Here is a 56,830-nt window from a genome sequence, read left to right on the forward strand (position 1 = left end):
TTTGCCTACGTCAAGCAATGGCGGGGGTTAGCGACGAGATACGACAAGCTCGCCATCACCTATCGAGCGGCCGTCGTGATCAGCGCGATCCTGACATGGCTCCGCCAATAAAGGAGACATGCCCTAGATTGCGAAGCGAGTTCACGTCGTAGTCGAAGCATGTCTGCTTGGAATCTGTTAATCGTGAGGTCGGGGGATCGAGTCCCCCTCCCGCTACCGATCAACTCCCTCATCAGGATGATGAATCCGATGGGGGAGTTTCTGTGTCCGGGGACTCCTTGAGACCGTGTTGCGCGATTCCTTCCTGCCATGCCGGTCTTGCTCTGTGAGGTACGCCACAGACTGCAGAAGCGCAGTGACAACATCGGCGCGAGCCTCTCTTCCCAACACACCCGGTAGCGACCGCCGACTCATCTTGCGGGGTGCCCCCGCTAATGGAAGAAGCAATCGGGATGATCAGGGACGGACGCTCGGACGACGGCACCTGGACTCACGACCATCGTCTTGACGGCGACCTCTGGTTCCACGTCGACGCCCCGGTCGGCGAGCCCTCGAGGTGGGTGACTCTGCAGGCCCAACGGGTCCTCGACTGGTGGGCTGGAACACAGCCGGTCTGGACTTCCACAGTCGCCGCTCAGTAACGCCACAGTCCCGCGCCAGAGCCGATATCCACGATGGTGTCATCACACCATCGAAGGAAGGACAGCTCATGGCTCGCGTACCCGAACCGGACCAGACCCCCAACGGACCCGCCTACGAAGGACGGCTCCTCGATCGACCCGAGGAGGAGGTCGTCGACCAGGGCGCCTCGTTCGACATCCGCACCCTCTTCAGCCGACGTGGAGTCCTCGGGCTCGTCGGCGCCGGCGTCGGCACCATGGCCCTGGCCGCCTGCACCTCCGAGGCCTCCGGCTCGACGAGCTTGGCCTCGAGCAGCAGCGGATCGGTCACCGAGATCCCCGACGAGACGGCAGGCCCGTACCCGGCGGACGGAACGAACGGTCCGGACATCCTCGAAGATTCCGGAATCGTGCGCTCGGACATCCGCTCGAACATCGACGGGACCGACACCGTTGACGGGGTGCCTCTGACCTTCTCCCTCACGGTCACCGATATGGCCGGTGACAATGCTCCGTTCGAGGGCGCCGCCGTCTACGCGTGGCACTGTGATGCTCAGGGCCGCTACTCGATGTATTCCGAGGGAGTCGAGGACGCCACCTGGCTGCGCGGCGTCCAGGTCGCCGATGAGAACGGCGAGGTCACCTTCACCTCGATCTTCCCTGTCTGCTATTCCGGCCGATGGCCGCACATCCACTTCGAGGTCTACCCGGACGTCGACTCCATCACCGACGCCGAGAATGCCATCGCCACCTCGCAGATGGCCATGCCCGAAGACGCCTGCAACGCCGTCTACGAACTCGACGCCTATGACGGATCGGTGAAGAACCTTGCGAACGTCAGCCTCGACGACGATAACGTTTTCGGCGACGACGGAGGCGAGCACCAGATCGCCACGATCAGCGGCGACACCGACTCCGGATACACCGCCACACTCGACGTCCCCGTCGACACCGACACCGAACCGACCGGCGGCGATGCCCCGGCAGGCGGAGGCCAGGGAGGAACCCCTCCCGAAGGCGCCCCCGAAAAGCCCTGACAACTCCGGGAAAGGCTCGCCATCATGCTGCACAACCTCACGGGCTGACACGCCCTCGTCATCCTCGCCATCATCATCCTCGTCTTCGGCGCGGCCAAGCTGCCCGCACTCGCCAAGAGCCTCGGACAGTCCGTGCGCATCCTCAAGGACGAATCGGCCGACACCCGGTCGGGTGAGGCGGCACCTGCGCCGCGATACGAAGCGGTGACCGACCCGATCGTCACCGATCCCACCCCTGCGCCCGCCTCGGCGAGGGACGATTCCACCGCCGAGGCCGGCCCAGCCGATCAGACACGGCCGCGATCATGAGCACCGCCGCCGCGGAGAAGATGCCGCTGTCCACGCACCTGCGGGAGGCGCGGACACGGGCGGTGCGCGCGGCGGTGGCACTGCTCATCGGCACGGTCGTCGGCTATTTCACGTCAGACCTCGTCATGGACGTCCTCCGCGCTCCGATCACCGACCTCGCCGCATCCCGCAGCGCTTCGCTCAACTACGACAGCGTCACCGGGGCCTTCGACCTGCAGCTGCGCAACGCCGTGTACTCCGGAATCATCCTCTCCAGCCCGGTGTGGCTGGGGGAGATCTTCGGATTCCTCACCCCGGGTCTGACCGCGAAGGAGAAGAAGTACACGTTCGGCTTCCTCGGTGCCGCACTTCCTCTCTTCGTCGTCGGCTGCCTCACCGGCCTGTACGTCTTCCCGCGGATGGTCGAGGTGCTCACCTCATTCGCCTCGAGCGAGGACAGCACCATCCTCCAGGCGTCCTACTACTTCGACTTCGTCTTCAAGATCGTCATCGCCACCGGCATCGCCTTCGTCCTCCCGGTCTTCCTCGTCGTCCTCAACTTCATCGGACTGCTCTCTGCCCGATCGATCGCGAAGGCCTGGCGGGTCAGCATCGTCGGAATCGTCGTCTTCGCCGCCCTGGTCACCCCCGCCGCCGATGTGCTGTCGATGTTCTTCGTCGCCGCCCCGATGGTCCTGCTCTTCCTCGCCGCGCTCGCCATCGCGTGGCTCCACGCCCGGGCCCGCAGGTACCGCTCGAACCTCGGGGCGCCGACTGCCGATGAACTGAAGACCGGACGAGCGCAGACCACGCCCACGGAAAGGAGCCGGACATGTTCGGCCTGAGCTTCGAGAAGATCGTCCTCGTCGGCATCATCGCCGCGATCATCCTCGGCCCGAGGCGGCTGCCCCACTACGCTGAGAAACTCGGCGAAATGGTTCGCGTGCTTCGTGCCCAGGTCGAGGCCGCGCGGACACGCGCCGCCGAAACCGTGGGCGCTGAGGACTGGCAGACGCTCGATCCCCGCCAGTATGATCCGCGGCGGATCATCCGCGACGCACTGGAGGCACCGAATCCGGAGCCCGCCGAGGCGGCCGGCAGCTATGTCATCACCGGATCGTCGGGACACCCGCGGAGACGCTTCGTCGCCCACGCGGACGACAGCCACGCGGGCGACAGCCGTGCGGGCGACGAAGTCAGCGCTGACGAGAACCCGGCGACCGGGCGGAGAGGGGAGGGCCGCCTCGGCGATCTGCAGGAGGCCCCGGAGATCGGGGATCGCGTCGGCCGGGAGAAGGCCGCCTCGGTGATCAGTCCTTGAAGTCGAAGTCGTCCTTGTCGATTCCGGGGAACTTGAGTTCGTACTTGATCATCTCGCCCTTGTGGTCGACGATCTTCACGGTGCCGTAATAGGTCTTCTCGCCCTCGTAGGCCGACTTGTCCTTGACTGTGACATCGCAGGTCTCGAATCCGTACCATTCGCGCAGGTCCATATCGTCACCGCAATCGGCCTTCTTCACCTTCATGTCGAGTTTGTTCTCGAACAGGTCGATGAGGTCGGCCTCGATGGATCTGGCAGGCACGGTGCCGTTTCCCTCTTCGTCGACTTTCATCGCATCGTCGCTGGCCCAGTTCGTCGTCGTCGCGGCATCAGCGAACGGGTCGGTCGACTTCGTGTCGGTCGGTTCCGCCTCGGCGGGTTCCGACGCCGGTGTCTCCGCCGCCTTCGACTCGACGGCACCTCCGCCGAAGCCGCCGTCCGATGAGTCCTCGCTCTCGGTCGACTGTGCCGCTTCGGACTGCTCACCTCCGGCGGGGTTGTCGCCGGAGCCTCCGCATGCGGCCAAGGTCAAGGCAAGAGCCGTTCCTGCAGCGGCGGTCAGCAGGCGGGGCGCCCAAGTGGTCCGGCGTATCGGGGTCATGGTCTGGCTCCTTCGCACTCTCGCGATCACAGAAGTTGTCGGTACGTCAACGATTCTGCCATGGCCGATTGCTGTCAGACGTCGAATCATGTGAGCATCCGGCGACAGCTGTGGCGATTCGGGCACATCCGTGCCGGGGGCTGACCACGTTTCAGGTCGGGACGTGAGTATCACTCACCGCTCCTGGCACAACCACCCGTTGCAACAGGAAGTAATGCGAGGAACGGCCCGTGATGATCGAGCACCTGTAGGAGATGACGCCGCCGGTGCGAGGTGAAGGCAACGGCGCAGGTTGCGGGTGACGGTGCGTGATGACGGCCTGCTGGTGCCCGGCTACTCCGCGGTGGGGGAGTTCACGGCCTTCGCGAGAGCCTCGAAGGCGCGGATCGTCGGGAACATCTTCGTCGCATCCTGCGGCAGCCCCCAGCTCGAGAGCTTGACGCCGAGGACATTGGCGCCTGGGTTCATGTAGATCATCTGCCCGTGGATGCCCAGAGCCAGGAAGGCGTGGGAGTCGGGGAACGGGAACCAGAACTGGTTGTGATACGCCCCGCCCGGCATCCGATTGTCTCCGGGCCCATCGGCGAACGCCTGCCGCACATCCTCGGTGGTGGTCAGCGTATCGCCGATCCACGTCGTCGGAGCCACCTGCTGTCCGGTCAGCGACTGGCCGCGGTTGATGTAGACGTAGCCGAATCGGGCGAGATCGCGCAGACTCGTGTTGATGCCGCCGTCGAACATCCCGACCCCGTACTGGTCGGTGGCGATGATCGCGTCCTGTTCGGCACCGATCCGCGACCACAGCACCCGTGACATGAGCGACTGCATGCGTTCGCCGGCGATCTTCTCGCACACCCAGCCGAGCACATCGGTCTCGCACGACCGGTATTCGAAGACTCCGCCGTGGTCGGACTTCGCTTCGAGCGTGGCAAGGAACTCGTACATGCCGATGCCCGGGTTCTCCCGCTTGGCCTCGGCCCAGCCGATCTGCTCCTCGATCTGTCTGACCTCGGACTTCGGGTCGAGGTAGTTCTCGGAGAAGCGGATGCCCGAACGCATATCGAGGGTGTGTCGCACGGTCGCCCCGGCGTAGCCGGAATCGGCGAGCTCGGGAACATAGTCGGTGATGAGACGGTTCGGATCGAGGTCGCCGGAACCGGCGAGGACACCTGCGACGGTGCCGACAAGAGATTTCGACACGGACATGAGCAGATGTTCGGTCGCCGGGGTCATCTCCCCGAAGTACTCCTCGGTGAGCACGGTCCCGTTGTGCATGAACATCCACGCATCCGTGTCCGTGGATCCGATGACGCTGCGGACGCTGCGGGCTTCCGAATACTCCGTGGCCGGCACCTCGACCTCGCCGAGGTCCTGAAGGTCGACGGACAGCTCGGCCACGGGTCCGGTGCCACGCGAGATCGGCGTCGTCGGCAGAACTCGTGCGACGTTCTGGAATGACCAGCGCACATTGTCCGGGTCCTGCCAGTTGTCCCGGTCGATCCCGGCAGCCGGATCGACGGGTGCCGATGGGGTCGGGATCTGGTCGGCTGGGGGAGTGGCCGCGGTGTGCTCCGGTGACGGTTCGATCACTCTTCACCTCTGATTCTCGCATCGGATCGGGCGCGGAACGTGTCCGCGGGCGGCAGCTGGCAGCCGCCTCGGTTCGTGTTGAGGTTATCACCGAGGCGGCTCCGCCCACCGTGGATGTGTGGGCTCAGTCGCCCTTGGCTCCCGGCCCGCCGAGAGCCGGCGACGGATCGTCGGCGACGACCGGGACTCCGGCATACATCGCGCGGATCGAGTCGATGAAGTGCTTGGCCCGGATGCTCAGCGCATCGGGTCCGCCGACATTCGTCTGCAGCGGATTCTTCGTCACCAGCACTCCGAGGTCCGCCCCTTTCCAGCGATAGTCCCCGGCACCGAAGATGCGCAGGAAGAACACCTCGCTGCCGTTCTGCAGCGGGTGCCAGTCGAGCGCGGCACGTTTGTACGTCAGCGTCCCGTACTGGTCGAGATAGTACTGACCCGTCAGCGGGGAATGCGTGATGTACTCGGTGATCGGAGCCGTCTCCTTGATGATCATCTGGCTCCACTCATCGGCTCCGGAGAGCTCTTCCCAGCGCTCGTTGATCTCGTTGATGTCGAGGTCGAACTCGACATCGAGGTACTCGAGCAGATGGAACAGGAACAGCGGCACATCGGCATAGGCGCCTGCGGTGACGTTCGTGATCGCCGAGGCCCCGGAGATGCGCGGGTTGAGCTCACCGAGGTAGCAGTCGTCGTTGTCGAGATCGACGAGGACATCGACTTCGAAGAACCCGCGGTAGCCGCGTTTGCGCAGACCTTCGCCCATCTTGCGCACGAGCTCACGGGTCTGCGCTCGCTGTTCTGCATTGAGGACATCGGGTTTCATCTCATTGCCGCACCAGCCGCCCTTGTACGGGGTGAGTTCGGCGAAGCCCGCCAGCTCCGTGAGATACGGACCGACGACGACTCCGCTGGAGGTGATGACCGCCTCGACGGCGACCGGAGTGTTGTTGATCCGCTTCATCACCTTCAGCTGCTCGCCGATGATGTCGTCCTTGTGCGTCTCCCAACCGGAGGCATCGGAGATGAAGAACGTCGTCTTCCCGGAATCCCCGTAGGGGGTCTGCACGACGAGATCCGTGCCCAGCCCCGCCTCGGCGGCCCGCTCATTGAGCTCGTCATAGGTGTCAGCGGTGGTCAGCACGTTCGGGACGGAGAACGCACCGGCCTCATTGCCGAGCTTCGTCGTCTCGATCTTCGAATCGAGCTGATTGCGCAGAGCCGCCGACGGCAGGATGAGATCGTAGCCGAGTTCCCGGCAGATCCGCTCCGTCTCCTCGTCGAAGAAGACCATCGCGACCTTCACCCGCTCACCATGGGGGACATTGCGCGTCATATGAGCACGCACCTCGGCGTTGAGCAGCAGCCAGTTGTTGATCGCCTCACCCGATTCGAACTCGACATAGGGCTTGTAACGCGGGGAGAACACGCGCGGATGCCCGCCGTCCCAGCCGTCGTAGTAGGTGATGTACGAGAAATTGCGCACCCACCGGTCGAGACCGAGCAGGTTGAATGGGGTGGCGCCGACGAAGAAGATCGGGGTCTGATTCGTGCGGAAGTAGTGCCGGACCTCGGACACGTTGCGCAGCGGTCGATGCAGCTGGACCCTGTCGGCTTCCTTGCCGGCATAGGCGGCGTCGGTGGCCACGGCCACCTCGACCTGCGGTGGGGCGTCATCGGCTGCGGCCGGTCCGGAAGCGGCTGTCGCGGTTGCCGGCGCAGCGGCCGCCGGCGCACCGGCGGCGGGAGCGCCGGGACCGGGAGCCTGCGGTGAGGGGACCGCGACTGCGTCTTTGACTCGCGCGCCGGGTTTCGCCGTCTGTGCCTCGGGGCTCGTCGGGTCTGCGCTGGGGGATTCGTTCGTCATCGCACTACTCCTTACCAAATGTGATGTGGACAACATATATTAGTTTCGAAGCTATGAGGCCGATGGTGCAGGAATTGTATGAACCGGATACGAACGCGCGATCAATTCTTCGCCGGTGAGCCTCATCCAGAGGCCGTGCCTTAGGCTGGTGTCGATACCGACCCCAGCAGAAGAGAGAGCGCATATGCCGGTGAATACGGAGAAGCAGGGGGCCACGTTCTTCCTGCCGCAGCCCTATGAGGTCTCCAGGGAGGCGATCGCGGAATTCGCGCTCGCCACCGGAGCGAAGGCCGATTACCATTTCGACACCGAGGCGGCGACCGCGCTGGGCTACCGCGACGTCGTCGCCCCTGCCACCTTCGCCGTGATCATCGCGCAGAAATCGGAAGCCGCCTACATCTCCGACCCCGATTCGGGCATCGACTTCTCGAAGGTCGTCCACGGCTCCGAGCAGTTCTCGTTCACCCGTCCCATCGTCGCCGGCGACGTCCTGGCCGCCGTGACCCATGTCGACGGAGTCCGGGCCGCAGGCAGCAACGCCATGATCACCACCCGCACCGAGATCACCGATGTCGCGCAGCAGCCCGTCGTCACCGTGACCTCGACCATCGTCGTGAGAGGAGACGGAGAATGAGCGCCATCGACTTCTCCACACTGACCATCGGAGACACCGTCGTGGAATCCGAAATCCCGCTCTCGCGCGCCTCCCTGGTCGACTATGCCGCGGCCTCGGGCGATCACAACCCGATCCACTGGAACGAACGCTTTGCCCGCGAGGTCGGTCTCGACGATGTCATCGCCCACGGAATGCTGTCGATGGCGGCGGTCATCGCCCCGGTGGCCGAATGGCTCGGCGACCCCGGTGCGATCGTCGACTACCGGACCCGCTTCTCCGCGCCCGTCGTCGTCCCCGATGCCGAAACCGGATCACCGGCGACTCCGACGACTTCGCTGAAGCTCACCGCCACGGTCGGTGGCGTCGACCCTGCCGTCGGTACGGCCCGCATCGACATCACCGTGAAGTCCGGTGCGGCCGATGTCCTCAGCCGCACCCAGGTTCGGATCTCGGCGTGAGTCAAGCCCACTCGCAGGACCTGTCCGCGTTCACCACCTTCCGCCTCGGCGGGCCGGCCCCGCAGGTCATCGTCGCGAACACCCGCGACGAACTGCTCGACTTCTGCGCCGCCCACCCGCTCGAACTCAACGGTGAGGACACGGCGCAAGTCCTGTTCATCGGCGGCGGATCGAATCTGCTCATCGCCGATGCCGGCTTCGACGGCCCGGTCTGCGTGGTCCGGACCACCGGGGTGGAGACGACCGAGACCACGACGGCCGACACCCGGGTCACCGCTGAGGCGGGGGAGGACTGGGATTCCTTCGTCGCCCACACTCTCGGCCTGGGGCTGTCCGGGCTCGAAGCGCTGTCCGGGATCCCCGGGTCGGTCGGCGCGACTCCGATCCAGAACGTCGGTGCCTACGGCACGGAGGTCGGCGAGCTCATCTCCTCCGTCGAGGTCTTCGACCGAGTCGCCGGTCAGATCCGCCACCTCACCGCCGTCGAACTCGAATTCGGCTACCGCACCTCGGCGCTCAAGCGCGCGCAGGTCGCGGCCGGGACCCCGCAGTTCGTCGTGCTGTCGGTGACCTTCGACCTCCAGCGCAGCGAACTCTCCCTGCCCGTGCGCTACGCCCAACTTGCGTCCGCACTGGGCGTCGAGATCGGCACCCGCGTTTCGGCGGCCCTCGTGCGCGACAGCGTCATCGCGCTGCGTCGGTCGAAGGGCATGGTCCTCGACGGGGACGATCACGATTCCTGGTCGGCCGGCTCCTTCTTCACCAACCCGATCGTCGACGACCCCGAGATCCTGCCGGCAGAAGCCCCGCGCTACCCGGTGACCGATCCGCTCAGTGGGGCGAAGATCGAAGGGAAGACGAAGACCTCGGCGGCCTGGCTGATCGAACACGCCGGGTTCTCCAAGGGCCACAGCCTCGGCGAGGGGCGGGCGACGCTGTCGACCAAGCACACCTTGGCTCTGACGAACCGGGGACACGCGAGCACAGCCGATGTGATCGATCTCGCGGCAACGGTCGTCGCCGGGGTCGAGGACGCATTCGGCATCACCCTCGAACCCGAACCGACCTTCATCGGCTGCTCCATCGACGACGGGCGGCGTCCTTAGACTGTGGTCGTGTCATCACGTCGGAGAATCACCGCACTCGTCATCACCCTCGCGGCAGTCGCACTCGTGACCCTGCCCTGGGCACTGTTCACCTCGCGAGCCGATCTCACCTTCGGTCCGCATGAGGCGCAGTACCGGGTCACCGCGGACTCCCGGCTCACCGTCGACTTCGGCCCCCTGGGCAGGCTGCTCGTGCCCGCCGAGGATGTCATCCCCCTCGGTCTGGGACTGCACGTCGACATCGGGGAGATCCCCGTGTCCGGCGACTCGGACGACGAAGAGCGGCCCGCGGCCGACCTGGAGGCGGTAGCCGACCCCGGTGGGGGAGCCGTCGACGCCCTCGGCGGTGACATCGCGTCCTACGCTTCGCTGTTCACGGCCCCGCAGGCACAGATCGACCAGGTCATCGCCGGTCTCAGCCAGGAGATCCTCACCCGCTGGGCGCTGGCCGTCTGCCTCATCACCGGCGGACTCGTCGGCCTCGCCTTCTTCCTCGGACCCACCCGAGCCGAGATCGTCATCCGGGCCTTCGCCGGCAAGGAACTCCTCGGCATCGGGCTGGTGCTCGTGCTCGTCCTCACCGGACTGGGGACCGTCGTGCTCAACCGTCCGAAGCCGATCGTCGCCGATCCGGCATTCGCGGACACGCCGTTGGCCGGATCCCAGGTCACCGGCCGCCTCGGCGGGATCATCGACACGGCGTTCGGCGCGGTGCAGGACTTCGCCGCGGACAATGACGCCTTCTACGACGACGTCCTCGGGGCGCTGCGGGCGCAATGGGACTCCCGTCCGATCACCGGCAATTGGTCCGATCGGGGGCTCGTTCCGCCCGCCGGAGTCGGCGCACCTGCTGCCGACAGCGGCGATGGCGGAGGCGGGAGGGGCGTGTCGACGTTCGTCTACGGGTCCGATATCCACTGCAACATCGGGATGGCGCGCGTCGTCGGGGCGGTCGCGGGGATGAGTCGGGCCGATGCCTATATCGACGGCGGGGACATCTCCATGACGGGCACATCGGCAGAGAACTACTGTCTCGATGTCCTCGACGACGAACTGCCGGAGAAGCTGCCGCGCATGATCGTCAAGGGCAACCATGATTCGAGGGAAACGACCCAGCACGCGAAGACCCGCGGTTGGACGGTCCTCGAGGACTCCGCGGCGGAGCTGTCCGGGGTGACCTTCTTCGGCGCCGCCGACCCGCGTCGCACCGTGTTCGGGTCCGGTCCGCAGCTGGAGACGGACCTCACCGCCGACCAGTATGCGCAGCGGCTGCGTGACGAAGCCTGCGCGGCCGATTTCGACATTATGCTCATCCACGACCCCGCAGTCGGCGCACCGAGTCTGCGCTCGGGCTGTGCCGACTACGCTCTGAGCGGACACTGGCACCGACGGGTCGGACCGGAGAACTTCGGTTCGGGTACCCGCTACGTCAGCTCGACGACCGGGGGTGCCCTGGCGAATGCACTGACACCGGGACCGCTGAAGATGAACGCGGAACTGAGCATCATCCGCGTCGACAACGAGACGAAGCGCCCCATCGACGTGCAGGTCATCACCGTCACACCGGACAAGCAGGTGCAGATCGGACAGTGGGTGCGCTTCCCCGAACCCAGACCCCTCGTGGGTCAGCCGCCGGTCGACGAACCCGGTCGGTGAGTGAGCGTCGACACGTTCGAGACCTTGCGTCGCTCCTCGGTTCGACGAACGGCGGTCGGGCACGGTATGCTCGTTTCTCGTGGTCGGACACCACAGGGATCGAATCGATCACTGCAGTCCGATCAGAGGGGTGTGGCGCAATTGGTAGCGCAACGGTCTCCAAAACCGTAGGTTGCAGGTTCGAGTCCTGTCACCCCTGCGCAGTTGACTCTGCCGAAGTCTCATCGGCCAGGCGCCGTCCTCGACCGGCACGAACAATTGTGAAGCCAAACGAAACCGACCGAGTGGGGATGTGTGAGCGACACACCGGCAAAGAAGACTGGCAGCGCACCCAGCAGTGCCTCCGGTCCCAAGAAGCTCGGATTCTTCGGACGAATCCTGCAGTTCTTCCGCGAAGTTGTGGCAGAGCTCAAGAAGGTCGTCACTCCGACCCGGAAGCAGCTGCTCAACTACACGCTCGTCGTGCTGGGCTTCATCCTGTTCATGATGCTTCTCGTCACGGGCCTCGACCTGGTCTTCGGCAAACTCGTCGGCTGGGTGTTCGGCGGAACTCCGCTGTGGCCCCTGTGGTGACACGGCCTCAGCCGTGACCCACCCCTAAGCTCAATCTTCACCCCAACCGGGAATCACAAAACGCGAAGCGAGGAATTGATCGGTGTCGGATACCAACTCACCTGAGCAGGAGACCCCTGAGACCCAGGACGTCACTCCCGAGGAGCCGGGTGCCGCTGTGGTGCCCGAAGCCGAAGAGACGGCCCATGCCGCCGAGGCGCCCGCCGCCGAGACCGCAGACGCTCCCGAACCGGCCGACGCTGAGTCCGCTGAGGCAGCCGACTCGGACGACGCCGCCGACGGCGAGCAGGATGCTGCCGCCGCCGACGATGTCGATCCGGCCGAGGAATTCAAGGCCGAACTGCGCATGCAGGAGGGTGACTGGTACGTCATCCACTCCTACGCAGGCTACGAGAACCGCGTGAAGCAGAACCTCGAGAACCGCGCAGTCAGCCTCAACCTCGAAGAGTTCATCTTCGAGTCGCAGGTGCCGATGGAAGACGTCGTCGAGATCAAGAACGGACAGCGCAAGCAGGTTCGCCGCGTGCGGATCCCCGGCTACGTGCTCGTCCGCATGGAACTGACCGACGAGTCGTGGGGCGCCGTGCGCCACACTCCGGGCGTCACCGGATTCGTCGGCAACGCCTACGACCCCACCCCGCTGTCGATCGACGAGGTCTTCTCGATGCTCGCCCCGATCTTTGAAGAGCGCCAGGCCGAAGCCGCCGCTGCCGAGGGCCCGGCCGCCGAGGCCGCCGCCAAGTCCGCACCAATCACCGAGGTGGAGTTCGAGGTCGGCGAGTCGGTGCTCGTCAAGGAAGGCTCCTTCGAGGGCCACCCTGCCACGATCCAGGAGATCCGTCCGGAGTCGCAGAAGCTCACCGTGCTGCTGTCGATCTTCGAGCGCGATGTTCCCGTCGAACTCGGCTTCGACCAGGTCTCGAAGCTCTGACGACCGCACACGTGTGCTGATCGCCTCGGCGCGATCTCGACCGAAGGGGTCCGGATGTATCCGGGCCCCTTCGGCGTTCCCCGGTGGGGCCGCCTCGGCGAGAATTCGATGGCGAGAATTCGATTCGGTGATGCCCCTCACGAGCATTTGCCCACAGGCGTGCGCGCATGGAATACTGGTGTGGTTTGATTGCGGCCCTTATCGGAAGGCCGCCATCGAACGGTGTGCTGTATATGTCTGGCACATCGAAACCTCAAGATTAAGGACCGTACATGCCTCCCAAGAAAAAGGTAGCCGGCCTCGTCAAGCTCCAGATTCAGGCAGGTGCCGCTAACCCGGCTCCTCCGATCGGTCCGGCGCTTGCCCAGCACGGCGTCAACATCATGGAATTCTGCAAGGCCTACAACGCCGCCACAGAATCCCAGCGCGGAAACATCGTTCCCGTCGAGATCACCGTGTACGAAGATCGTTCGTTCGACTTCGTGCTCAAGACCCCGCCGGCAGCCGAACTGATCAAGAAGGCCGCCGGAGTGAAGTCGGGTTCGGCCACCCCGCACACCGTCAAGGTCGCTCACCTGAGCGCCGACCAGGTGCGCGAGATCGCCACCACGAAGTTGCCCGACCTGAACGCCAACACCCTGGATCAGGCCGACCGCATCGTCGCCGGAACCGCGCGTTCCATGGGCATCACCACCGACATCGAGGTCTGAGACCTCACCCCACACAGTGGCAGGGCCCACGCAGCCCACACCACGACTGCAAGGAGTAAAGCAGATGGCAAAGCGTTCGAAGGCCTACCAGGCCGCGGCTGAGAAGATCGCCGCAGATGTGAACTACGAACCGGCTCAGGCGATCGCCCTGGCCAAAGAGACCAACGTGGCGAAGTACGACGCCACGGTCGAGGTCGCTCTCCGCCTGGGTGTCGACCCCCGCAAGGCGGACCAGATGGTGCGCGGCACCGTCAACCTTCCGCATGGTACCGGTAAGACCGCTCGGGTCCTGGTGTTCGCTGCCGGCGACCGTGCAGAAGCTGCCCGTGAAGCAGGTGCTGACTACGTCGGTTCCGATGACCTGCTGGAGAAGGTGGCCGGAGGGTTCACCGACTTCGATGCCGCTGTTGCGACCCCCGACATGATGGGCAAGGTCGGTCGTCTCGGTAAGGTGCTGGGTCCCCGCGGCCTGATGCCGAACCCGAAGACCGGCACCGTGACCATGGATGTCGCCAAGGCCGTCAACGACATCAAGGGCGGAAAGATCGAATTCCGCGTCGACAAGCACTCGAACCTGCACTTCATCATCGGAAAGGTCTCCTTCTCCGAGGAAGCTCTGCAGGAGAACTTCGATGCTGCGATCGAAGAGATCCTGCGTCTGAAGCCGTCCTCGTCGAAGGGCCGCTACATCAGCAAGGCCACGATCACGACCTCGAACGGCCCGGCCGTTCCGGTCGACCACTCGGGTCTGCGCATCTGATCGATGCACTGCGAGAGGGCGGGAAGCGATTCGTTCGCGTCCCGCCCTCTCCTTTTCCCAATTGCTACCTGACGGCGGCCCAGCAACCTCGCGCGAGGTTGCTGGGCCGCCGTCAGGTAGTGCTGGGAGCGGACGGGGCCTTGTTCACAGGCAGGTTCGCGATTAGATTATGAGCAGTTGAAACACTCTTCCGACACCCGCCGATGGAGGTGGACCGTCCGCCATGGATTCGACGCTGTTGCTCGAAGACACCTATCAGAGCGCCGTTCGACGCGCACATGAGCGTCTGGCAGGACCGTCGGAGACGAGCCTCCACCTGCCGTCGTCAGGGCCCGGGGTGCGGACCTCGGTCCTGGAATCATGGGACCGGTCTCTGGCCCGGCTGCGCGACCCCGACAGCGTGCAGGTCCAGGTCGCATTCGAAACCGATCGTCTCGCCGAGGTGCGCCGGCGACATCCCTTCCACGCGATCATGCCGTTGCTGCGGTCCCATCTCATCGAACCCGCCAAAGACGCCGGACTGCTGGCCGCCCTCGGCGACGAACAGGGGCGACTGCTGTGGGTTGAGGGGGAGCGGGGCGTGCGCGACCGTGCCGAAGCCATGGGTTTCGTCTCCGGGTCGGACTGGTCAGAAGAGGTGATGGGCACCTCCGCCCCGGCCCTGGCCCTGCGATCGGGCCGGCCCGTGCAGGTCAGCCGCGCCGAGCATTTCGCCCCCGACGTCCATTCCTGGAGCTGCAGCGCCGTCCCCGTCACCCACCCGCTGACCGGGCAGGTCATCGGCATCATCGATGTCACCGGGGGAGACGACGCCGTGTCCTCCATCGTGCTGCCGCTGCTGTCGTCGACGGCGAAGGCCGCCGGGGCTCAGCTGTCCCAGCTCTTCACGCCGCAGCAGATGCACACCGGCACCGAGGTGGCCGGGACCAGACTGACAGTGCTCGGTCCCAGCCCCGCTTTGGAGAACCCCGATGGAACGCGGATTCCCCTGAGCCGTCGGCACGCCGAGATCCTGTTGCTGCTGCACAGGCGTCCCGACGGCATCAGCGGTGCCGGACTGGTGGAGCGGCTGTGGTCGGTCGGCGGCAGCGAAGTCACGGTCCGGGCGGAGATCAATCGTCTGCGCAGAACGATCGGCAGCCTCGGCGATCTGCGCATCGACGCCCGCCCCTATCGGTTGCGCGGGGACGTCGATTCGGATCTGGAGCTCACCGTGCAGGCTCTGGCTAGCGGTGACACGGATTCGGCCCTCGAGCAGTTCAGGGGGACCGTCCTGCCGGATTCCGAAGCGCCGGGAGTCCGCGAGATCGCGGCGGAGGTCGATGCGCTTATGCGCGAGACCCTGCTCCAGGACGGAACCTGGCAGCAGCTGTGGCGGTTCGCGAACCTGCCGGACTTCCGCGACGACGTCGAAGTCCTCATGACAGTGCTGCGTCTGGCACCGCCCGAGGCCGCCGAACGCAACGCTGCGGTCGTGCGCCTGGAGGCGCTGGGCCTCTGAACTCGGCGAACCGATTGCGGTTCGGTGTGCGGGACGGGGCGGCCGCCTCGGCGATGTGATGCAACCCACATGCAACGTTGCGCTCGGTAGCGTCGTGGTCACACGGAGACAATCCGGTGGAATCAGACGCATCAAAGGAGTTGCAATGACTGTCTACGCACAGCCTGGTCAGGACGGGTCGCTCGTCACCTTCAAGTCCCGGTATGAGAACTTCATCGGCGGTCAGTGGGTGCCGCCGGTCAAGGGCAACTATTTCGAGAACCCCAGCCCCGTCACCGGCAAGACCTTCACCGAGGTCCCGGCCAGCACCGCTGAGGACATCGAACTCGCTCTCGACGCCGCGCACAAGGCGGCTCCGGCCTGGGGCAAGACCTCGGTCGCCGAACGGGCCAACATCCTCAATCGGATCGCCGACCGCATCGAGGAGAACCTCGAGATGATCGCCGTCGCCGAGACTTGGGACAACGGCAAGGCGATCCGCGAGCCCCTCAACGCCGACCTGCCGCTGGCGGTCGATCATTTCCGCTACTTCGCCGGAGCGATCCGGGCACAGGAAGGCGGACTCTCGCAGATCGACGATGACACCGTGGCGTATCACTTCCACGAGCCGCTCGGTGTGGTCGGCCAGATCATTCCCTGGAACTTCCCGATCCTCATGGGCGTGTGGAAGATCGCACCGGCGCTGGCCGCGGGCAACGCGATCGTGCTCAAGCCCGCCGAGCAGACTCCTGCCTCGATCCTCGTCCTCGTCGAGCTCATCGCCGACCTGCTGCCCGAGGGCGTGCTCAACGTCGTCAACGGCTTCGGTCTGGAGGCCGGCAAGCCGCTGGCGTCGAACAAGCGGATCTCGAAGATCGCGTTCACCGGTGAGACCACAACCGGTCGTCTGATCATGCAGTACGCCTCGCAGAACATCATTCCGGTGACTCTGGAGCTCGGCGGAAAGTCGCCGAACATCTTCTTCGAGGATGTGCTGGCCAAGGACGATTCGTATGCGGACAAGGCCCAGGAGGGCTTCACGATGTTCGCTCTCAACCAGGGCGAGGTCTGCACCTGCCCGTCGCGTGCGCTCGTCCAGGAATCGATCGCCGATCCCTTCCTCGAGAAGGTCGTGGCCAGAACGAAGAAGATCGTCCAGGGCAATCCGCTCGACACGGACACGATGATGGGCGCCCAGGCCTCGAACGACCAGTTCGAGAAGATCATGTCCTACCTCGACATCGGCCGTCAGGAAGGCGCCGAGGTGCTCACCGGCGGCGGCAAGGCCGAACTCGACGGGGATCTGGCCGGCGGCTTCTACGTGCAGCCGACGATCTTCAAGGGCACGAACAAGATGCGCATCTTCCAGGAGGAGATCTTCGGGCCCGTCGTCTCGGTCGCGACATTCTCCGACTACGCCGACGCCATGGCCACGGCCAATGACACGCTCTACGGCCTCGGCGCCGGTGTCTGGTCGCGCGACGGCAACACCGCCTACCGGGCCGGTCGCGAGATCCAGGCCGGTCGCGTGTGGGTGAACAACTACCACGCCTACCCGGCTCATGCGGCCTTCGGCGGGTACAAGGCTTCGGGCATCGGTCGCGAGAACCACAAGATGATGCTCGATCACTACCAGCAGACGAAGAACCTGCTCGTCAGCTACTCGGAGAACGCCCAGGGCTTCTTCTGAGCTGACTGGAGTACAGCACCGATCCACCCGCACCTGAATAGCAATTCACCATCATCACAAAGGAGTCAATGATGTCAGGAATGAAAGCAGCAGTCGTCGAAGAGTTCGGCAAAGATCTGACCGTCGGGGACAATGAGATCCCCGAACCGGGACCGGGACAGGCACTGGTCAAGCTCATCGCCTCCGGTGTCTGCCACACGGACCTGCACGCGGCCCACGGAGACTGGCCGGTCAAGCCGAAGGTTCCACTCATTCCCGGTCACGAAGGTGTCGGCATCGTCGAAAAAGTCGGCGAAGGCGTCACCGATGTCGAGGTCGGCCAGATGATCGGCAACGCCTGGCTGTGGAGGGCGTGCGGGACCTGTGAGCACTGCCGGCAGGGGTGGGAGACCCTCTGCGAATCGCAGGTCAACGGCGGCTACGGCATCGACGGATCCTTCGGTGAGTACATGCTCGTCGACACGAAGTTCGCCGCGATCATCCCCGAAGGATCTGACCCCTATGAGATTGCGCCCGTCCTGTGTGCCGGAGTCACCGTCTACAAGGGTCTCAAGCGCACCGAGGTGAAGCCCGGGCAATGGGTCGTCATCTCCGGCATCGGCGGGCTCGGCCACATCGCCGTGCAGTACGCGGTGGCGATGGGGATGCGCGTCATCGCCGTCGACGTGGCCGACGACAAGCTGGCCTTGGCGAAGAAGCACGGAGCGGAGATCACGGTCAACGCCTTTGCTGAGGAGCCGGCCGACATCATCCAGGAGAAGGTCGGAGGCTCACACGGTGTGCTTGTCACGGCGGTGCATCCGAAGGCATTCGGGCAGGCGATCTCAATGACTCGCCGAGGCGGAACCATCGTCTTCAACGGCCTGCCCCCGGGTGACTTCCCGGCCCCGATCTTCGACATCGTGCTCAAGGGGCTGACGATCCGCGGATCGATCGTCGGCACCCGCCAGGACATGGTGGAAGCCTTGGAGTTCTACGCAGCGGGTAAGATCCATCCCACGTTCAGCAAGCGGCCGCTCGAGGACATCAATGCCATCTTCGACGAGATGATCCACGGCAAGATCGACGGTCGCGTCGTCATCGAATACTGACAAACCAGCACACCCGCGCCTCAAGAACTACCTGACGGCGGCGCAGCAACCTCGCGCCAGGTTGCTGCGCCGCCGTCAGGTAGTGTGGGAGGGGTCTCGGTGAGCGGATTGGACTTGCCGGGAATGACTTCGCTAGACTTGAGACACCCAAGACCGTCGGTCTCTGTGGAATCACCAAGATTCGCCATCGAATCTCGGTGTCCGCAGACGAAGACTCCGTGAGGAGTGACCCGCGCAGGTGAGCTCGAGATTCTTCCGTCGGATTCCGCAAGGAATCGGCGGCCAAGCGTTTCACGCCTGCCTGCGTGGAGCGCTTTTTCTGTTGTCGGGACAGGCCGGACGACTTATGAAAGGAACACCATGGCGAGGCCAGACAAGGCAGCCGCAGTCGAGGAGATCAAACAGCAGTTTGAGAACTCCGACGCTGTGTTGCTGACCGAGTACCGCGGTCTCACCGTCGCGCAGATGAAAGAACTGCGCGTCTCTCTCGGTGAGAACGTCAGCTACGCCGTGGTAAAGAACACGCTGACCAAGATTGCAGCCAAGGAAGCCGGAGTCACCGGTCTCGATGAGCACCTCAATGGGCCCACCGCGATCGCGTTCATCAACGGCGAACCACCTGAGGCTGCCAAGGCTCTGCGTAACTTTGCCAAGGCGAACGACAAGCTCGTGGTGAAGGGCGGCTACTTCGATGGAGCCGCACTCAGCCCCGAACAGGTCAACCAGCTCGCCGACCTCGAATCCCGCGAAGTGCTGCTTGCAAAGGCAGCCGGTGCCATGAAGGCAAGCCTCCACCAGGCGGCTTACCTCTTCACCGCTCCGCTGGTCAAGGCCGTGCGCACTGTCGATGCCCTCCGCGAGAAGCAGGACGACGCTCCTGCTTCCGACGCCTGAGCATCACCCCAAACCGAACCGGTCACTGATCGTGGCCAAAACAGGAAGGACTAGCCACCATGGCTAAGCTCACCACCGACGAGCTCCTCGAGGCTTTCAAGGAGCTCACCCTCATCGAACTGTCCGAGTTCGTCAAGAAGTTCGAAGAAGAGTTCGACGTCGAGGCTGCCGCTCCGGCCGCCGTTGCCGCTGCCCCTGCAGCCGGTGGCGCAGACGCCGCTCCCGCTGAAGAGCAGACCGAATTCGACGTCATCCTCGAATCGGCCGGCGAGAAGAAGGTTCCCGTCATCAAGGAAGTCCGTGGACTCACCTCCCTCGGACTCAAGGAAGCCAAGGACCTCGTCGACGGAGCTCCCAAGGCCGTCCTCGAAGGCGCTTCGAAGGAAGACGCCGAGAAGGCCAAGGAAACCCTCGAGGCTGCCGGCGCCACCGTCACCCTCAAGTGATTTCCTGAGCAGCAGCCTGCCTGCTGCCTGAGATTGAGACCCCCACACTCTGCTGTGGGGGTCTTTCTCATGCCGCTGACGTCAGCGTCTGACCAGAGCGAGGCAGACAATTCTGGGAATCCCCGCACAGAACTATTACTCTTGACTGGTGCCCTCGACGCCAACCATCGAAGACGAGCTCCTCGCCGGCCTGCGTTCTCGCCTGCAGTCGGCGTGGGCGACCGATCCGCTTTTCATCGATCCCATCATCGCCGGCGGCCTGAGCCGCAATCAGCTCGATGGCATCGAACTCGCGGCGACTGAGGCAGCGGAGTCCGATCTCCCCTTCTTCATTGCAGTTCTTCCCGACCAGCCGGACGGCCCGGGCAACTTCGAGGCCTGGGGCAGATTCACCTCGAGCTTGGCTCAGACGATGTACGAGGACTCCGAAGCCGACCAGGTCCTTGTGCTTTTCGCCACCGCTGGTGGAGGATCCAGGTCATGGCCGTATCTCGTCTCCGAGCTCGGCCCGGTCATTCCCCGCGGAGGAGGCGGCCTGACGCGATCGGCCACTGACGACTTCCTCCCGGTCGAGCTCAATGTGCACTACCAGATGCAGATCCTGCGTGCAGCCGCTGCCGGCGATCCGATTCCGGAACCTCCGCAGTTCGATCCCAAGGACGTCGGGCAGTCCAGCGGGGACTACATCGCCAGGTGGGGGCTCGACGAAGGCGCCCCCGATATGCTGGTCATGGGAGCCGCCGCGGTGGCCGCAGGAGCACTCACCACCTGGGTGCTCGCGCGGCGCCGTCGCTATGCGTGGAGAACCGAACTGACCACGGAGCCGGAACTGACGAAGCGCTTCGACCTGCGCTCCAGGGTTGTGCGCATCGGCGAGAAGCTGCCCGAATCCGAGACCGCCGACGATGCGGTGTGGCGACTCTACGCGCGGGGTCGCCGCGTCCAGGAGGCGGTGGCGGCGATCACTCATACCCAGCCTGATTGGGCGACGGCAGAGGATTTCTCGCATCGGATGGCGATTCACTGTCTGAGTCGGACTGACAGATGGATCCGTCGACGTCTGCGCGATCGAGGCGATGCCGAGGAGCCGCTGTTCTGCTTCTTCATGCCCAGTCATACCGGCAGCATCGAACCCGTCGCATGGAGGCAGAAGGGGACGGCGCTGACGGTCCATGCCTGTGACCGGTGCCGAAGCGACCTGACGACCGGTCACGAGCCGGAGACGCTGATGGTGCCCAGACGTCCCGGCGCCACGAGAGTCAAGCCGGTACCCTATTTTCTGCGCGACGACGCGTACTCCAACAGCGGATTCGGCAGCTTCCAGCCACTCGAGGCCGCGGTCGTGTCGGGGACTCCGACAGCCGACGCGACAGAGACCGAGGCGAGATGAGTCAGCGCAGCGCAGCCAGGAAGAAGGTCGCCGATGGCGGCCCCGGTCCGCTCCGACTCGGGATCGCGACACTGCTTTTCCTCGCCGTCGTCGTCGGAGCGACGGCATTGAGCCATTCCCTGTTCGACGATGCCAGAGACACTCGGATCGCCGAGGCCGACAGCGGTCAGCCCCGAGTCGACAGCGTCTATTCGGATCGCATAGAGAGTCAGTACGATTCCGACTACGACCGCTCCCGGTATCAGGAGATCGCGCACGCCTTCGAGAAAGATCCGGTCTGGGTCGATGATTACCTCGCGTTCGAGATGCGTGATGAGGACCTCGACGACATCCACGAGGCGATCGAGAAGACTCGCACACCGATCTATGTGGCCTTCCTGGCCGCCACAGAACTCGATGACACCGACGGCCAAGCCGAACTGCTGGCCAATCGCATCATCGCCGAGGTGCCCGACGACGAGGCCACCGTGCTGGTCATCGGCGACAATCGAGAGGCGGTGGCGAACAAGGGAATCTCACGGGAGATCGTCGATCGCCCCGACACACTCGACGACGATCATCTGTCCCAGGTCGGGCTGACCTACGTCCGGGCCCTGCTCTCGGCACCGATCGAAGAGGAGAACTTCGGCTACGGTGCTTCGTTCGACCGCAGCGGCAACGCGATCGTGGTCAACGAGAAGGACGACGAGGCGGATCCTCGGGCATTGCGCTATTCCGTCGGCGGCGCGGTGGGCGGAGCCGTGATCGGACTGCTCATCGGCGGCGGTCTGGCAGTGGGCGGGATCTCCGGCTACCGGTTCTGGCGCAGACGCCAGCTGACTCTCCAGTCCGAACCGCAGACCCAGGAGCAGACACAGGATCAGAGGAAATGAGCCAGAACGACGTGGACGCAGAGCAGATCGCGCAATCTCTGAAGACCGACCCGATCTATATCGACCCGGCGGTCGCAGACACCCTTGACGGACGTCTCCTCGACAAGGCCGAGGCCACGGTCAAGGAGCTCGACTTCGATGTCTACGTGGTCGCAGTGGATGCCGAACACGGCAGCATCGATCGAGAGATGCTTGAGCAGATCAAGGTCCTCAACGGGTCCGAAGGCTCATTCGTCATGATCGATGACGGCACAGCCATCGCCGTCGACACCTATTTCACCGATGCGCACCACGACAAGGAGATGGAAGTCGTGGACCAGCAGCTCAATGCCCACGACGAATGGAACACCTCCACCCCGTCGGTGTCCAAACTCAACATCCTCCTCGACCTCTATGAGGATCCTCAGGAGCACGTCGAGTCCGGCGACACTGGTGCAGAGCAGCAGCCGGGCAGCGACGTGATTCAGGACACCGGCAGCGGCGGATTCGCTCCACTCTTCCTGGGCGGTTCGATCCTTGTCCTCGCCCTCGTCATCGGCGGCATCTTCATCTTTCGCTCGATGCGAGCCAAAGCGGCCGAGGCGCGCAGACGGGATCGGTTCAGACTGCCCAGCTCGCTGCTGCACAGAGTCGATCATCTGCAGCGCAGCGCTCTCCGTGAGGACATCAACTCCGAAGCCACGGAACTGGCGTCGTCTCTGGACCAGCTGCGCACCGATGATCTCAGTTCGGCCGAACTCACCCAGGTGGAGAGGGCGTTCGATGCCTATTATGAAGCGAGGTCGATCGTCGATGACGAAGCGGCCGAACGCATTGACCTCGCCGGCGCCATGGTGCTGCTGCGGCAGGCTCGACGCGAGATCGGTCTGGCCGGCCAGAGCAGGGGAGCCCGGTCGAGCAGGCCCGAGAGCCTGTGTACGGTCAATCCGCTGCACGGTGAAGCGAGGACGACCTCACCGGTGTCGGTCGGAGCCCGGGCGGTGCGCGTGCCGGTGTGTTCCGCCTGCGAAGGCGATCTGCGAGGCGGCAGAGACCTGCAGTGGATCTTCGACAAGGGCAGGCCGTACATCGAGGCCGAGAGTGTGTGGGCCGAGACTCTGTTCGGAGCCATCGGGGGAAACCTCGTGACCGCACTGAAATCGCTGCCACCCCGTTGAGGACGGCTGAGAATCAGACCAGACGGACTTCGCGAGGCACCGCACGATCGTGATCGCCGGGCATGACACGGCCCGGCAGAGCCACCTCGGAGTCGCCCTGATCGCTGCGCATCCCTTCGAGGTCGGCGAGCTGACGGGTGACGAAATCACGGTCGACCGGGACTCCGTGACCGGGGACGAAGACGTTCGCCTCGGCAAAGGACAGCAGGGTCCGCAGGCTCGCCGCCCATTCGCTCAGCGAGGAGTCGGCGCCGGCCTGCGGGGGATCGGCCTCCTCGACGAGGTCACCGGTGAACACGATCCCGAGCTCGGGAAGCCGGACGACGAGATCGGCGGTCGAATGCCCGCCGAGGACGTGGAATTCGACCGGGCAGCCGCCGAGATCCAAGGTGCCCGCCTCACCGGGGGACGCATCGACGGTGGAGACGTCGACGACGAGTTCGGTGGGATCGGTCGGCAGCTGCCGGCGGTACTCGCTCGGCTCATCGCCCCGGCTGATCGCATCGAGCGCGATCCACGCGCTCGCCTCCTGATCGGCGGCGAACGCAGAGGACGCGTGGACGGTCGACACTCCCGACGAGACCGCCTCGGCGGCGCCGAAGAAATGATCCCAGTGATCGTGGGTGAGCACGAGATCGATATCCTGCCCGCCCTCTCCCGCGATCTCCTCGCCGAGGCGGCCCGCCCGTTCCAGCAGGTGTGCCGCAGCCGCGGGGCCGGGTCCGGCATCGACGAGCAGGGTGCGATCGGAGCCGACGATGATCCCGCAATTGACTTTCGCGGGAGAGAAGGTGAGGACATGCACGTGTGTCATGCCCGCAGTCTAGAATGTCTGTCACCGGCTGTCGCGCAGCCGGGCACACGACGGCAGACGATCACACGGTGGCCGACGTTGCCGTCGGGCGGTGGGATGTGTCGAGAATCCGCATGGAGCTCACACGGGACAAGGTCGGCGTCCTCGACGGTCAGGGAGTGGCTTCGCCGAGGCGGCCGCCGATGTGGGGCGGTCCGTGGAAGAAGATCCACGACTGACAGAATTCGATGTTGCCAGGCTTGACCTGATGCTATAAGATTGATATTTGCATCGTTCTGCCTGTGGTGTGCCTTCATATAGCGGTGGGCACAGCATTTCCACTCAAGTGAACCATGCCGACGCCGGGAGTCGAAATCTGACACACCCCGTGGAGGTCCGGACGTCGCCGGAGCGAGTGGGCAGACGAAGTATCAGATGGTGAAGCACTCGGAAGGAACCAATTGGCCGCCGCCAACGACAACACCAGGACCGCTAATCCCCCCAAGAGAATTTCCTTCGCGAAGATTCGCGAGCCCCTCGAGGTTCCCGATCTGCTCGGTCTGCAGACGGACAGCTTCGACTGGCTGATCGGATCGGAGGCGTGGCAGGACCGCGTCGCCGAGGCCATCGAGATCGGGGACGACTCCGTCGCAACCACCTCGGGTCTCGAAGACATCTTCGAAGAGATCTCGCCGATCGAAGACTTCGGCGGATCCATGTCGCTGTCGTTCCGCGAGCACCGGTTCGAGGCTCCCAAGTACTCGATCGATGAGTGCAAGGAACGCGATATGACCTACTCGGCGCCGCTGTACGTCACCGCCGAGTTCATGAACAACAACACGGGCGAGATCAAGAGCCAGACCGTGTTCATGGGTGACTTCCCCCTCATGACCGACAAGGGCACGTTCATCGTCAACGGCACCGAGCGCGTCGTCGTCTCCCAGCTCGTGCGTTCGCCCGGCGCCTACTTCGAATCCAGCGTCGACAAGACCACGGACAAGGACATCTTCTCCGCGAAGATCATCCCGTCCCGCGGTGCCTGGCTGGAGTTCGAGGTCGACAAGCGCGACCAGGTCGGTGTGCGCCTCGACCGCAAGCGCAAGCAGTCCGTGACGGTGCTGCTTAAGGCCCTCGGCTGGTCCGAAGCGAAGATCCTCGAGGAGTTCGGCGAGTTCGAATCGATCCGCGAGACGATGGCCAAGGACACGGTCAACACGCAGGACGAAGCGCTGCTCGACATCTACAAGAAGCTGCGCCCGGCAGAGCCCGCGACCGCCGAGGCCGCTCGCAACCTGCTCAACAACCTGTACTTCAACCCGAAGCGCTACGACCTGGCCAAGGTCGGCCGCTACAAGGTCAACCGCAAGCTCGGCGTCGAAGCACCGCTGTCGGACTCCGTGCTCTCCACCGAGGACGTCGTCGCCACCATCCGCTACCTCGTGTCGCTGCACGCCGGAGTGGACACCGCCAAGGGCACCCGCGACGGTGAAGAGGTCGAGATCAGCGTCAAGCTCGACGACATCGATCACTTCGGAAACCGCCGCATCCGCGCCGTCGGTGAGCTCATCGAGAACCAGATCCGCACCGGCCTGTCCCGGATGGAGCGCGTCGTCCGCGAACGCATGACCACCCAGGACGTCGAGGCGATCACCCCGCAGACCCTGATCAACATCCGCCCCGTGGTGGCTGCGATCAAGGAGTTCTTCGGCACCTCGCAGCTCTCCCAGTTCATGGATCAGAACAACCCGCTCGCGGGTCTGACCCACAAGCGCCGTCTCTCCGCGCTGGGACCCGGCGGTCTCTCGCGTGACCGTGCCGCCATGGAAGTCCGTGACGTGCACCCCTCGCACTACGGCCGCATGTGCCCGATCGAGACCCCCGAGGGTCCGAACATCGGTCTGATCGGTTCGCTGGCGTCCTACGCCCGCATCAACCCCTTCGGATTCATCGAGACGCCCTACCGCAAGGTCGTCGACGGTGTCGTGACCGATGAGACGCAGTACCTGACCGCCGATGACGAACTCGAGTTCAACATCGCCCAGGCCAACGCGCCCCTGACCGACGACCAGCGCTTCGCCGAGGTCGAGGTCCTGGCCCGTCCGAAGGGCGGCGGCGGTGAGGCCGAGCTGGTCCAGCACGACCAGATCGACTTCATGGACGTCTCCGCACGTCAGATGGTCTCTGTGGCGTCGGCTCTGATTCCGTTCCTCGAGCACGATGACGCGAACCGCGCCCTCATGGGTGCGAACATGCAGCGTCAGGCCGTGCCGCTGGTGATGGCCGAATCACCTGTCGTGGGCACCGGCATGGAATACCGTGCCGCCGTCGACGCCGGCGATGTCATCACCGCTGAGAAGTCCGGTGTCATCACCGAGGTCTCGGCTGACTTCGTCACGGTGCTCGCCGACGACGGAACCCAGCTGACCTACAAGGCTGCGAAGTTCAAGCGTTCGAACCACGGCACCTCGTACAACCAGCGCATCCTCGTCGACGAAGGCGACCGTGTCGAAGCCGGCACCGTCCTCGCCGACGGCCCGTCCACCGAGAACGGTGAGATGGCTCTGGGCAAGAACCTCCTCGTGGCGTTCATGTCATGGGAAGGCTACAACTACGAGGACGCGATCATCCTCTCCCAGCGCCTCGTCCAGGACGACGTGCTCTCCTCGATCCACATCGAGGAGCATGAGGTCGATGCTCGCGACACCAAGCTCGGTGCCGAGGAGATCACTCGGGACATCCCGAACATCTCGCCCGACGCCCTGGCCGACCTCGACGATCGCGGAATCATCCGCATCGGCGCCGAAGTCACCGACGGTGACATCCTCGTCGGCAAGGTCACCCCGAAGGGTGAGACCGAGCTGACACCGGAAGAGCGCCTGCTGCGCGCCATCTTCGGTGAGAAGTCCCGTGAGGTCCGCGACACCTCGCTGCGCGTTCCCCACGGCGAGATCGGCACCGTCATCGGTGTGCGCGTCTTCGACCGTGAGGACGACGACGAGCTCTCGCCCGGCGTCAACCAGATGGTCCGCGTCTATGTGGCCCAGCGCCGCAAGATCACCATCGGTGACAAGATGGCCGGCCGTCACGGAAACAAGGGCGTCATCTCGACGATCCTGCCGGTCGAGGACATGCCGTTCCTCGCCGACGGCACCCCCGTCGACGTCATCCTCAACCCGCACGGTGTTCCCCGTCGTATGAACATCGGCCAGGTCTTCGAAGTCCACCTCGGATGGATCTCGAAGCAGGGCTGGAAGATCGAGGGCAACCCCGAGTGGGCCGCCGAGCTGCCCGAGGCCGCTCGCGAAGCCGAGGCCGGCACCAACTTGGCCACCCCGGTCTTCGACGGTGCGCACGAGCAGGAGCTGCGCGGACTGCTGGATTCGACGACCCCGAACCGCGATGGGGACCGCCTCATCGACTCCTCGGGCAAGGCCCAGCTGTTCGACGGTCGCTCCGGTGAGCCGTTCCCGTACCCGATCTCGGTCGGCTACATGTACATGCTCAAGCTCCACCACCTCGTCGACGACAAGATCCACGCGCGTTCGACCGGACCGTACTCGATGATCACCCAGCAGCCGCTCGGTGGTAAGGCGCAGTTCGGTGGTCAGCGCTTCGGTGAGATGGAAGTCTGGGCCCTCGAGGCCTACGGCGCCGCCTACACCCTGCAGGAGCTTCTGACGATCAAGTCCGATGACATCCCGGGCCGTGTGAAGGTCTACGAAGCCATCGTCAAGGGTGAGAACCTGCCCGATCCGGGAATCCCGGAATCGTTCAAGGTCCTCATCAAGGAGATGCAGTCCCTGTGCCTCAACGTCGAAGTTCTGTCTTCCGACGGAGGCCATGTCGAGATGGGCGAGTCGGAGGACGAGGTCTACCGCGCCGCCGAGGAACTCGGCATCGACCTCTCCCGCCGCGAAGCACAGACCGTAGAAGAAGTCTGAGGACTTCCACTTCAACCGACACAACTTTTTGATGAACGATTCGTTCATCGCCAGGAAAGAGGATTTACGTGCCTGACGTCAATTTCTTTGATGAACTGCGCATCGGTCTTGCCACCACGGAGAACATCCGCGGCTGGTCACACGGTGAGGTGAAAAAGCCTGAGACCATCAACTACCGCACCCTGAAGCCGGAGAAGGACGGACTCTTCTGCGAGAAGATCTTCGGCCCCACCCGCGACTGGGAGTGCGCCTGCGGAAAGTACAAGCGAGTCCGGTTCAAGGGCATCATCTGCGAACGCTGCGGCGTCGAGGTGACCCGTGCCAAGGTGCGTCGTGAGCGCATGGGCCACCTCGAGCTCGCCGCTCCTGTGACCCACATCTGGTACTTCAAGGGTGTGCCCTCACGTTTGGGCTACCTGCTGGATCTGGCTCCGAAGGACCTCGAGAAGGTCATCTACTTCGCGGCCTACATGATCACCTCGGTCGACGAGGATTCCCGTCACCGTGATCTGCCCAGCCTGCAGAACAAGATCGACGTCGAGAAGCAGCAGATCGGCACCCGCCGTGACGCCGACATCGACCGTCGTGCCAAGAAGCTCGAAGAGGATCTCGCCGCGCTCGAGGCCGAAGGCGGAACCGCCCAGGCCAAGAAGAAGCTGCGCGACACCGCCGAGAAGGAAATGGACAAGCTGCGCAAGAACGCCGACCGCGAGGTCGACCGTATCGAGCAGGTGTGGGACCGGTTCAAGAACCTCAAGGTCAACGACCTCGAAGGTGACGAGAGCCTGTACCGCGAGATGTTCCACCGCTTCGGCCTGTACTTCACCGGTGCCATGGGGGCCGAGGCCATCCAGAAGCGCCTCATCGAATTCGACCTCGAAGGCGAAGCCGAGAAGCTGCGTGAGCTCATCGCCACCGGCAAGGGACAGCGCAAGACCCGTGCGCTCAAGCGCCTCAAGGTCGTCAACGCGTTCCTGACCACCGACAACAACCCCGAGGGCATGGTCCTCGACGTTGTCCCGGTGATCCCGCCGGAGCTGCGCCCGATGGTGCAGCTCGATGGTGGACGGTTCGCGACCTCGGACCTCAACGATCTCTACCGTCGCGTCATCAACCGCAACAACCGCCTCAAGCGTCTGCTCGACCTCGGTGCTCCCGAGATCATCGTCAACAACGAGAAGCGGATGCTGCAGGAGGCCGTGGACTCGCTGTTCGACAACGGACGTCGCGGACGCCCGGTGACCGGACCGGGCAACCGCCCGCTCAAGTCGCTGTCGGACATGCTCAAGGGCAAGCAGGGACGTTTCCGTCAGAACCTGCTCGGCAAGCGTGTGGACTACTCGGGCCGTTCGGTCATCGTCGTCGGTCCGCAGCTGCACCTGCACCAGTGCGGTCTGCCGAAGACCATGGCGCTGGAGCTGTTCAAGCCCTTCGTGATGAAGCGCCTGGTCGATCTCAACCACGCTCAGAACATCAAGTCGGCCAAGCGCATGGTCGAGCGTCAGCACCCGCAGGTGTGGGATGTCCTCGAAGAGGTCATCACCGAGCACCCTGTGCTGCTCAACCGTGCACCGACCCTGCACCGTCTGGGCATCCAGGCGTTCGAACCGCAGCTCATCGAGGGCAAGGCCATCCAGCTGCACCCGCTCGTCTGCTCCGCGTTCAACGCTGACTTCGACGGTGACCAGATGGCTGTGCACCTGCCGCTGAGTCCGGAGGCACAGGCCGAGGCCCGTATCCTCATGCTCTCGGCCAACAACATCCTCAAGCCCTCGGACGGCAAGCCCGTGACCATGCCTTCGCAGGATATGATCATCGGTCTGTTCCACCTCACCTCCGAGCGCAAGGGACTGGCCGGCGAGGGGCGCGCGTTCTCCGGAATGGGCGAAGCCATCATGGCCTTCGACCATGGGGAGCTCGACCTCGGTTCGCCGATCACCATCCGCCTGGAGGACGTCGTTCCCAACGCGGACATGGAGCTTCCCGAGGGCTGGGAGGCCGGCGACCCGCTGGACGTGCAGACCACTCTGGGTCGCGCAACGTTCAACGAGTACCTGCCTGCCGACTACGCGTTCGTGAACTCGACGATCGACAAGAAGGCTCTGAGCCGCATCGTCAACCACCTCGCCGAGGAGTACCCGAAGGTCGAGGTCGCACACACGCTGGACAACTTCAAGGCCGGCGGCTTCCACTGGGCCACCCGCTCGGGCATCACCATCGCGATGTCGGATGTCGTCTCACCCGAGGCGAAGACCGAGATCATCGACGATGCCGAAGTCATCGACACGAAGGTTCAGCAGCAGTACGAACTCGGTGCCCTGACCGACGACGAGCGTCGCAACGAGCTCGTCAAGCTGTGGACGGAGACGACCGAGAAGGTCGACCAGATCATGCGCACGAACTTCCCCGCGGAGAACTCGGTGCTGCGTCTGGTCGAGTCCGGTGCATCCGGCAACTGGATGCAGGTGCGTCAGCTGGCCGGTATGCGCGGCCTGGTGACGAACCCGCAGGGTGAGATCATCCCGCGTCCGATCGTGTCGAACTACCGTGAGGGACTCGCCGTGCTCGAGTACTTCATCGCCTCGCACGGTGCTCGTAAGGGTCTGGCAGATACCGCTCTGCGTACCGCCGACTCCGGTTACCTCACCCGTCGTCTCGTCGACGTCTCGCAGGATGTCATCATCCGCGCGGCAGAGGCCGAGTCGAACAAGGGCATCACCCTCCCGATCGCCGAACGCGATCACGAGGGCAACCTGGTTCCGCACGACTACGCCGAGACCAGCGTCTACGGTCGTCTCACCGTCTCCGATGTCACCGACGCCGAGGGCAATGTGCTCCTGCCGGCGAAGTCCGATGTCACCGGTGCTGTGGTGGACATGCTCGTGGCCAACGGCATCGAAGAGCTCAAGGTCCACTCCGTGCTGACTGCGGATTCCGATGCGCAGATCTCCGCCGAGCACTACGGTCGCTCGATGGCGACCGGTCAGCTCGTCGACATCGGCGAGGCCATCGGCACCGTCGCTGCCCAGTCGATCGGTGAGCCCGGTACCCAGCTGACGATGCGTACCTTCCACACCGGTGGTGCCGCCGCTTCGACCGGTGATATCACGCAGGGTCTGCCGCGTGTGACCGAGCTCTTCGAAGCTCGCACACCGAAGGGCTTCGCCCCCATCGCCGAGGCGACCGGACGGGCGAAGATCGACGACAGCCGCAAGACCCGCTTCGTCATCATCACCCCCGATGACGGCAGCGAGGAGATCGAGCACGCAGTGTCCAAGCGTGCCCGTCTCATGGTCGAGGACGGCCAGCACGTCAAGGCCGGAGAGCAGCTCATCGTCGGTGCCGTCGATCCGAAGCAGGTGCTGCGCATCCGCGGTCGCCGTGAGGCCGAGCGCTTCCTCGTCGAGGAGGTTCAGAAGGTCTACCGTTCGCAGGGTGTGGGCATCCACGACAAGCACATCGAGGTCATCGTGCGGCAGATGCTGCGTCGCGTGACCGTGATCGAGTCGGGCGACACGAACCTGCTGCCCGGTGAGCTCGTCGACCGCGGCCGCTACCAGGCGGAGAACCGTCGTGTGGTCGCCGAAGGCGGCCAGCCTGCCTCGGCTCGTGACGAGCTGATGGGCATCACGAAGGCTTCGCTGGCCACCGAGTCGTGGCTGTCGGCCGCATCCTTCCAGGAGACCACCCGCGTCCTCACCGAGGCGGCCATGGAAGGCAAGTCCGATGCGCTCATGGGGCTGAAGGAGAACGTCATCCTCGGTAAGCTCATCCCTGCCGGCACCGGCCTGCAGACCCACCGCAACCTCGTGGTGGAGCCGACCGAAGAGGCCAAGGCCGAGATGTTCACCAACAGCTACGGCGACTTCTACGCGGGCATCGGCGCCGATTCCGGCTCCGCCATCCCGCTGGAGGACTACGACTACGGTGCGTTCAGCTGAGACTGAACGGCTGAGTCGCAGCGTCTGAGAGAGGCAGGCGAAGAGGGGCGTCCACCACACGGTGGATGCCCCTCTCGTCATTCACGCTGCGACATCGAGAAACGGGTGGAGTGTCGAAACACGGGTGTGTGCGCCCGTGTCTCGACACTCCACCCGTTTCTCGGTGAAGCTCTCGCAATCACTCAGCCGAAGAGCACCTGTGCCTCTTCCCAGCGATGCAGCGGCACTGACTTGAGACTGTCGACGGCCGATGACATCTCCACCGAGACGATGTCCGTGCCCTTGAGGCTGGCCATCTTGCCCCAGTGCCCGTGCTGGGCGAGGTCGGCTGCCGCCATGCCCAACCGGGTCGACAGGACCCGGTCGTACGCGGTGGGGGAGCCGCCTCGCTGCAGGTGCCCGAGGATCGTCGCCCGAGATTCGATACCGGTGATCTCCTCGATCTTCGGGGCCAGGTAGTTCGCGATCCCGCCGAGGCGGACCCGTCCCTTGTTGTCGACGCCGTGGTCGGCGACCTGTGAGTCGAATCCTTCGGGAATGAACCCTTCGGCGACGACGACGATGGGTGCGCGTCCGCGGTCCCTGGCCGAGCGCACCCAGTCCGAGATCTGATCGAAGGAGACGGGGAACTCGGGCATGAGGATCGCGTGTGCGCCTGCCGCCATGCCGGCGTGCAGCGCGATCCATCCGACATTGCGTCCCATGACCTCGATGACCATGCAGCGGTGGTGGGACTCTGCGGTGGTGCGCAGCCGGTCGATGGCCTCGGTGGCGATGGACTGGGCGGTGTCGAAGCCGAAGGTGTAGTCCGTGTTGCCGAGGTCGTTGTCGATGGTCTTGGGCACGCCGACGATGTGCAGGCCCTCTTCATGGACCAGCCGTGAGGCGCCGGCCAAGGTGCCTTCGCCGCCGATGGCGATGAGCGAATCGATGCCGTGGGCGGCCATGACCTCCCGCATCCGCTCGGGTCCGCCGTCCTCATAGGGGTGGGTGCGGGAGGTGCCGAGGATGGTTCCGCCGCGTCCGGACAGGCCGCGCACGTCGAGCATGGTCATATCGAACAGGTCGTCGTCGAGCAGACCCCGCCAGCCGTCGCGGATGCCGACGAACTCCGCATCATAGGCGCGGATGCCTTTGCGGACGATGCCGCGGATGACAGCGTTGAGGCCCGGGCAGTCGCCCCCCGAGGTGAGTACACCGATCTTCATTCCAGTTGACCCTGATCCTTTTCTCGATAGCCTTTTGCGAGCCGGACGTCGTGTCCGGCCATGAGGGAGAATCCCTTGAGGATCACGGTCCCGTTGGATCCGTCACCCTGCGCGGATCGGCGGACCTCATTGCCCGCCATGATGTTGATGGTCTCGTCGCGGACGCGCACTCCCGGCGGCACGTAGATATCGTTGCCGGCCCACATCGCATACGAGTTCAGTTCGACGGTCACCCCGGGACCCATGACTTCGCACAGGTCGATGTTGTCTCCGCCCATGAGGGCGTACGTGGTGACCTCGGCGGTGCCGGGAGGCACGTCGAGCTGACGTCCGGACATGATGGCCACGGAGTTCATCGGCGAGGCCGATCCCGGTTCCGCAGCTGGGGAGAGTTCGCCAGGTACGCGCCGCTGCAGCTGGGAGCCCGGATCTGTGGGACCAGGTGTCCGGCCGGTCTGGCGGGCGAGCCGCCGGTGGAGCGAGTCTCCTTCGGGCAGGTCGTCGATGAGGGGGATGAGCTCGTCGAGGAATTTCGCTCCGATGGCGTCATCCTGTCGCTGCGCCGTCTCCTCGGGATCGAGGCGGCCGTTCGTCACGGCATCGGTGATCACTGAGAGGACATCGTCGCGGTCCTGGTCCGAGGCGCGGATGCGCCGCTGAGGAGGAGGGGAGTCGTCGTCGGCCATGGTGCCCAGTGTAGCGGTCTTCACATCTGCGAGCAGGAAGGACTGTCGTGACGAGGACTCCACAGGAGGGCCACAGGTTCGACCAATGCTGGGCCTATCGACCGCAGCGAATGTGGAGGGCATGAGACATGAGAGCAGCGCCTGGCGGCAGCCGGAGACGCAGACGGCAGACACGACCATCCGACCGACCACGACTGTCGACCTCGTCGTCCCGGTGTACAACGAGGAGGCCTCGCTGGCCGCCTCGATCGAGACCCTCCTGGCCGTCGAACCCGCCCGCGGCACCGAGGTCACGATCATCATCGCCGACAATGCGAGCACCGATGAGACTCCGATCATCGCCGCGACCCTGGCGGCGACGCATCCGCAGGTCGAGTACGTCCGCCTCGAACAGAAGGGCCGCGGTCGCGCATTGAACCAGGTGTGGCAGGCCTCGTCGGCGGACGTCGTCGCCTACACGGACGTGGATCTGGCCACAGACATCCGCGTCCTCGACCCGATGGTCGAGATCATCCGGTCGGGGCTGGCCGATGTCGCCATCGCCTCGCGCCTGCAGCCCGGAGTTGCGGTCGAACGCGGGATCAGACGCGAGATCATCTCCCGCTGCTACAACCGACTGCTCAAGCTCAGCCTCGGAGTCGGGTTCAGCGACGCCCAATGCGGTTTCAAAGCGCTGTCGGCACGGGCAGCGAAGGAACTGCTGCCGCAGGTCGAGGATTCCGAGTGGTTCTTCGACACTGAGCTGCTCGCTCGCGCCGAGTGGGCCGGGTACCGCATCCACGAGTTCGGCACGGACTGGAGGGACGACCCGGACTCCTCCGTCGACGTGGTCAGCACGGCGTGGAAGGACATCAAGGGCATCGTCCGGCTGCGCACCGGCGGACGCACCCGGGTCAGTCACGCAGTCCCCGCACCGAACACCGGAGCACAGATCCTCCACTTCATCGACGTCGGGATCATCAGCACCGTGCTCTACGCCGTGCTGTTCCTCCTCGGCATCCAATTCGTCTCGGAACCCACGGCGAACATCCTTGCGCTGCTCCTTTCGACGATTGCGAACACGGCTCTCAACCGGGGCCACACCTTCGGGGTGAGTTCTCCGCACCGCCGCCTGACCTCCCAGGTGAAGGGCTTGGCAGCCTTCGGCCTGTGCCTGGCCTTCACCTCGGCGGGTCTGGCCGTCGGCGACGGATTCACCGGGCCGTGGGCGACCGTCGGCACCCTCGCAGTGCTGACCGCGGCGAACCTCGCCGCCACTGTGGTCCGGTTCGTGCTGATGCGCACATGGGTCTTCGCCCGTGGTGCCCACCACAGCGCCCACCGCGCGACCACGCCTGCTGCAGCCGGAACGGCAAATCCGAACGAGAAGGACATCGACCATGTCTGAGGCCCCCACCCGATATGCCCGCACCCGCGGACTGCGACGGCACTGGTACCCGATCACGCTCACCGTGCTCACATTCGGCACGATCGCTGCCTTCCTCTTCAACCTCACGGCCAACGGCTGGGCGAACTCCTTCTATGCGGCAGCCGTGCAGGCCGGATCGGCGAACTGGGAGGCGTTCCTCTTCGGCTCGCTCGACTCGGCGAACGCGATCACCGTCGACAAACCCCCGGCCTCCCTGTGGCTGATGGCCCTGAGCGCCCGAGTCTTCGGCTTCTCATCGTTCTCGATGCTGCTGCCCCAGGTCCTCCTGGCCGGGGTGAGCGTGCTCCTCATCGTCCATTCGCTGCGGCTGAGCCTGCGGTCCCATGTCGGTCCGGGGCTTGAGAAGGCCGCCGCGCTGGGTGCCGGTGCGATCTTCGCCGTCTCCCCGGTCGTGGCGATGATGTTCCGGTTCAACAACCCGGACGCGCTGCTGGTGACGCTGATGATCGGTGCGGTCGTCGCGACCCAGCACGCCCTGCGCACGCTCACCGAGGCCCGCCGGCGACGCTCGGCCCGCCGCATCGTCGGCTGGCTCGTCCTCGCCGGGGTCTGCCTCGGGCTGGGCTTTCTGACCAAACAGTTCCAGGTCCTCCTCATCGTCCCCGGCCTCGCTGTGGCCTGGGTGCTCTTCGCCCGCACCTCCTGGCCCCGTCGCCTGCTGTGGCTGCTCGTCCCGCTCGGGTCGATGATCGTCAGCGCCGGCTGGTGGATCGCCCTCGTCGAACTCACCCCCGCCGGCTCCCGCCCCTACGTCGGCGGTTCCCAGTCGAACTCCTTCCTCGAGCTCACCTTCGGCTACAACGGCTTCGGACGGCTGACCGGCAACGAGACCGGGTCCGTCGGCGGAGGAGGCGGCGGTCAGGGCGGCGGATGGGGCGAAACGGGAATCACCCGCCTCTTCACCGGCAGCTTCGGCCAGCAGGCGTCGTGGTTCCTGCCCACCGCCTTGTTCTTCCTGGTCGTGACGATCGTTCTCCTCACCCTCGCCGAGGTGGCCCGCCGTCGCCGTGTTCCCACCGTCACGGACGGTGACCAGGGAACCGGCCGTGCGGTGAGCGCGTCCGGCGCAATCGGCACGGGCAGCCTCGGTGCGGGACTGCTCATGTGGGGTGCGTGGCTGATCGTCACGTGGCTCGTGCTGTCGAATATGAACGGGATCGTCCACGAGTACTACACGGTCGCGCTCATTCCCGCGATCGCCGCCGTCATCGGCCTCGCCGTCGCGGTGCTGCTCGCTCGTGACGGATTCCTCCCGCGTCTGCTGCTGGCAGTGGCTTGGGCCCTGACCGGGGCGTGGCAGTTCATCATCAGCTCGGAGATGACCGGGATTCCGAGCATCCTGCGCTGGTGCGTGCTCATCGTCTCGATCCTCGGCGCTCTGGTTCTCATCGTCACCGCGCACCGGCGGTTCGGCACGGCGCTCGCCTCGGTGCTCGTCGCGCTGGCCGTCCTCGGCAGCGCCGCGATTCCGGCTCAGCTGGCCGTGCGCACGATCGCCGGGACGACGCAGGGATCGATCGTCACGATCGCCGGCACGAGCGCAGGTCTGGGCGGTGGACCCGGCGGTGGCGGAATGCCCGGCGGAGGAGCCGGGCCGGGCGGCGGCACGGATGGCACGCCCGGCGGGGCAGGCAATTCCGAAGCCGGCAGGGGCGGCACCGGTGGGATGCCCGGCGGCGCCGGCGGCGGAGGCGGAATGGGCGGTCTGCTGGGCGCCTCCGACCCCTCGGACGAACTCACACAGCTGCTCGAACAGGATGCCGCGGACTACACGTGGGTGGCGGCGACGACGGGGGCGAACCAGGCGGCGGGATACCAGCTCTCGCTCGAAGAACCCGTGATGGCGATCGGCGGCTTCAACGGCACCGACCCTTCGCCGACCCTCGCCGAGTTCAAGCAGCTCGTGTCCGAAGGCACAATCCACTACTACATCGGATCGGGTTCCGGCGGCCAAGGTCCCGGCGGGGGCTCGGACTCTGCCTCATCCCAGATCGCGGACTGGGTCGAGGCGAATTACGAGGCGACTACCGTCGACTCCGTTTCGCTCTACGATCTCAGTGCGGGTTGAGGGGATAATCGAGTTATGAACCCGACAGCGAATCCACCGGCGCGCATCCTCATCGTCGACGACGAAGCGAACCTCGCCGAGCTCCTCGTCATGGCCTGCCAGGTTCGCGGGTGGGAAGCCGAGGGAGTCGGCACGGGCCGCGAGGCAGTGGCGCTGGCCCGCAGCGAGCACTTCGACGCGATCGTCCTCGACGTGATGCTGCCCGACCTCGACGGTTTCGCCGTCATCGAGAAGGTCAGGGGAAAGGGCATCGACACTCCGGTGGTCTTCCTCTCGGCCAGAGACGAGGTCGACGACCGGCTGACGGGTCTGCGGCTGGGCGGGGACGACTATGTGACGAAGCCGTTCAACCTCGACGAGGTCATCGCCAGGATCGAGGTGCGCCTGCGCCGGGGGATCTCGAACGGTCAGGTCGATGAGGATGATGTGCTGCGTGTGGGTGACCTCGAACTCGACGAACGCTCCCACGAGGTCACCCGCGCCGGTCATCCGATCGAGCTGACGGCACGCGAATACGAGGTGTTGCTGCTGTTCATGCGCAACCCGCGGGTGGTGCTGTCGAAGGCCCAGATCCTCGATCGCGTGTGGGACTACGACTTCGGCGGCAACGGCAACATCGTCGAACTCTACGTCTCCTACCTGCGGAAGAAGATCGACACCCCGTTCCCCGACCTGCCGAACCTCTTCCACACCAAGCGCGGGGCCGGCTACATCATGCGGGCGGAACAGTGACGCTGCGCCGGTGGCGGCTGCAGACGAGGCTCATCGTCCTCGCCGGACTCGTCCTCCTCCTCGTCGGCGCCGGAATCGGCACCGCCTCCTGGCTGAGCGTGCGCGGTTCGCTGATGACCGACCTCGACGCCCAGCTGACGTCGATGACCTCGCATGCACGTTCGGGAGACGGCCCCGGCGCGGGCCCCGGAACGAGCGGCAGTCCGGGCACCTCCGGTGGGGGCGACGACTCGGCGGCGGCGGTCGATTCGGCTCTGCGCTATCTCTTTCAGCCGGGGGTCGGCGACGGAGCTCTCGTCGTCGTCGATTCCGGCGGCGGGGGAGAGGGACTCATCGCCGAGGCGGGGCTGACCCGTCCGCGCGCCCTGTCCGCAGAAGCCATCGACGCCCTGCTCGAGGTCGAACCCGGCGGCGCCTCGTCCGCCCATGAGTCCGTGCGGGTGCCCGGGTTCGGCGCCTACCGGGTCGTGGCCTTCGACGACGGCGGAACCACCACTGTCTACGGCGTCCCGCAGAGCAGTGTCGATTCCGCGCTCGAGCGCACGGCGTGGACGACCGCGTTCGTCGTCCTCTTCGGCGTCATCGCCACGGCCGCGCTCATGGCCGTGATCATCCATCGCCAGCTGCGGGACCTGCGCGATGTCGCGCGCACTGCCAGGGAGGTCACCGACCTCGAGCTGAGTGCCGGCAAACCCGAGCTCGCCCTGCGGGTTCCCGCCGAGCTCGCGGTGCCGGGCACGGAGGTCGGCGATGTGGGAGCCTCGGTCAACCGGATGCTCGACCATGTCGGATCCGCCCTCGAGGAGCGCTACCGCGGCACGGAGCAGATGCGCCGCTTCGTCGCCGACGCCTCCCATGAGCTGCGCACTCCGATCGCGACGATCCGCGGTTGGGCCGACCTCACCCGCCCGTACCGTGATGCTCTGCCCGCCGAGGTGACCACCTCCTTGGGCAAGATCGATTCCGGAGCGATGCGGATGTCGTCCCTCGTCGATGATCTCCTTCTCCTCGCTCGGCTCGAAGCCGGCCGCCAGCCGACGAGAGAGGACACCGTCGACGTCTCCTCACTGCTCGTCGAACTCGTCGAGGATGTCCATGTGGTCAATCCCGACCATGCGATCTCCCTCGATGTCCCCCCGGAGGCCCTCGAGGTGCGCGGAGCAGCCGATCAGGTCCGCCGGGTCGTGTCGATCGTGCTCACGAACGCCTGCGTGCACACGCCGCCCGGCACCAACGTGCACGTCGAGGCACTGGCGACCCGGAAACCGGTCTCCGGCCAGCTGCCCAGCGATGTCGTGGCGATCCGCATCAGCGACGATGGTCAGGGCATTCCGCCCGAGATCCGGGACCGAGTCTTCGACCGCTTCGTGCGTGGAGACCCCTCGCGGACACGGCAGGACGGAGCCAAGGGAGGTTCCTCGGGGCTGGGACTGTCGATCGCCGCCGGACTCGTCGAACTCATGCGCGGCGGCATCTCGATGTCGAGCACGGACGCGGGTACGACCTTCGAGCTGCGCCTGCCTGCGGCTTGAGGCCAATCGCACAGGCTGGCCACAGGCACGACCGGGACGGGCTACAGCGAGGGGGCCGAGAGTGGTATCACCGACAACCAGAGGAGATTCCATGACCGAGAACCAGAACCCCGACCAGAACCGCAACCACGAGGAGAACCGGGACCACGCGGAGAATGCAGCGCCGGACTCGAACGGCGCGGACACCACTCGCAGGATCGAAGCGCAGGGCACGGCAGGACCTCATGCCGGACCCAACTGGGCAATGCAATCGCCACCGGCCGACCAAGGCCGTGCGAACGGATGGGCCGAGCAGACCACGCGCTCGGCACCCGATCCGCAGGCCGGGGTCCCGGAGGGTCAGCGGCCGTGGGTGAACCCCTACGAACAGTCTGCGCAGAGTACACAGTTCGGCAGCACCGCAGGACCGCGGAAGCAGAAGCGGAGAGTCCCGCTCGTCCCGGCGGTGCTCGCCGGTTCGGCCCTGTTCGTCGTCGGCGGTCTCGCCGGGGGAGCGATCGGGGTATCGGCGGCAACAGCGTCGAATGATTCGGGGACGAGCCAGGGCCCGGGAGGCCAGAACGGACCCGGCGGAATGGGCGGCCAACAGGGCGGTGCTCAGGACGGCGGCGGACAGTCCGACGGCGGAGGCATGCCCGGCGGGCAGTCCAACGGCGGCGGCATGCCCGGCGGACAGTCCAACGGAATGCCGGGAAACCAGAACGGCAGCACCGACTCCGGGGACTCCTCCGACGGGTCCGGCTCCGATGGATCCAGCTCGGACGGCAGCGCCTCCGACTCCGACGGATCGGACGCGAGCGCTGACACCACCTCGGCAGGCACCGACGAGACGACGATCGAGAACGCAGCCGTCGCGCACTTCGACCGGATCTTCACCGGATTCGCCGTGCTCAACCGGGACGAGTGAACGCTGCTGATATCAGTGCGGCACAGACGATGCCCCCACCGATCGGTGGGGGCATCGTCATGCTGACGCGTCGGTCACCTCGGCGACCGTCGCCGGATCAGCGCTTGAGGTCGAAGCGATCGGCTTCGACGAGCTTCGTCCAGGCCCTGACGAAGTCGGCGACGAACTTCTCATTCGCGTCATCCGAGCCGTAGACCTCGGCGATCGCGCGCAGCTCGGAGTTCGCTCCGAACAGGAGGTCGATCCGGCTGCCGGTCCAGAGTTTCTCGCCCGAGGGGGAGAAGCACTCGTAGACATTGGCGGTCTCGGACGGTCCGACGGGCTTCCAGACGTTGCCGAGCTCGAGCAGATTGACGAAGAAGTCGTTCGTCAGTTCTCCGGGCCGGTCGGTGAAGACACCGAGAGCGGAGTCCTCGTAGTTCACACCGAGGACGCGGAGTCCGCCGATGAGGACCGTGAGCTCGGGCGGGGTCAGACCCAGCAGGCTGGCCTTGTCGAGCAGGAGGTACTCGGCCTTGAGCGGAAGGCCCTCGGTGAGGTAGTTCCGGAAGCCGTCGTGGGTCGGCTCGAGGTAGCCGAAGGAGTCGACATCGGTCTGCTCCTGGGTGGCGTCGCCGCGACCCGTGGAGACCGGAACCGTAACCGGGTGACCGGCCGCAGCGGCAGCGGACTCGACTCCGACGGCACCGGCGATCGCCAGCACATCGGCAAACGATGCTTCGGTGGACTCGGCGATGCCCTCGAGTACCGGGAGCACCTCGGCGAGCTTGGCAGGCTCGTTGGCCTCCCAGCTGCGCTGCGGTTCGAGGCGCAGACGACCGCCGTTGACTCCGCCGCGCATATCCGAGACGCGGTGGGACGACGCGGCGGCCCAGGTCGTCGATACGAGCTGCGAGACGGTCAGACCGGACTCACGGACAGCGGCCTTGACGGCTTCGAGGCCGGCGTCATCGAGCGGAGTTCCGGCCGGGACCGGGTCCTGCCAGATGAGCTCCTCGGCCGGAGCTTCGGGACCGAGGTAACGGGTCGCGGGACCCATATCGCGGTGGGTGAGTTTGAACCAGGCGCGGGCGAAGGCGTCCTCGAACGCCTTCTGATCATCCTTGAAGCGGCGGGAGATCTTCTCGTAGATGGGATCGAAGCGCAGCGACAGGTCGGTGGTGAGCATGCGGGGCTCGCGGCGTCCGTCGCCCTGGGCCATCGGGACCATATCGTCTCCGCCGCCGTCCTTGGGCCGCCACTGCAGGTGTCCGCCTTCGTTCTCGAAGACCTCCCACTCGTAGGCGAAGAGGATGTGGAAGAACTCGTTGTCCCAGCGGGTCGGGTGGTAGGTCCACGTGACCTCGATGCCCGAGCCGATGGAGTCATTGCCCTGGCCCGAACCGAAGTCGGATTTCCAGCCCAGACCCTGCTCTTCGAGCGGGGCGGCCTCCGGGTCGGCGCCCTTGTGAGATTCGGGGCCGGCACCGTGCGTCTTGCCGAAGGTGTGTCCACCGGCGATGAGAGCGACGGTCTCCTCGTCATTCATGGCCATCCGTCCGAAGGTCTCGCGGATGTCGATCGCGGCCTTGACCGGATCGGGTTCGCCTTCGGGGCCCTCGGGGTTGACGTAGATGAGTCCCATGGTGGTCGCGGCCAGGGGCTTCTGCAGCTCACGGTTGCCCACATAGCGCTTGTCGGTGCCCAGCCACTCGGTCTCGGAGCCCCAGTACACATCGTTGTCGGGTTCCCAGACGTCCTTGCGGCCGCCGGCGAAGCCGAAGGTCTTGAAGCCCATCGATTCGAGCGCGACGTTGCCGGCGAGGATGAAGAGGTCGGCCCAGGAGATCTTCTTGCCGTACTTCTTCTTCACCGGCCACAGCAGGCGACGAGCTTTGTCGAGTGAGACGTTGTCGGGCCAGGAGTTCAGCGGTGCGAACCGCTGCTGGCCTTCGCCGCCGCCGCCGCGGCCGTCCTGCACGCGGTAGGTGCCGGCCGAGTGCCAGGCCATGCGGATCATGAACGGACCATAGTGCCCGAAGTCAGCGGACCACCAGTCCTGGTTGTCCTTCTGCAGTGCTTCGATGTCGGCCTTGAGCTGGTAGTAGTCGAGACTGTTGAACTCCGCGTCGTAATCGAAGTCGGGGTCCATGGGGTCGCGTGCCGGCTGACCCTTGGCGAGGATCTTGAGGTTGAGCCGATTGGGCCACCACTGAGCGTTGGCATCACCCTGGACGGGATTGACCAACTGGTCGGAATCCGGCGCCGCCGGTTCCGTGGAAGTGTGTGCGACCGGGCAGCCGCCGGTGGTCGTCTGGGTCATCGTGTTCCTTTCACAGTCGAGTCGCATTCGACGACTCGGATGACGGGATGGGCAACCCTCGCAGAAAGGGCATAGTCGTGTCCTCGGGAGAAGACGGGTGGTGGTGAACGGAAGCCGGAGTCACACGACCGAGAACTGATCGTCGCCGGTCGGCTGAGCACCGGCGGCCGCGCAGTCGGGGCACAGACCCCAGAACGTCACTTCGGCCTGCTCGATGACGAAGCCGGCATCATGGGACGGGGTCAGGCACGGAGCCTGCCCGATCGTGCAGTCAACATCGACGATGAGATTGCACGATCGGCACACCAGATGATGGTGGTTGTCCCCGATGCGACGCTCGTACCGCGCCACCGAGCCCGCAGGCCTGATGCAGCGGACGAGCCCCACCTCGGTCAGAGTGTGAAGCGAATCATAGACAGCCTGGTGGGAGACCGCTGGCAGCGATTCCCGCACCGAGCGGATCACGGTCTCGGTGTCGGCATGCGGGTGATCCCGCACGGCACCGAGGACTGCGACCCGCTGTTTCGTCACGCGCAGCGACGTCTGCCGCAGAGCCGCAGCGGCGTCGTCGTGTTCATGCTTCGTCCCTTTCACAGCACCAGAATGCCTGCTTCTCTTGAACGAGTCAAGGAAAGTGGGGATGGGTCCTCGCCGAGGCGGCCGACCGGAATCGCTGTGAATCCGCCCCAGGCGGCGACCGTGGTTCGCCGAGTGCTGAGAAGTGCGCCGCCGGTCTGTGAATACGCTGGTGAGCCGTGTGGTTGATCGGGCGAGGGGAGTGCTGCGTGATTTCGCCGGTGCGGAGAGGTAAGATGGATGATCGCCATTTTGACCAGACGTGCTCGAGAGAGATATTCTGGTAGGCGACTGATTGTGTTATCTGCGTCGTCGATCGATCCTGCCGAGTGTTCTGTGAGGCTCGGAATCCCTGAGAGAAGTCGTCGATGCAGGCCGCCGAGATGTCGTCTCTGTGCTTCCGTGTCCTTGCGACACACCCGGGCGCAGGGGTCGATGACTCGCGTGGTTACTGGCATCGGGAGCCAAGCTTCACCCGGTGTCCGGTCGGATATGTCCCACGGTTCACAGAGGCGACTGCGGTCGTGGCCGGCATTGGGAATTAGGTCTATCGAGAAGCAAATGGAGAACGCTTAGTGCCGACAATCCAACAGCTCGTCCGCAAGGGACGGCATGTCAATACAGCAGGATCGGACGCTCCTGCCCTCAAGGGCAGCCCGCAGCGTCGTGGAGTGTGCACCCGTGTGTACACCACCACCCCCAAGAAGCCGAACTCGGCTCTTCGCAAGGTCGCTCGTGTCAAGCTTTCGAGCCAGATCGAGGTGACCGCCTACATCCCGGGCGAGGGACACAACCTGCAGGAGCACTCGATCGTGCTCGTGCGCGGTGGCCGCGTCAAGGATCTGCCCGGTGTCCGCTACCGGATCGTCCGCGGTTCGCTCGACACCCAGGGCGTCAAGGGTCGCCAGCAGGCCCGCAGCAAGTACGGTGCGAAGAGGGAGAAGAAGTAATGCCACGCAAAGGTCCTGCACCCAAGCGACCGATCGTCGTTGACCCGGTCTTCAGCTCACCGCTCGTCACGCAGCTGATCAACAAGATCCTGCTCGACGGCAAGCGCTCGACCGCAGAGCGGATCGTCTACAGCGCCCTCGAAGGCACCCGCGAGAAGAACGGCAACGACCCCGTTGTCAACCTGAAGAAGGCTCTCGACAACATCCGTCCGTCTCTCGAGGTCCGCTCCCGCCGCGTCGGCGGTGCGACCTACCAGGTGCCGATTGATGTTCGTCCGGCTCGTTCGACCACTCTGGCTCTGCGGTGGCTCGTGGGATACTCCCGCCAGCGCCGTGAGAAGACCATGACCGAACGGCTCATGAATGAGATCCTCGACGCCGGCAACGGCCTCGGCGCAGCAGTCAAGCGCCGCGAGGACACTCACAAGATGGCCGAGTCCAACAAGGCCTTCGCCCACTACCGCTGGTAATCGTCTGCCCTGCGCGCCGGTCGGCGGACCTCGTCCGCGAGTGCCGCCGGCCGGCTGCACAGGGGAGTCGAGCAAATCATCGATCGAGAGAGAGACACCGTGGCACTTGACGTGCTCAGCGACCTGAACAAGGTCCGTAATATCGGCATCATGGCCCACATTGATGCCGGTAAGACAACGACGACCGAACGCATCCTCTTCTACACCGGCGTGAACTACAAGATGGGCGAGACCCACGACGGCGCCGGCACCATGGACTGGATGGACCAGGAGAAGGAGCGCGGCATCACGATCACGTCGGCCGCGACGACCTGCTACTGGGAGAACAACCAGATCAACATCATCGACACCCCCGGTCACGTCGACTTCACGGTCGAGGTCGAGCGTTCGCTGCGCGTCCTCGATGGTGCCGTCGCCGTGTTCGACGGCAAAGAGGGCGTCGAGCCCCAGTCGGAGACCGTGTGGCGTCAGGCCGACAAGTACGACGTTCCGCGCGTGTGCTTCGTCAACAAGATGGACAAGCTCGGTGCTGACTTCTACTTCACCGTCGACACCATCAAGGAGCGCCTCGGCGCGAAGCCGCTGGTCATCCAGCTGCCGATCGGTGCCGAAAGCGAATTCGCCGGTGTCGTCGATCTGCTCGAGATGAAGGCCTACATCTGGCCCGACGAGACCAAGATGGGTCAGGACATGACGGAGGTCGAGATCCCCGAGGATCTCAAGGACAAGGCTGTTCAGTATCGTGCGCAGCTCGTCGAGGACGTCGCCGAGAACTCGGAAGAGCTCATGGAGAAGTACCTCGAGGGCGAAGAGCTCACGACGGCTGAGATCAAGGCCGGCATCCGCGAACTCGTCATCAAGTCCGAGGCCTTCCCGGTCATGTGCGGTTCCGCCTACAAGAACAAGGGCGTGCAGCCCATGCTCGACGCGGTCATCGACTACCTCCCCTCACCGCTCGACGTGCCTCCGATGATCGGACACAACCCGAGCAACGACGAATTGGAACTGACCCGCAAGCCTTCGACGGACGAGCCGTTCTCGGCTCTGGCCTTCAAGGTCGCCTCCCACCCGTTCTTCGGATCGCTGACCTACGTGCGCGTGTACTCCGGTCATGTGAAGTCCGGCGAACAGGTGCTCAACACCACGTCGGGCAAGAAGGAACGCGTCGGCAAGCTCTTTCAGATGCACTCCAACAAGGAGAACCCTGTCGAAGAGGCGTTCGCCGGCCACATCTACGCCTTCATCGGTCTCAAGGAGACCACGACGGGCGACACGCTCAGCGACCCGGCCAACCCGATCGCTCTCGAGTCGATGACCTTCCCGGAGCCTGTGATCTCCGTGGCCATCGAGCCGAAGACCAAGAGCGACCAGGAGAAGCTGTCGTCGGCCATCCAGAAGTTCGTCAAGGAAGACCCGACCTACCAGGTCGAGCTTGACGACGAGACCGGCCAGACCGTCATCCGCGGAATGGGCGAGCTGCACCTCGACATCCTCGTCGACCGCATGCGTCGCGAGTTCAAGGTCGAGGCGAACGTCGGCAAGCCGCAGGTCGCCTACCGTGAGACCATCCGTCGCACTGTCGAGAAGTACGATTACACCCACAAGAAGCAGACGGGTGGATCGGGACAGTTCGCGAAGGTCCAGGTCACCTTCGAACCTCTCGAGGTCGAAGGCGATACGATTTACGAGTTCGAGAATGCCATCACGGGCGGACGCGTTCCGCGCGAGTACATTCCGAGCGTCGACGCCGGCATCCAGGACGCCATGCAGCTCGGTGCCCTGGCCGGTTACCCCATGGTGGGTGTCAAGGCCACTCTGGTCGACGGCGCCTACCACGATGTCGACTCTTCGGAGATGGCATTCAAGATCGCCGGTTCGATGGTCTTCAAGGAGGCCGTCCAGCGGGCGAACCCGGTTCTTCTCGAGCCGGTCATGGACGTCGAGGTGCGTACCCCTGAGGAATACATGGGTGACGTCATCGGCGACCTGAATTCCCGGCGTGGACAGATTCAGTCGATGGACGATGCTTCCGGTGTGAAGGTCGTCAAGGCTGTGGTCCCGCTGTCGGAGATGTTCGGCTACATCGGTGATCTGCGGTCGAAGACCCAGGGCCGTGCGGTGTATTCGATGACTTTCTCCAGCTATGCGGAGGTCCCGAAGGCTGTTGCCGAGGAGATCATCCAGAAGGTGCGCGGCGGAGAGTAATCTCCGAATTCCGGTCGCCCCGGTGATCAAGAACATGGTCGCCGGAATGAAAGATAACCAACAAAAGGTCTAAGATATGAACCGCATATCTTATTCCAACCACGAGGAGGAACCCAGTGGCAAAGGCTAGTTTCGAACGGACTAAGCCGCACGTCAACATCGGCACCATCGGCCACGTTGACCACGGAAAGACCACCCTGACCGCTGCGATCACCAAGGTCCTGGCGGATCAGTACCCGGATCTCAATGAGGCTCGCGCCTTCGACCAGGTCGACAACGCACCTGAGGAGAAGGAGCGCGGCATCACCATCAACGTCTCGCACGTTGAGTACCAGACGGAGAAGCGTCACTACGCTCACGTCGATGCCCCGGGTCACGCCGACTACGTGAAGAACATGATCACCGGTGCCGCTCAGATGGACGGTGCGATCCTCGTCGTCGCCGCTACCGACGGACCGATGCCCCAGACCCGTGAGCACGTGCTGCTCGCGCGTCAGGTCGGCGTTCCCTACATCGTCGTGGCTCTGAACAAGTCCGACATGGTCGATGACGAGGAGCTCCTCGAGCTCGTCGAATTCGAGGTCCGCGACCTGCTCTCGAGCCAGGACTTCGACGGAGACAACGCTCCGGTCATTCCGGTGTCCGCTCTCAAGGCGCTGGAAGGCGACGAGAAGTGGGTCAAGAGCGTTCAGGATCTCATGGCTGCCGTCGATGACAACGTTCCGGAGCCGGAGCGCGATGTCGACAAGCCGTTCCTCATGCCCGTCGAGGACGTCTTCACGATCACCGGTCGTGGAACCGTCGTCACCGGTCGTGTCGAGCGCGGCGTGCTCCTGCCGAACGACGAAATCGAAATCGTCGGCATCAAGGAGAAGTCGTCCAAGACGACTGTCACCGCTATCGAGATGTTCCGCAAGACCCTGCCGGATGCCCGTGCAGGTGAGAACGTCGGTCTGCTCCTCCGCGGCACCAAGCGCGAGGATGTTGAGCGCGGTCAGGTCATCGTGAAGCCGGGTTCGATCACCCCGCACACCAAGTTCGAGGCTCAGGTCTACATCCTGAGCAAGGACGAGGGCGGACGTCACAACCCGTTCTACTCGAACTACCGTCCGCAGTTCTACTTCCGGACCACGGACGTCACCGGTGTCATCACGCTGCCCGAGGGCACCGAGATGGTCATGCCCGGCGACAACACCGATATGTCGGTCGAGCTCATCCAGCCGATCGCTATGGAGGACGGCCTCCGCTTCGCAATCCGCGAAGGTGGCCGCACCGTCGGCGCCGGTCGAGTCACCAAGATCACCGCCTGATCTGACTGACTGAGCACCACAGGTTGGGGTCGCAGTCCTTCGGGACTGCGGCCCCTTCTGTATGCCCGGGCAATGGTCGTCATTTCCAGCCGGTGTCGTCAGTGCTCGATCGGACGGTGCAGGTGGATGAGCAGCCGAGGGGCGCGGAGCGCGAGGCGAGAACAGAAGTGCCTCACTGAATCCTTGAGAGTTCCCTCACAGGCACGGTCCCCGGAATTGCGCGGGTGAAGTGCTCTATGACAAGATAGTGAAGTTGCGTTTCGGGCGTTGACCCCTGCACTGCGGTAGTGATACCGCGAACAGCCCGAAACACTATCGGATCGATGAATCTGCACCATGCGGGTTCGGACCGAGCAGCCAATGAGTAGAAGCGCCGTCGGCGCCTGCGGTGAAGTGAGATCTTCTCCGGTAGGAATAGCCGACACGCCCGACCTCGGGGGTCGGTCATGGTCAGCCGGCACAGACGGCAGTGAGCCTTCGAGCCTCTGCGAGTTGATGGCCGGAAGCAACTAAAGAAAGAGACGACGCCATGGCGGGACAGAAGATCCGCATTCGGCTCAAGTCGTACGACCACGCTGTGATTGACAGTGCCGCACGCAAGATCGTGGACACCGTCACTCGCGCTGGCGCGACTGTAGTGGGCCCCGTGCCGTTGCCAACGGAGAAGAACGTGTACTGCGTCATCCGTTCGCCGCACAAGTACAAGGACAGCCGTGAGCATTTCGAGATGCGCACGCACAAGCGTCTGATCGACATCGTCGACCCGACGCCGAAGGCAGTCGATTCGCTGATGCGCCTCGACCTCGCTGACGACGTCAACATCGAGATCAAGCTCTAAGGGAGGCAGCAATGGCGAACACTCGTTCATCCGCTCTCCCGACCACCAGCAAGGTCAAGGGCCTGCTGGGAACCAAGCTGGGCATGACCCAGGTCTGGGATGAGCAGAACAACCTCGTACCGGTGACCGTTGTGGCCACCGGAAACAACGTCGTAACTCAGGTCCGCAACGAGGAAACCGATGGTTACCCCGCTGTGCAGATCGCATTCGGCGAAATCGATCCTCGCAAGGTCAACAAGCCGACTGCAGGCCACTTCGAAAAGGCCGGTGTGACCCCACGCCGTCACCTGGTCGAACTGCGCACTGCAGATGCTGCTGACTACGAGCTCGGCCAGGAACTCGGCGTCGACACGTTCGAAGCCGGAATCAAGGTCGATGTGACCGCGAAGACCAAGGGCAAGGGAACCGCCGGTGTCATGAAGCGTCACGGCTTCGCCGGTGTCGGTGCCTCCCACGGTCAGCACCGCAACCACCGCAAGCCAGGTTCGATCGGCGGAGCCGCAACACCTGGTCGCGTGTTCAAGGGTATGCGCATGGCCGGCCGTATGGGCGCTGTCAAGCACACCACCCAGAACCTCACGATCCACGCCGTGGACAACGAGAACAACTTCCTGCTCATCAAGGGCGCCGTTCCCGGCCCCAAGGGTGGAGTCGTCCTCGTTCGCTCGGCCGTGAAGGAGGCCTGAACGTAATGACTGATGTCAAGACAGTCGACGTCATCGATGCCGCTGGTGCCAAGGCCGGTTCGGTTGATCTGCCCGCCGAGGTCTTCGGCGTGCCGACCAACGTGCCCCTGATCCACCAGGTCGTCGTTGCACAGCTGGCTGCGGCCCGTCAGGGCACGCACAAGACGAAGACCCGCTCCGAAGTTCGCGGTGGCGGTCGCAAGCCCTACCGCCAGAAGGGAACCGGCAACGCCCGTCAGGGTTCGATCCGCGCTCCCCAGTACAACGGCGGCGGAATCGTGCACGGACCGGTCCCGCGCGACTACTCGCAGCGGACCCCGAAGAAGATGAAGGCCGCCGCTCTGCGCGGAGCCCTGTCCGACCGCGCACGGCTCGATCAGGTCTTCGTGATGAAGAACCTGGTCACCGGCGACGCCCCGTCGACCAAGCAGGCGAAGGCCGCACTGGCCGGCCTGTCCGAGCGCAAGAACACTCTCGTGGTGCTCGAGCGTGACGACGAGCTCACCTACCTGAGCGTGCGCAACCTGCCCCTCGTTCACGTGCTCACCTCCGATCAGCTCAACACCTATGATGTGCTGCTCGCCGATGACATCGTGTTCACCGAGGCAGCTCTTGCCGCGTTCCTGAGCGGAAACCGCAAATCGGAGGACGCATCATGAGTCTGAACTTCAAGGACCCGCGCGACATCATCGTCGCTCCGGTCGTCTCGGAGAAGACCTACAGCCTGATGGACGAAGGCAAGTACACCTTCCTCGTCGACCAGGACTCGAACAAGACCGAGATCAAGCAAGCCATTGAAACGATCTTCGATGTGCAGGTTGCCAAGGTGAACACCCTGAACCGTCAGGGCAAGCGCCGCCGCACCCGCACCGGTTGGGGAAAGCGCAAGGACACCAAGCGTGCCATCGTCGCCCTCAAGGACGGATCGATCGACATCTTCGGTGGATCGCTCTAAGCGATCCTTCGTCAAAGAAGGACAAGACTCATGGGAATCCGTAAGCACAAGCCGACGACCCCGGGCCGCCGTGGCTCGTCGGTCGCCGACTTCGTCGAAGTGACCCGGTCTACACCGGAGAAGTCGCTTCTGCGCCCGCTGCCCAAGCGCGGCGGCCGCAACAGTCAGGGACGCGTGACCACTCGCCACCAGGGCGGCGGTCACAAACGTCAGTACCGTGTCATCGACTTCCGCCGCCATGACAAAGATGGCGTTCCGGCGAAGGTCGCACACATCGAATATGACCCGAACCGTACGGCTCGCATCGCTCTGCTGCACTACGCAGACGGAGAGAAGCGCTACATCATCGCCCCGCAGAACCTCAAGCAGGGCGCACAGGTGGAAGCCGGTCCGGGTGCAGACATCAAGCCGGGCAACAACCTTGCCCTGCGCAACATCCCGGTCGGCACTGTCGTGCACGCAGTCGAAATGCGTCCCGGCGGCGGTGCCAAGATCGCTCGTTCTGCCGGTTCGTCCGTGCAGCTCGTGGCGAAGTACGGCCGTTTCGCACAGCTGCGGATGCCCTCGGGCGAAATCCGCAACGTCGATGCGCGCTGCCGTGCGACGATCGGCGAGGTCGGCAATGCCGAGCAGTCGAACATCAGCTGGGGCAAAGCAGGCCGCATGCGTTGGAAGGGCAAGCGCCCGACCGTCCGCGGTGTCGTGATGAACCCGATCGACCACCCGCATGGTGGTGGCGAGGGCCGTACTTCGGGTGGTCGTCACCCAGTCAGCCCGTGGGGTCAGTTGGAGGGCCGCACACGCCGGCCGAACAAAGAGAGCGACAAGTACATCGTGCGCCGTCGCCGGACCGGCAAGAAGCGCTGATTGGAGTACTGACTTATGCCTCGTAGCCTCAAAAAGGGTCCTTTCGTCGACGAACACCTCTTCCAGAAGGTGGCTCGTCAGAACGAGAAGAACACCAAAAATGTCATCAAAACCTGGTCTCGTCGCTCGATGATCATCCCGGACTTCCTGGGACACACCATCGCAGTACATGACGGACGCAAGCATGTCCCCGTCTTCATCACTGAGTCGATGGTCGGACACAAGCTCGGCGAGTTCGCACCGACACGGACGTTCCGTGGCCACGAAAAGGACGATCGCAAGGGGCGCCGCCGCTGAGGCGGGGCACTCTTTCGATCCTAGAGAAGAGAGAAGGAAGCGATGGAAGCCAAGGCTAAGGCGCGTTACCTGCGCGTTACGCCTCGCAAGGCTCGGCGCGTCATCGACCTCATTCGTGGTCAGCAGGCGACCGAAGCACTTGCAGTGTTGAAGTTTGCAGAACAGTCGGCATCAGATCCGATTTACAAGCTCGTGGCCTCCGGCATCGCCAATGCGCGTGTCCGGGCCGACGAGGAAGGCGTTGCGTTCGACGAGAACGAACTGGTCATCTCCGAAGCCTTCGTGGACGAGGGGCCGACCATGAAGCGGTTCCGTCCGCGTGCCCAGGGCCGCGCTTTTCGCATCGAGAAGCGCACCAGCCACGTGACAGTGGTCCTGGCCAGCGGTGACGACCTGCCTCAGCGCAAGAGCCGGAAGGGGAACCGCTAATGGGCCAGAAGATCAATCCGAATGGATTCCGACTCGGAATCACCACGGATCACAAGTCGAAGTGGTTCGCTGACTCGACCAAGCCGGGGCAGCGCTACCGCGACTACGTGCTCGAAGATGTCAAGATCCGCCAGATTCTGAACACCGGTCTCGAGCGGGCCGGCATCTCGAAGGTCAACATCGAGCGCACGCGTGACCGTGTTCGCGTCGACATCCACACCGCACGTCCGGGCATCGTCATCGGCCGTCGCGGAGCCGAAGCGGACCGCATCCGCGGTCAGCTCGAAAAGCTCACCGGCAAGCAGATTCAGCTCAATATCCTTGAGGTGAAGAACCCCGAGGTCGACGCACAGCTCGTCGCTCAGGGTGTTGCCGAACAGCTCGCCAGCCGCGTGGCCTTCCGCCGTGCGATGCGCAAGGCGATCCAGAGCGCGCAGCGCGCAGGTGCCAAGGGCATCCGCGTGCAGTGCTCCGGCCGCCTCGGCGGTGCTGAGATGAGCCGGTCCGAGTTCTACCGTGAAGGTCGTGTGCCGCTGCACACCCTGCGCGCGAACATCGACTTCGGCGTTCACGAAGCCCACACCACTTTCGGACGCATCGGCGTCAAGGTGTGGATCTACAAGGGCGACATGACCGACAAGGAGCTTGCCGCCGAGCAGGCCAAGGCTCCTGCTGCTCGTGGCCCGCGTGGCCGTGGGCGCGGTCGTGGAGGCCGCGGACGTGGTCAGGAAGGCGCACCGCGCCGAGGCGACCAGGCCCGTAATACTGAGAACAGTGCCGAAGCCCCCGCGGCTGAGGCCGGATCGGAGGGCTGAGAAATGCTGATCCCTCGTCGAGTGAAATTCCGCAAGCAGCACCACCCCAACCGGGGCGGCGCCGCCAAGGGAGGCACGACGGTGTCCTTCGGTGACTACGGCATCCAGGCTCTCGAGCCGGCTTATGTCACCAACCGTCAGATCGAGGCCGCACGTATTGCCATGACCCGCTACATCAAGCGCGGCGGCAAGGTGTGGATCAACATCTACCCTGATCACCCGCTGACGAAGAAGCCTGCCGAGACCCGCATGGGTTCCGGTAAGGGTTCGCCGGAGTGGTGGATCGCCAATGTCAAACCCGGTCGAGTCATGTTCGAACTCGGCGGTGTGTCCGAGGAAGTTGCTCGCGAGGCCCTGCGCCTGGCGATCCACAAACTTCCGCTGAAGGCCCGTATCGTGGCCCGCGAAGGTGGTGAGTGAGAATGGCTATCGGTTCGAAGAACCTTTCCATCGACGCGCTTGACGGTTACGACAACGAGCGTCTGCAGGAAGAGCTCAAGAAGGCCAAGGCCGAGCTGTTCAACCTGCGTTTCCAGTCGGCCACCGGTCAGCTGGAGAGCCACGGTCGCCTCAAGGCCGTGCGTCGCGACATCGCTCGTATCTACACCGTGCTCAACGAACGGGAGCTGGACATCCGTCCGAACCCCGCTGATGCCAAGGAAGAGAGCAAGTGATGGCGGAGACCACGAATACCGAGGCCACTGCTGCGGAACGCAACTCCCGCAAGACCGCACGTGGTTACGTCGTATCCGACAAGATGGACAAGACCATCGTCGTCGAGGTTGAGGAGCGCATGAAGCACCGCCTCTACGGCAAGGTCATGCGCAAGTCGGTCAAGTACAAGGTTCACGACGAAGAGAACACCGCCGGCATCGGCGACCTCGTCCTCGTGGCCGAGACGCGGCCCCTTTCGGCCGCGAAGCGTTGGCGGCTCGTCGAAATCGTCGAACGCGCCAAGTAGTCAACGCCACCCCACCCACCCGGTCCCGCCCGCGGCCTCCTGCAGGCCGCGGGCGGCTACCGGGAACGGGGTGAAATGTCAATGAATCCGTTCCGCAAGGCTCACGCTTAAGGCGTGAGAACCAGCGCGACGACAGGAGAAAATAGTGATTCAGCAAGAGTCGCGACTCAAAGTCGCCGACAACACTGGCGCCAAGCAGATCCTGGCAATCAGGATCCTGGGTGGCTCCGGTCGGCGCTACGCCTCGATCGGTGACACCATCGTGGCAACCGTCAAGGATGCGATCCCGGGCGGAAACGTGAAGAAGGGTGACGTCGTCAAGGCCGTCATCGTTCGCACTGCCAAGGAACGTCGTCGTCCCGACGGTTCGTACATCAAGTTCGATGAGAATGCAGCCGTCATCCTCAAGAACGATGAGGAACCGCGCGGCACCCGTATCTTCGGACCCGTGGGACGCGAACTCCGCGACAAGAAGTTCATGAAGATCGTCTCCCTGGCACCGGAGGTGTTGTGAGCATGGCGAACAAGCTCAATATCAAGAAGGGCGACCTCGTCCAGGTCATCGCCGGCGCTCGGCAGTCCCGTGGTGGCGATCGTGGCAAGCAGGGCAAGGTCCTTGCCGTCTACCCCGAACGCAACCGCGTCCTCGTTGAGGGCGTCAACCGCGTGATCAAGCACAAGAAGGCTACGCAGACTCAGGCCGGCGGCACCGCTGGTGGCCGTGAGACCCACGAAGCCCCCATCCACGTGTCCAACGTGGCGCTCGTTGACCCCAAGGACAACAAGCCCACCCGCGTCGGATACCGCGAGGAGAGCGCCGAGCGCGACGGTCGCACCAAGACCGTTCGGGTTCGCTTCTCGCGTCGCACCGGGGAGGAGATCTGATGACGGAAACAACCACCAGCCGTCCCGCACCGCGTCTCAAGCAGATTTACCGCGAAGAGATCGTTGCGAAGCTGCAGGAAGAGTTCAACTACGCCAACCCCATGCAGGTTCCCGGACTGACCAAGGTCGTCGTGAACATGGGTGTGGGTGACGCAGCACGCGATTCCAAGATGATCGAAGGCGCGATCAACGACCTGACTCTGATCACCGGTCAGAAGCCCGTCGTGACCCGTGCCCGCAAGTCCATCGCACAGTTCAAGCTGCGCGAAGGTCAGCCCATCGGCGCCCACGTGACCATGCGTGGAGCTCGGATGTTGGAGTTCATCGACCGCGTCATCACTCTGGCACTGCCGCGTATCCGCGACTTCCGTGGACTCTCGGATCGTCAGTTCGACGGACACGGCAACTACACCTTCGGCCTCACGGAACAGTCCATGTTCCACGAGATCGACCAGGACCGGATCGACCGTGTCCGCGGTATGGACATCACCGTCGTCACCACCGCGGCAACCGACGATGAGGGACGTGCACTGCTGCGTCACCTCGGGTTCCCGTTCAAGCAAAAATAATCGCTACGTTGCAGGTCCAAGCACAGCATGTGGGCGGAAACCGTAACGAGGAAGGGCACGTGCCCAAATGACAATGACTGATCCAGTCGCAGACATGCTTACGCGTCTGCGCAACGCCAACTCGGCTTATCACGAGGACGTCAGCATGCCGTTCTCGAAGCTCAAGTCGAACATCGCCGAGATCCTCAAGACCGAGGGCTACATCACCGGCTGGAGCGTCGAAGACGCCGAAGTCGGCAAGACGCTGCTCCTGGACCTGAAGTTCGGACCCAACCGGGAACGTTCGATCGCCGGCCTGCGCCGTGTGTCGAAGCCGGGACTGCGCGTCTACGCGAAGTCCACGAACCTGCCCAAGGTTCTCGGCGGCCTCGGCATCGCCATCCTGTCGACCTCGTCAGGTCTCCTGACGGACCGTCAGGCCGCCAAGAAGGGTGTGGGTGGGGAAGTCCTCGCCTACGTCTGGTAAAGGAAGGAGAGAAGAACATGTCACGTATTGGCAAGAACCCGATCTCCGTTCCCAGCGGCGTCGAGGTCAAGGTCGACGGCCAGGATGTCGCCGTCAAGGGACCTAAGGGCGAGCTGTCCGTCACCATCGCCGAGCCGATCACGGTCTCGCTCGAAGACGGTGTCATCACAGTGGCCCGTCCGGACGAGGAGCGCGAATCGCGTTCGCTGCACGGACTGTCCCGTACGCTCATCAACAACATGATCGTCGGTGTGACCGATGGCTACTCCAAGGCCCTCGAGATCGTCGGAACCGGTTACCGTGTCCTGGCCAAGGGATCGAACCTCGAGTTCGCCCTCGGCTACAGCCACCCGATCGTCGTCGAACCGCCGGAGGGAATCTCCTTCAGCGTCGACGGCCAGACCAAGGTCGCTGTCCACGGAATCGACAAGCAGCTCGTCGGTGAGACGGCTGCGAACATCCGGAAGCTGCGTAAGCCCGAGCCTTACAAGGGCAAGGGCGTGCGCTACGCCGGCGAAATCGTCCGTCGCAAGGTCGGAAAGGCTGGTAAGTAAAGATGGCCTTTGGCAAGAAGGAAAGCTACGGCAAAGGCAGGGCAGCTGCTCGCAAGCGTCGTCACGCTCGACTGCGCAAGCATGTCAGCGGCACGACCGAGCGCCCTCGCCTCTCAGTGACTCGCTCCACGCGCCACGTCTTCGTCCAGGTCATCGACGACACCGTCGGCAAGACCCTGGTTTCGGCCTCCACCATGGAAGCCGACCTGCGGACATTCGAAGGCGACAAGACCGGCAAGGCCCGCAAGGTGGGCGAGCTGGTTGCTCAGCGTGCCAAGGACGCCGGAATCGAATCCGTCGTCTTCGA

General features: G+C 64.5%; 57 protein-coding genes, 1 tRNA gene and 1 pseudogene (1 of these 59 cut by a window edge). 51 read left to right on the forward strand and 8 right to left on the reverse strand.

The features are described 5' to 3' along the window. The 6 genes and pseudogenes from BLIN9172_RS18600 to BLIN9172_RS12915 form a co-directional block, all read left to right on the forward strand. Positions 1-111, forward strand: a pseudogene (locus BLIN9172_RS18600) (IS5/IS1182 family transposase); the annotation flags it as partial. A 323-nt stretch (positions 112-434) separates the two neighbouring features. Further along, complete coding sequence (locus BLIN9172_RS12895) at positions 435-641, forward strand: hypothetical protein (RefSeq protein ID WP_127364059.1); 207 nt, start codon at positions 435-437, stop codon at positions 639-641. Between the two features lie 68 nt (positions 642-709). Beyond that, positions 710-1,657, forward strand: coding sequence for an intradiol ring-cleavage dioxygenase (locus BLIN9172_RS12900; RefSeq protein ID WP_101555440.1), 948 nt, complete (start codon positions 710-712; stop codon positions 1,655-1,657). 132 nt (positions 1,658-1,789) lie between these two features. Continuing rightward, positions 1,790-1,966 (forward strand): hypothetical protein, encoded by a 177-nt coding sequence (locus tag BLIN9172_RS18865; protein WP_240812150.1) that lies wholly within the window; start codon positions 1,790-1,792, stop codon positions 1,964-1,966. Next, on the forward strand, positions 1,963-2,790 hold the full coding sequence (gene tatC, locus BLIN9172_RS12910; RefSeq protein WP_240812149.1) for a twin-arginine translocase subunit TatC: 828 nt from the start codon (positions 1,963-1,965) through the stop codon (positions 2,788-2,790). The genes BLIN9172_RS18865 and tatC overlap by 4 nt, the downstream gene beginning before the upstream one ends. Then, complete coding sequence (locus tag BLIN9172_RS12915; RefSeq protein WP_101555441.1) at positions 2,778-3,266, forward strand: twin-arginine translocase TatA/TatE family subunit; 489 nt, start codon at positions 2,778-2,780, stop codon at positions 3,264-3,266. Before tatC ends, BLIN9172_RS12915 begins: the two co-directional genes overlap by 13 nt. On the opposite strand, the gene BLIN9172_RS12920 is transcribed toward BLIN9172_RS12915, so the two are convergent. The 3 genes from BLIN9172_RS12920 to BLIN9172_RS12930 all read right to left on the reverse strand — a co-directional run bounded on the left by BLIN9172_RS12920 (position 3,256) and on the right by BLIN9172_RS12930 (position 7,321). Next, entirely contained in the window at positions 3,256-3,867 is a 612-nt protein-coding gene (locus tag BLIN9172_RS12920) for a hypothetical protein (RefSeq protein WP_101555442.1), read from the reverse strand. The genes BLIN9172_RS12915 and BLIN9172_RS12920 overlap by 11 nt on opposite strands. A 333-nt stretch (positions 3,868-4,200) precedes the next feature. Next, on the reverse strand, positions 4,201-5,457 hold the full coding sequence (locus tag BLIN9172_RS12925) for a serine hydrolase domain-containing protein (RefSeq protein WP_240812148.1): 1,257 nt from the start codon (positions 5,455-5,457) through the stop codon (positions 4,201-4,203). A gap of 124 nt (positions 5,458-5,581) precedes the next feature. Next, entirely contained in the window at positions 5,582-7,321 is a 1,740-nt protein-coding gene (locus tag BLIN9172_RS12930) for a biotin carboxylase (protein ID WP_205751058.1), read from the reverse strand. 184 nt (positions 7,322-7,505) lie between these two features. On the opposite strand from BLIN9172_RS12930, the gene BLIN9172_RS12935 reads away from it, so the two are divergent. From BLIN9172_RS12935 to BLIN9172_RS13015, 17 genes are all read left to right on the forward strand, one after another. Then, positions 7,506-7,955, forward strand: a complete 450-nt coding sequence (locus BLIN9172_RS12935; protein WP_101555443.1) for an FAS1-like dehydratase domain-containing protein — start codon at positions 7,506-7,508, stop codon at positions 7,953-7,955. Further along, on the forward strand, positions 7,952-8,395 hold the full coding sequence (locus tag BLIN9172_RS18610; protein ID WP_101555444.1) for a MaoC/PaaZ C-terminal domain-containing protein: 444 nt from the start codon (positions 7,952-7,954) through the stop codon (positions 8,393-8,395). Before BLIN9172_RS12935 ends, BLIN9172_RS18610 begins: the two co-directional genes overlap by 4 nt. Next, positions 8,392-9,501, forward strand: coding sequence for a UDP-N-acetylmuramate dehydrogenase (locus BLIN9172_RS12945; RefSeq protein ID WP_240812147.1), 1,110 nt, complete (start codon positions 8,392-8,394; stop codon positions 9,499-9,501). The genes BLIN9172_RS18610 and BLIN9172_RS12945 overlap by 4 nt, the downstream gene beginning before the upstream one ends. A gap of 9 nt (positions 9,502-9,510) precedes the next feature. Next, entirely contained in the window at positions 9,511-11,157 is a 1,647-nt protein-coding gene (locus BLIN9172_RS12950) for a metallophosphoesterase family protein (RefSeq protein WP_240812146.1), read from the forward strand. Between the two features lie 126 nt (positions 11,158-11,283). After that, positions 11,284-11,356 (forward strand) — tRNA-Trp (locus tag BLIN9172_RS12955). A 95-nt stretch (positions 11,357-11,451) separates the two neighbouring features. After that, positions 11,452-11,730 carry a preprotein translocase subunit SecE gene (gene secE / locus BLIN9172_RS12960; protein WP_025776638.1) on the forward strand — a complete coding sequence of 93 codons (279 nt, stop codon included), beginning with the start codon at positions 11,452-11,454 and terminating at the stop codon, positions 11,728-11,730. Between the two features lie 82 nt (positions 11,731-11,812). Further along, the gene (nusG, locus tag BLIN9172_RS12965; RefSeq protein ID WP_101555446.1) at positions 11,813-12,661 is read left to right on the forward strand and encodes a transcription termination/antitermination protein NusG; all 849 of its coding nucleotides are present in this window, start codon (positions 11,813-11,815) and stop codon (positions 12,659-12,661) included. A 272-nt stretch (positions 12,662-12,933) separates the two neighbouring features. Continuing rightward, positions 12,934-13,371, forward strand: coding sequence for a 50S ribosomal protein L11 (gene rplK, locus BLIN9172_RS12970; RefSeq protein WP_101555447.1), 438 nt, complete (start codon positions 12,934-12,936; stop codon positions 13,369-13,371). A gap of 64 nt (positions 13,372-13,435) precedes the next feature. Next, a complete protein-coding gene (gene rplA / locus BLIN9172_RS12975; RefSeq protein WP_101555448.1) occupies positions 13,436-14,131 on the forward strand; it encodes a 50S ribosomal protein L1 in 696 nt (231 codons plus the stop codon). Between the two features lie 223 nt (positions 14,132-14,354). Then, positions 14,355-15,632, forward strand: a complete 1,278-nt coding sequence (locus BLIN9172_RS12980) for a helix-turn-helix domain-containing protein (RefSeq protein ID WP_101555449.1) — start codon at positions 14,355-14,357, stop codon at positions 15,630-15,632. A gap of 145 nt (positions 15,633-15,777) precedes the next feature. Next, positions 15,778-17,301 carry an acetaldehyde dehydrogenase ExaC gene (gene exaC / locus BLIN9172_RS12985; protein ID WP_101555450.1) on the forward strand — a complete coding sequence of 508 codons (1,524 nt, stop codon included), beginning with the start codon at positions 15,778-15,780 and terminating at the stop codon, positions 17,299-17,301. A 71-nt stretch (positions 17,302-17,372) separates the two neighbouring features. After that, a complete protein-coding gene (gene adhP, locus BLIN9172_RS12990) occupies positions 17,373-18,392 on the forward strand; it encodes an alcohol dehydrogenase AdhP (RefSeq protein WP_101555489.1) in 1,020 nt (339 codons plus the stop codon). Between the two features lie 360 nt (positions 18,393-18,752). Then, positions 18,753-19,286: a 50S ribosomal protein L10 gene (gene rplJ / locus BLIN9172_RS12995; protein WP_101555451.1), complete on the forward strand. Its 534-nt coding sequence runs from the start codon at positions 18,753-18,755 to the stop codon at positions 19,284-19,286. A gap of 59 nt (positions 19,287-19,345) precedes the next feature. After that, positions 19,346-19,732, forward strand: a complete 387-nt coding sequence (gene rplL / locus BLIN9172_RS13000) for a 50S ribosomal protein L7/L12 (protein ID WP_025777952.1) — start codon at positions 19,346-19,348, stop codon at positions 19,730-19,732. 148 nt (positions 19,733-19,880) lie between these two features. Further along, complete coding sequence (locus BLIN9172_RS13005) at positions 19,881-21,122, forward strand: hypothetical protein (RefSeq protein ID WP_101555452.1); 1,242 nt, start codon at positions 19,881-19,883, stop codon at positions 21,120-21,122. Beyond that, positions 21,119-21,994: a hypothetical protein gene (locus BLIN9172_RS13010; RefSeq protein WP_101555453.1), complete on the forward strand. Its 876-nt coding sequence runs from the start codon at positions 21,119-21,121 to the stop codon at positions 21,992-21,994. Before BLIN9172_RS13005 ends, BLIN9172_RS13010 begins: the two co-directional genes overlap by 4 nt. After that, entirely contained in the window at positions 21,991-23,151 is a 1,161-nt protein-coding gene (locus BLIN9172_RS13015; protein WP_101555454.1) for a hypothetical protein, read from the forward strand. The genes BLIN9172_RS13010 and BLIN9172_RS13015 overlap by 4 nt, the downstream gene beginning before the upstream one ends. Positions 23,152-23,164: 13 nt before the next feature. On the opposite strand, the gene BLIN9172_RS13020 is transcribed toward BLIN9172_RS13015, so the two are convergent. Continuing rightward, positions 23,165-23,965, reverse strand: coding sequence for an MBL fold metallo-hydrolase (locus BLIN9172_RS13020; protein WP_101555455.1), 801 nt, complete (start codon positions 23,963-23,965; stop codon positions 23,165-23,167). Positions 23,966-24,405: 440 nt separating this feature from the next. Here BLIN9172_RS13020 and rpoB point away from each other — a divergent pair, with 440 nt between their 5' ends. Both rpoB and BLIN9172_RS13035 read left to right on the forward strand, forming a co-directional pair. Continuing rightward, on the forward strand, positions 24,406-27,885 hold the full coding sequence (gene rpoB / locus BLIN9172_RS13030) for a DNA-directed RNA polymerase subunit beta (RefSeq protein WP_101555456.1): 3,480 nt from the start codon (positions 24,406-24,408) through the stop codon (positions 27,883-27,885). A 68-nt stretch (positions 27,886-27,953) separates the two neighbouring features. Then, positions 27,954-31,826 (forward strand): DNA-directed RNA polymerase subunit beta', encoded by a 3,873-nt coding sequence (locus tag BLIN9172_RS13035; protein WP_101555457.1) that lies wholly within the window; start codon positions 27,954-27,956, stop codon positions 31,824-31,826. 182 nt (positions 31,827-32,008) lie between these two features. Here BLIN9172_RS13035 and BLIN9172_RS13040 read toward each other — a convergent pair whose 3' ends face one another. Next, entirely contained in the window at positions 32,009-33,034 is a 1,026-nt protein-coding gene (locus BLIN9172_RS13040; RefSeq protein WP_101555458.1) for an ATP-dependent 6-phosphofructokinase, read from the reverse strand. Next, on the reverse strand, positions 33,031-33,720 hold the full coding sequence (locus tag BLIN9172_RS13045; protein WP_101555490.1) for a DUF1707 SHOCT-like domain-containing protein: 690 nt from the start codon (positions 33,718-33,720) through the stop codon (positions 33,031-33,033). The genes BLIN9172_RS13040 and BLIN9172_RS13045 overlap by 4 nt, the downstream gene beginning before the upstream one ends. Positions 33,721-33,841: 121 nt before the next feature. Here BLIN9172_RS13045 and BLIN9172_RS13050 point away from each other — a divergent pair, with 121 nt between their 5' ends. The 5 genes from BLIN9172_RS13050 to BLIN9172_RS13070 all read left to right on the forward strand — a co-directional run bounded on the left by BLIN9172_RS13050 (position 33,842) and on the right by BLIN9172_RS13070 (position 40,388). Further along, the gene (locus BLIN9172_RS13050; protein ID WP_101555459.1) at positions 33,842-35,107 is read left to right on the forward strand and encodes a glycosyltransferase; all 1,266 of its coding nucleotides are present in this window, start codon (positions 33,842-33,844) and stop codon (positions 35,105-35,107) included. Further along, positions 35,100-37,217, forward strand: coding sequence for an ArnT family glycosyltransferase (locus tag BLIN9172_RS13055; RefSeq protein WP_101555460.1), 2,118 nt, complete (start codon positions 35,100-35,102; stop codon positions 37,215-37,217). The genes BLIN9172_RS13050 and BLIN9172_RS13055 overlap by 8 nt, the downstream gene beginning before the upstream one ends. Positions 37,218-37,232: 15 nt before the next feature. Continuing rightward, positions 37,233-37,949 carry a response regulator transcription factor gene (locus BLIN9172_RS13060; RefSeq protein WP_101555461.1) on the forward strand — a complete coding sequence of 239 codons (717 nt, stop codon included), beginning with the start codon at positions 37,233-37,235 and terminating at the stop codon, positions 37,947-37,949. Beyond that, the gene (locus tag BLIN9172_RS13065; protein WP_101555462.1) at positions 37,946-39,481 is read left to right on the forward strand and encodes a sensor histidine kinase; all 1,536 of its coding nucleotides are present in this window, start codon (positions 37,946-37,948) and stop codon (positions 39,479-39,481) included. Before BLIN9172_RS13060 ends, BLIN9172_RS13065 begins: the two co-directional genes overlap by 4 nt. A gap of 91 nt (positions 39,482-39,572) precedes the next feature. Beyond that, complete coding sequence (locus tag BLIN9172_RS13070) at positions 39,573-40,388, forward strand: hypothetical protein (protein WP_101555463.1); 816 nt, start codon at positions 39,573-39,575, stop codon at positions 40,386-40,388. A 97-nt stretch (positions 40,389-40,485) separates the two neighbouring features. Here the strand turns inward: BLIN9172_RS13070 and katG are convergent, their stop codons facing one another. Next, positions 40,486-42,690 (reverse strand): catalase/peroxidase HPI, encoded by a 2,205-nt coding sequence (gene katG / locus BLIN9172_RS13075; protein WP_101555464.1) that lies wholly within the window; start codon positions 42,688-42,690, stop codon positions 40,486-40,488. Positions 42,691-42,810: 120 nt separating this feature from the next. After that, positions 42,811-43,284, reverse strand: coding sequence for a Fur family transcriptional regulator (locus BLIN9172_RS13080; RefSeq protein ID WP_101555465.1), 474 nt, complete (start codon positions 43,282-43,284; stop codon positions 42,811-42,813). 557 nt (positions 43,285-43,841) lie between these two features. Here BLIN9172_RS13080 and rpsL point away from each other — a divergent pair. The 21 genes from rpsL to rplR form a co-directional block, all read left to right on the forward strand. Further along, a complete protein-coding gene (gene rpsL, locus BLIN9172_RS13085; protein ID WP_025777935.1) occupies positions 43,842-44,216 on the forward strand; it encodes a 30S ribosomal protein S12 in 375 nt (124 codons plus the stop codon). Beyond that, positions 44,216-44,686: a 30S ribosomal protein S7 gene (gene rpsG / locus BLIN9172_RS13090; protein ID WP_025777934.1), complete on the forward strand. Its 471-nt coding sequence runs from the start codon at positions 44,216-44,218 to the stop codon at positions 44,684-44,686. The genes rpsL and rpsG overlap by 1 nt, the downstream gene beginning before the upstream one ends. A gap of 99 nt (positions 44,687-44,785) precedes the next feature. Continuing rightward, a complete protein-coding gene (gene fusA, locus BLIN9172_RS13095; RefSeq protein WP_101555466.1) occupies positions 44,786-46,891 on the forward strand; it encodes an elongation factor G in 2,106 nt (701 codons plus the stop codon). A gap of 116 nt (positions 46,892-47,007) precedes the next feature. Continuing rightward, entirely contained in the window at positions 47,008-48,201 is a 1,194-nt protein-coding gene (tuf, locus tag BLIN9172_RS13100) for an elongation factor Tu (protein WP_101555467.1), read from the forward strand. A 529-nt stretch (positions 48,202-48,730) separates the two neighbouring features. After that, positions 48,731-49,039 carry a 30S ribosomal protein S10 gene (gene rpsJ / locus BLIN9172_RS13105; protein WP_009379191.1) on the forward strand — a complete coding sequence of 103 codons (309 nt, stop codon included), beginning with the start codon at positions 48,731-48,733 and terminating at the stop codon, positions 49,037-49,039. A gap of 11 nt (positions 49,040-49,050) precedes the next feature. Beyond that, entirely contained in the window at positions 49,051-49,725 is a 675-nt protein-coding gene (gene rplC, locus BLIN9172_RS13110) for a 50S ribosomal protein L3 (protein WP_025777931.1), read from the forward strand. Positions 49,726-49,730: 5 nt separating this feature from the next. After that, positions 49,731-50,384 carry a 50S ribosomal protein L4 gene (rplD, locus tag BLIN9172_RS13115; protein WP_101555468.1) on the forward strand — a complete coding sequence of 218 codons (654 nt, stop codon included), beginning with the start codon at positions 49,731-49,733 and terminating at the stop codon, positions 50,382-50,384. After that, positions 50,381-50,680: a 50S ribosomal protein L23 gene (gene rplW / locus BLIN9172_RS13120; RefSeq protein WP_025777929.1), complete on the forward strand. Its 300-nt coding sequence runs from the start codon at positions 50,381-50,383 to the stop codon at positions 50,678-50,680. Before rplD ends, rplW begins: the two co-directional genes overlap by 4 nt. Positions 50,681-50,710: 30 nt before the next feature. After that, the gene (rplB, locus tag BLIN9172_RS13125; RefSeq protein WP_025777928.1) at positions 50,711-51,547 is read left to right on the forward strand and encodes a 50S ribosomal protein L2; all 837 of its coding nucleotides are present in this window, start codon (positions 50,711-50,713) and stop codon (positions 51,545-51,547) included. A 15-nt stretch (positions 51,548-51,562) separates the two neighbouring features. Further along, positions 51,563-51,844: a 30S ribosomal protein S19 gene (rpsS, locus tag BLIN9172_RS13130; RefSeq protein WP_025777927.1), complete on the forward strand. Its 282-nt coding sequence runs from the start codon at positions 51,563-51,565 to the stop codon at positions 51,842-51,844. A gap of 42 nt (positions 51,845-51,886) precedes the next feature. Next, a complete protein-coding gene (gene rplV / locus BLIN9172_RS13135) occupies positions 51,887-52,273 on the forward strand; it encodes a 50S ribosomal protein L22 (RefSeq protein ID WP_025777926.1) in 387 nt (128 codons plus the stop codon). Continuing rightward, positions 52,273-53,088: a 30S ribosomal protein S3 gene (rpsC, locus tag BLIN9172_RS13140; RefSeq protein WP_025777925.1), complete on the forward strand. Its 816-nt coding sequence runs from the start codon at positions 52,273-52,275 to the stop codon at positions 53,086-53,088. The genes rplV and rpsC overlap by 1 nt, the downstream gene beginning before the upstream one ends. A gap of 3 nt (positions 53,089-53,091) precedes the next feature. Beyond that, positions 53,092-53,508, forward strand: a complete 417-nt coding sequence (gene rplP, locus BLIN9172_RS13145; RefSeq protein ID WP_025777924.1) for a 50S ribosomal protein L16 — start codon at positions 53,092-53,094, stop codon at positions 53,506-53,508. 2 nt (positions 53,509-53,510) lie between these two features. Beyond that, positions 53,511-53,762 carry a 50S ribosomal protein L29 gene (gene rpmC / locus BLIN9172_RS13150; RefSeq protein ID WP_025777923.1) on the forward strand — a complete coding sequence of 84 codons (252 nt, stop codon included), beginning with the start codon at positions 53,511-53,513 and terminating at the stop codon, positions 53,760-53,762. Continuing rightward, complete coding sequence (gene rpsQ / locus BLIN9172_RS13155) at positions 53,762-54,049, forward strand: 30S ribosomal protein S17 (RefSeq protein ID WP_025777922.1); 288 nt, start codon at positions 53,762-53,764, stop codon at positions 54,047-54,049. The genes rpmC and rpsQ overlap by 1 nt, the downstream gene beginning before the upstream one ends. Positions 54,050-54,194: 145 nt before the next feature. Beyond that, positions 54,195-54,563: a 50S ribosomal protein L14 gene (rplN, locus tag BLIN9172_RS13160; protein ID WP_025777921.1), complete on the forward strand. Its 369-nt coding sequence runs from the start codon at positions 54,195-54,197 to the stop codon at positions 54,561-54,563. Between the two features lie 2 nt (positions 54,564-54,565). Further along, positions 54,566-54,934, forward strand: a complete 369-nt coding sequence (rplX, locus tag BLIN9172_RS13165) for a 50S ribosomal protein L24 (protein WP_101555469.1) — start codon at positions 54,566-54,568, stop codon at positions 54,932-54,934. Beyond that, on the forward strand, positions 54,934-55,503 hold the full coding sequence (gene rplE, locus BLIN9172_RS13170; protein ID WP_101555470.1) for a 50S ribosomal protein L5: 570 nt from the start codon (positions 54,934-54,936) through the stop codon (positions 55,501-55,503). Before rplX ends, rplE begins: the two co-directional genes overlap by 1 nt. Positions 55,504-55,570: 67 nt before the next feature. Then, on the forward strand, positions 55,571-55,969 hold the full coding sequence (gene rpsH, locus BLIN9172_RS13175; RefSeq protein WP_025777918.1) for a 30S ribosomal protein S8: 399 nt from the start codon (positions 55,571-55,573) through the stop codon (positions 55,967-55,969). A 17-nt stretch (positions 55,970-55,986) separates the two neighbouring features. Beyond that, positions 55,987-56,523: a 50S ribosomal protein L6 gene (gene rplF, locus BLIN9172_RS13180; protein WP_025777917.1), complete on the forward strand. Its 537-nt coding sequence runs from the start codon at positions 55,987-55,989 to the stop codon at positions 56,521-56,523. Between the two features lie 2 nt (positions 56,524-56,525). Beyond that, positions 56,526-56,830, forward strand: the 5' portion of a protein-coding gene (gene rplR / locus BLIN9172_RS13185; RefSeq protein ID WP_025777916.1) for a 50S ribosomal protein L18. The gene runs 76 nt beyond the window's last position; the window shows 305 of its 381 coding nt (coding positions 1-305); the start codon lies at positions 56,526-56,528; the stop codon falls past the right edge of the window.

The sequence above is a fragment of the Brevibacterium linens ATCC 9172 genome (assembly GCF_900169165.1).
In the GTDB taxonomy this organism is placed as follows: Bacteria; Actinomycetota; Actinomycetes; order Actinomycetales; family Brevibacteriaceae; genus Brevibacterium; species Brevibacterium linens.

Coding starts and splice junctions, on each gene's coding strand:
- rplD (WP_101555468.1), top strand. CDS start 49,731: ATGACTGATGTCAAGACAGTCGACGTCATCGATGCCGCTGGTGCCAAG.
- rpsH (WP_025777918.1), top strand. CDS start 55,571: ATGACAATGACTGATCCAGTCGCAGACATGCTTACGCGTCTGCGCAAC.
- exaC (WP_101555450.1), top strand. CDS start 15,778: ATGACTGTCTACGCACAGCCTGGTCAGGACGGGTCGCTCGTCACCTTC.
- rplB (WP_025777928.1), top strand. CDS start 50,711: ATGGGAATCCGTAAGCACAAGCCGACGACCCCGGGCCGCCGTGGCTCG.
- BLIN9172_RS13010 (WP_101555453.1), top strand. CDS start 21,119: ATGAGTCAGCGCAGCGCAGCCAGGAAGAAGGTCGCCGATGGCGGCCCC.
- rplV (WP_025777926.1), top strand. CDS start 51,887: ATGGAAGCCAAGGCTAAGGCGCGTTACCTGCGCGTTACGCCTCGCAAG.
- BLIN9172_RS12915 (WP_101555441.1), top strand. CDS start 2,778: ATGTTCGGCCTGAGCTTCGAGAAGATCGTCCTCGTCGGCATCATCGCC.
- BLIN9172_RS13045 (WP_101555490.1), bottom strand. CDS start 33,720: ATGGCCGACGACGACTCCCCTCCTCCTCAGCGGCGCATCCGCGCCTCG.
- BLIN9172_RS12920 (WP_101555442.1), bottom strand. CDS start 3,867: ATGACCCCGATACGCCGGACCACTTGGGCGCCCCGCCTGCTGACCGCC.
- rplC (WP_025777931.1), top strand. CDS start 49,051: ATGGCGAACACTCGTTCATCCGCTCTCCCGACCACCAGCAAGGTCAAG.
- rplW (WP_025777929.1), top strand. CDS start 50,381: ATGAGTCTGAACTTCAAGGACCCGCGCGACATCATCGTCGCTCCGGTC.
- BLIN9172_RS12895 (WP_127364059.1), top strand. CDS start 435: ATGGAAGAAGCAATCGGGATGATCAGGGACGGACGCTCGGACGACGGC.
- BLIN9172_RS12980 (WP_101555449.1), top strand. CDS start 14,355: ATGGATTCGACGCTGTTGCTCGAAGACACCTATCAGAGCGCCGTTCGA.
- rplP (WP_025777924.1), top strand. CDS start 53,092: ATGCTGATCCCTCGTCGAGTGAAATTCCGCAAGCAGCACCACCCCAAC.
- BLIN9172_RS13020 (WP_101555455.1), bottom strand. CDS start 23,965: ATGACACACGTGCATGTCCTCACCTTCTCTCCCGCGAAAGTCAATTGC.
- rplL (WP_025777952.1), top strand. CDS start 19,346: ATGGCTAAGCTCACCACCGACGAGCTCCTCGAGGCTTTCAAGGAGCTC.
- rplF (WP_025777917.1), top strand. CDS start 55,987: ATGTCACGTATTGGCAAGAACCCGATCTCCGTTCCCAGCGGCGTCGAG.
- rplK (WP_101555447.1), top strand. CDS start 12,934: ATGCCTCCCAAGAAAAAGGTAGCCGGCCTCGTCAAGCTCCAGATTCAG.
- BLIN9172_RS12930 (WP_205751058.1), bottom strand. CDS start 7,321: ATGACGAACGAATCCCCCAGCGCAGACCCGACGAGCCCCGAGGCACAG.
- BLIN9172_RS13040 (WP_101555458.1), bottom strand. CDS start 33,034: ATGAAGATCGGTGTACTCACCTCGGGGGGCGACTGCCCGGGCCTCAAC.
- rplJ (WP_101555451.1), top strand. CDS start 18,753: ATGGCGAGGCCAGACAAGGCAGCCGCAGTCGAGGAGATCAAACAGCAG.
- adhP (WP_101555489.1), top strand. CDS start 17,373: ATGTCAGGAATGAAAGCAGCAGTCGTCGAAGAGTTCGGCAAAGATCTG.
- rplX (WP_101555469.1), top strand. CDS start 54,566: ATGGCGAACAAGCTCAATATCAAGAAGGGCGACCTCGTCCAGGTCATC.
- katG (WP_101555464.1), bottom strand. CDS start 42,690: ATGACCCAGACGACCACCGGCGGCTGCCCGGTCGCACACACTTCCACG.
- BLIN9172_RS13060 (WP_101555461.1), top strand. CDS start 37,233: ATGAACCCGACAGCGAATCCACCGGCGCGCATCCTCATCGTCGACGAC.
- rpsG (WP_025777934.1), top strand. CDS start 44,216: ATGCCACGCAAAGGTCCTGCACCCAAGCGACCGATCGTCGTTGACCCG.
- BLIN9172_RS12935 (WP_101555443.1), top strand. CDS start 7,506: ATGCCGGTGAATACGGAGAAGCAGGGGGCCACGTTCTTCCTGCCGCAG.
- rpsQ (WP_025777922.1), top strand. CDS start 53,762: ATGGCGGAGACCACGAATACCGAGGCCACTGCTGCGGAACGCAACTCC.
- BLIN9172_RS13050 (WP_101555459.1), top strand. CDS start 33,842: ATGAGACATGAGAGCAGCGCCTGGCGGCAGCCGGAGACGCAGACGGCA.
- BLIN9172_RS12900 (WP_101555440.1), top strand. CDS start 710: ATGGCTCGCGTACCCGAACCGGACCAGACCCCCAACGGACCCGCCTAC.
- tatC (WP_240812149.1), top strand. CDS start 1,963: ATGAGCACCGCCGCCGCGGAGAAGATGCCGCTGTCCACGCACCTGCGG.
- BLIN9172_RS13055 (WP_101555460.1), top strand. CDS start 35,100: ATGTCTGAGGCCCCCACCCGATATGCCCGCACCCGCGGACTGCGACGG.
- BLIN9172_RS18610 (WP_101555444.1), top strand. CDS start 7,952: ATGAGCGCCATCGACTTCTCCACACTGACCATCGGAGACACCGTCGTG.
- BLIN9172_RS13015 (WP_101555454.1), top strand. CDS start 21,991: ATGAGCCAGAACGACGTGGACGCAGAGCAGATCGCGCAATCTCTGAAG.
- BLIN9172_RS13070 (WP_101555463.1), top strand. CDS start 39,573: ATGACCGAGAACCAGAACCCCGACCAGAACCGCAACCACGAGGAGAAC.
- rplA (WP_101555448.1), top strand. CDS start 13,436: ATGGCAAAGCGTTCGAAGGCCTACCAGGCCGCGGCTGAGAAGATCGCC.
- rpsC (WP_025777925.1), top strand. CDS start 52,273: ATGGGCCAGAAGATCAATCCGAATGGATTCCGACTCGGAATCACCACG.
- rpsJ (WP_009379191.1), top strand. CDS start 48,731: ATGGCGGGACAGAAGATCCGCATTCGGCTCAAGTCGTACGACCACGCT.
- rplE (WP_101555470.1), top strand. CDS start 54,934: ATGACGGAAACAACCACCAGCCGTCCCGCACCGCGTCTCAAGCAGATT.
- rpsS (WP_025777927.1), top strand. CDS start 51,563: ATGCCTCGTAGCCTCAAAAAGGGTCCTTTCGTCGACGAACACCTCTTC.
- rpmC (WP_025777923.1), top strand. CDS start 53,511: ATGGCTATCGGTTCGAAGAACCTTTCCATCGACGCGCTTGACGGTTAC.